We start from the raw sequence: 57,325 nt of genomic DNA on the forward strand, positions 1-57,325 counted from the left end.
TTTTTTTTGAACTCTTCCACGTCATCATACCCGGCACGTTCGCAGGCTATCTCCAGGAATGACTTCTCCACTTCACTCGCAATAAACTGATCGGCCACGGCCTTCTCCAATTGCTTTACACGCTCGCGCAGGCGCTTGAGTTCTATCTGTTCTTCTGGCGTTTCCACACGAACTACCTTGGGCAACATTGAGTTCTTTCCAAACTCTTTCAGCCAGCCATGGATCGTCCGTGTTCCGGATATCCCGTAGTGACGACGGGCCTGCGTGATCGTCTCAAAACGACCATCCTCTAATTCCCGGACCACTCGCAACTTGAAGCTTTCGCTGTAGCGTATCGCACTTTTTGTTTTCATCGGTTTTCCTTTCTTTTGCAAAAACCGACAACCTATTTCAGGTCGGGACATTCGATGTTTAACGTTCAGCGTTCGACGTTTAATGTTCGCCATCTGACGGTCGGCCGGATGTGCGGCTGCCATTCCAATGCGACGGGAGCAGGATGCTCCCGCTACTTTGCTTTGCGGTTTTGTGTCCAGACTTCCAAATTGATTACCGCCCACCGACTACCGATCACCGCCTCCCGGCTCTTCGCTTTGTCTCCGCGCGATGAAGATCATCAGGGTGCTGAAGGCGGCGTTTCCGAAGAGGAAGAGGGGGAATTGGAGTTTGCTGGGGAGGCTGTAGACGATGAGGAGCATCAGGGGCCAGAAGCAGAGGGAGGTGGCCCAGATGGGGAGGATCCGGGTGCGGATGTTGGTGAAGGTGAGGGCGCGGAGTCCTTCGCGAAGGTTGGACCGATGTTCGTAGAGGATGAACCAGGAGACGATGAAGGGGAGGACGAACGCGGGGGTGAAGAGCAATTGGTCGCAGACCACTTTGAGGAGGAGGGTGGCGGGATCATTTCCGTTGCCGAAGATCTGGGCCTGAAACCAGTAGAAGCGATCGACGATGAGCCCGATGATGGCCCACATGGTGAATTGGTGGAGGAGTTCGCCCGCGGTAGGGTTGTCGCTGCCGGCGGGGCGGAAGCGGCGTTTCAAGAGCTCGGGGAGAATGCCGCCGCTGACGACGGTCGTGACGGCGGCAAAGAGGAGGCCGCCTTCGGTTTTGAAGTAGGCGACCTTGTCCAGCAGGGCGGCGCTGCCCTCGATCCAGTAGTAGCTGCAAACTACGGCTAGCGCGAGTCCCTGAATGATGAGGATGGCGGGCCAGTAGACCTGCAAGGCTTGGATGGCGGGACGGAGAAGCGACTTCAGGTCCGTTTTCACGCGAACTTCCGGGAATTCCGGCCTGTGGCGGCTTTGCGAGGCGAAGCAATTTTCGAGCGATTCATTTTGTGTTGGATTCACGGGATCATCGCCCTCCGTCCTTGGGCCTGTCAATCGGTCTAAGAGGAGATGCTGAAGGACAATCGCGCCTTTGGAGGTTGAATGGATCTTTTGTGTGGGAGAGGAACGGCGATCGCCGTTTCTTCGGCAGTGCGAGAGATTACGAGCTTCTCGACGCTTCCAACGAAATGGCTCTCGCCATTCCGCTCCCCCTTCCGGCGCGTCCTGATCCAACGATCTCATGGAGAGGAGCGGAGCTCGCCGTTTCTGTGGCAGTGCGAGAGATTACGACCTTCTCCACTCCTCCAACGAAATGGCTCTCGCCATTCCGCTCCCCCTTCCGGCGCGTCCCTATCCAACGATCTGATGGAGAGGAACGGCGATCGCCGTTTCTTTTGCAGTGCGAGAGATTACGACCTTCTCCGCTCCTCCAACGAAATGGCTCTCGCCATTCCGCTCCCACTGCCGACGCGTGCTTATCCAATGATCTCATGGAGAGGAACGGCGATCGCCGTTTCTTTTGCAGTGCGAGAGATTACGACCTTCTCCGCTCCTCCAACGAAATGGCTCTCGCCATTCCGCTCCCACTGCCGACGCGTGCTTATCCAATGATCTCATGGAGAGTCGTTTCCTTTCGAAGTGTGTGAGCGCGGGGAGATTTTCTTGCTCTGCTAGCAGCTTTTGGTGAGGTTGGGGTTGCCCCAGGATTTCTCTGGCCGTTTCACAGGAGGGTGAAAATGGGGCCCTTTTTGGTCCCGCGAATCCCGATGGCTGAACTTCTCCTAGACTTTCTGATTTACTTCCTCGTCGCCACGTCTGTTTCGGCCGTAGTGCTGTGGGGGGCGGGGATGCTGACGGGAGTGGGATGTTCATTCTTGGAGATGTTGGTGGTGGCTGGAGGGGCGACTTTGGCGGGGATTCCCTTTCTGATCGCGACGCTGATCTGGGAGAGCGGATGGATTCTCCTGGCGGGCTGGGTGGTCTCGCTGATCGTCTTTGTCTGGCTTCTGAAGGTGGTGACTCGGGAGGACATCTTTCCGGATCTCTTTCTGATGATCGTCGTCTATTGCGGGATTCGTTTCCTTCTCGGCTTCGCGGTGGGTTGAGGAATGCCGGGGAGTCTGGTGTTTTGGAGATGAATACGGAGCAGCAGCCCGGTCCGGTCGACTCGTCAGAGCGGTTGGTCTTCATGGATGGACTGCGGGGGATGGCTCTGGGAGGAATTTTTCTCGTCAATATGGGGATCATGGCCGCGCCGAGTATGGCCTTTGGTCCGAATGAAATCGAATCGGGGCCGATTTCGACTGGGGTTTCATTGGTCCGTCATTTCTTGGCGGATGGGGCCTTTTTCTTTCTTTTCTCGCTCCTGTTTGGGGCGGGTTTTTCGATCATGATGGGACCGTTTGGACGGCGTTCCGGAGGGATTGGGCTCGCCGCCTACTACCGGCGTCTGTTGCTGATCGGGATTTTCGGCTTTCTCCATGTATGGCTCTTTTGGTGGGGGGACATTTTGATGATTTATGCTTTGGCGGGAGCTTGGCTGCCTCTCTTTCGGAAGCGCAAGGATCGGACGTTGCTAATCTGGGCGGTGGTCCTGGTTGTGGGGCCGTATCTGCTCTTTTCAGGATTACTCGAACTGTTTTCGACCAGTTCCGTGGGCTACGAAGAGTGGGAAGCCTCTTATTCAGCGGCGGTTCAGGCCTGGATATCCGCTTTGCTGGATGGCTACCGCAGCCCTGATTTCTCGGTGGTGTCCGAGATGCGGTGGGAGGAGTATTTCTACAATCTCTGGGGCGGTGTCTTCTCTCTATTTTCGGCGCTCGGGTATATGCTCTTGGGGCTCTGGTTTGCCCGGCACGATCGGTTTCGGCTCGGCGGGGAGAACGGGCGGTTTTTCCAGAAGATGATTCCGGTGGCAGTGGCTTTGGCGATTCTCGGGAAAGCTGCCTATGTGTTTTGGCTTTACGGAGGTTACACCTTCGAGGGGGGCCTTCTCTTCTGGGTGGGGTTCAGCGTCGGTGGGCCGGCGTCGGGGCTGGTCTATTTTGGAGGGCTGCGCTGGTTCTATCTCCGGGGAAGAGCCTTGTGGTTGCAGAAGGGTTTGGAGGCGGCGGGGCGGATGGCATTGACCCAGTATCTGCTGCAGTCGGCTTTTATCAGTCTGCTCTTTTACGGTTATGGCTTCGGGCTCTATGGGAAGGTTTCACCCGCTCTGCAGATCCCCATCGTTCTCGGGTTCTTCGCCCTTCAGGTTCTGGTGAGTGTGCTTTGGTTCCGGCGGTTCTCGATTGGACCCCTCGAATGGATCTTGCGAAAGTTTACCTACGCTGGGAGTCGGTGAGGGTTGGAAGGAGGCGGTGCTTTCCCCTCCGGATTCTCCATCCAGGGCTTCTGCCTTTTCATTTCCCTTTTCGTAAGTCCTGTGATCGAGTTCAGGGATGATTTTTCTCCGCCGGGTCGAGATTGATAGAGGAGGGAATGCGGAAGGGTATCCGTTTTCCGTCCCGGCCCTGGGTGAGTGGTCCTCGTTGGAGATCACGACGCCGGTGACTTTCTTCGTCGGCGAGAATGGATCGGGGAAATCGACGTTGTTGGAGGCGATGGCTTTGAAGGCCAAGCTGCCTCCGGCCACCGGGATGCCTCTTGAGCGCGACGCGACTCTCGCGCCAGTGCAGCCGCTCGCCACGGCCATGCGGCTCGGTTGGCGCCCCCGCACCCGATACGGCTTTTTCCTGCGGGCGGAGGATTTCTTCAACTTTGCCAGTGCGACCCGGCGTAGGGCGGAAAGCATGGACGAGATGGCCGATCGTTTCGCAGATGATCCGCGAGTGCGCGGCTATATGTTTGCCCAAAAGCAGGCGTTGACCTCCCGATATGGCGAAGACCTGCACGCGGTCTCTCATGGGGAGGGTTTCTTGAAGTTTTTCGAATCGCGCTGCGTGCCGGGAGGTCTCTATTTGATCGACGAACCCGAGGCGGCCCTCTCGCCCCAGCGGCAGTTGGCGTTCCTGAGTCTCATGAAAACCCTGGTCGAGGAATCAGAAGCGCAGTTTATCATCGCTTCCCACTCGCCGATTCTTCTGGGCTATCCCGGGGCGCGGATTCTGAGTTTTGACGATGGGGCGCTGGCCGAAGCGAGTTACGAGGATCTGACTCATGTGACCCTGACGAAGAGTTTTTTGAGCGATCCGGAGCGGTATTTCCGGCAGCTTTAACTCCAGGAGCGGAGCCGTTTTTTATTCTGTGATATTTCGGGAATAAAAGAGTGATTTTAGGACTCCTCCTTAGATGGACCATCGCGTATTTTGTGGTGGTCGGCTTCTCCTCAACTTCAGGCTTCTTCTCAACTTCAGATAATTTTTTATGATTCCTAGATCTCGCTTAAATTGGGGGAGGGTGGTCCTTTCGGCCTTCCTGATCGTTTTGATGAACGCGATGGTCTCTGCGGCGACCTATTCGGAATGGGTGGCCGCGGAAGGATTAACGGGGGCGGATGGAGATCCAGATGCAAATCCGGATGGTGACTCCTTTGTCAATGCCTTGGAATACCTGTTCGTCCTCGATCCTGAGGTGGAGGATTCCGTCGCGGCAGCGGGAGTGGCCGTGGTGCGCAACGAATCGGGAGACCTGTTTGTCCGCTGGCCCCAGCGGGTTGCTCTGGATTCCGGGGGAGAAGTGATTCTGGAAGTGTCGGACTCACTGGCGGTGAATGATTGGACAGCGATGTCTACCTTTCCTGCCCCGGCAGCGGATCCGATGAATCCGGAACGCGAGTATCTTTTCCAATACGTCAATCCCGAGTCTTCCGGGGAGTTTTACCGTCTGAAGGTGGATTTCCCCTTTGCGCCGGATCTAGAGGAGACGGTTCTGGTGGGATCGTCGGTCGGGGCGGAGTGGGACTCGATGGGAGAGGTCGGTGACGTCTATGTGCGTCAAGTGGAGCCGCCGGTCAGCGCCTCGGACGATCGGCCGAACACCTCGAAATACCCCTCGGCGGTGGGGACGGAACGGGTCTCCTTTACCGAATGGCTCTCCGACGACTATGCAGACGACGGACGTAGCCCTCAGCGGCGCTCCTGGATGGGCTGGTTTCTCTGGGGGGACGGAGCACCTCCTCCCGGAAAGACGGCGGGTTGGCCTTTCAGCGGGGACTACGACGACAGCGACTGGGACTATTTTGTCTATCAATTCCCGGCGGGCAACGATTCATCCACGACCGGTGACTGGAACGCCGTGCGGGTCGACCAGCAACCGCTCTACATGCAGCCGTTGCGCCTGAACTACAACTGGGCTCCGGGCCTCTTCGGCTATGAAAATCAGCCGATGCGGAATTTTCCGGACAACACCAAATTCTGGAAGGACAAGACCATCGTGAGAGGGATCAACCTCTCGCCGAATTATCCGTACTTCGTCCAATACGGAGACCGGATCGACGATACGGGCGTGCCGGCCTGGCCGGACGACTGGCGTGAGTCCTGGATCCGGATGAAAGTCCGGCCTCTGGAAACTCTGGTTCTGGTTCCTTCCAATTTGACGGCCGACGAACTCCTGACCGAGGGCGACTATAATAACGTGGGCTCGGTGGCCTCGCCGGACTACGAAGTTTTTCCGTATCCGGTGTGGAATACGAAATTGGCTCCGAGCGAGCAGACGCCCTACGCCATCCTGACGGATCAGATTGGCGATTGGCACGCGGACATCGTCTACGAAGGCACCCGTCCCGGAGCGGATGGTTACGAGAGTAACCGCTACCGCCGTTCGGATTTCTCGGCAGATGGGCTCGGCAATTATTTGAAGCTGACCGTGGCGCAGGGCTCACCATTTGTCTGGGGGGAGACGAATAACAGCCGCTACATGATCTTCTACGATCTCATCCGCGAGAACACGATAGGCCGGATCGACAACAATACCGGCTCGGACGCCGAGTTTCTCTCCGACGGTCCGTATCCCGTGCCCGGCGTGTCAGGGGTGAGCTACGTTCTGGCCTACGGCAACCAGACGAACCCCAATCAGTGGTTCCTGAACGTCGAGCCGGAGTTCTCCTCGCTGCCAGACCCTTCGAAGCCGGAGGAAACCGTCCCGGGTGGATTCAATCCTCCGGGCGAGCAGAGCAACCACACTTATTTTGCGATCTATTTCCGAACGGATGCAGTCGAGGAGGTTTCCCTCGGGAGCGGGGAGAACGACAGTGACGGCACCGATGCCAACGGTAATCCATACTTCCAGCTGGAGTTCAAGGACACTGGCAAGAACTGGTTTGTCGTCGGCCAAGTGCCGGTGGCCCGCTACTACGACCCGGGTGTTTCCGAGGACGACCGATCGGTCCTCGACCAAGCGGCCAAGGATTGGGCTGACCAGATGGGTAAGTACGCTTTCAACTTTCCGACCGATACCTCCATCGACTACTCGGTGACGAATATGTATCGGGTGGATACCGACTTTAACGCGAGCTTTGCCAACCCCTACGTCGAGATCGGGGCGACGGATGCTGCGGCGATGACCGCCGATCCGGCCAAGACGGTCTGGACCCTGCGTCCCCACCACTATCAACCGCTGACTCTCGGGCCGGATCTCTCGACCGCGGCGAAAACGCCAGTTGTTTGGGAGCCACTGCAGACGACCGGGATCGATTTTCCCGCGGTGGCGTCTCCGCCGAACGCCAACAAGACGAACACTTCGACCGAAGCACGCTGGGGATATTGGCATCCACAGGGGAACCTGAAGCCGGTGATCGCGGGTAACTTTTCGATCGCCTATCCATTTCAGAATTTTCTCCCGGTGCTGCCGCCGCCGAATTGGGAGAAGAACTACGAACAGACCGGAATTCAGGTCGTTCGGATCACGAATGTCGGTACGGGTTATGAGCGGATCACCGGAAAGCCCCAGGCGACGCTTACTGTCACGGATCCGGGCTCGACAGGATCCGGCGCGACTTTCGATGTGAAGCTCGAGCCGAATACGGGTCGGATTCTGCAGGTCGATGTGGTCTCGCCCGGTTCGGGCTATCCCGATGGAAACCCTCCGCCCGCGGACAAGGTGCAGTTCACCATCGATCCGCCACAGTCGACCGGTGGCGTGCAAGCCGAAGGGCGGGTGCAGATCGGAGGCGGGAAAGTTCTCGCAGTCTTCCTCAACGAAAAGGGTTCCGGCTATCGGTCGACCGTGGAGATCAGTCAAACCGGCAACGAGTCGGTGGATCCTCCGATCGTTGTCCCCAACTTTGACCCGAATACCGGGCAGATGGTTCCGGGGCTGGCCAAAGTGATTTCCGGAGGCTCAGGTTTTAATTTTGCTGAACCGATCCAGGCGAAGGTGATTGGCACAGGTTCAGGAGCGACGGTTGAAGTTGCCGAGCCGGGACAGGTCTTTGCCGTAGTTGACAGTTTGATCGCCGGATTCAACGGCAATGGGATCTACCCGAGCTCGGGGAATCTGACGGCGGACGCCGCGAATATCGAAGTCAACATCGTTCCGGCCACCGAAGGAGGGAGCACTCCGGATGCTGAGGTGATTCTGACGGCGGTTCCTACTTTCTTCAATGCGGTCGTGGAGAATCCGGGTTCGGGATACGACTCGGCCCCGACCGGAAGTATTACCGACGACGAGGGTAAGACCTTTGAGTTTACGACGGAGATTAACGGTGGACAAGTGATCAAGGTGAACCGTGGGCCCTCTCAGCCCAATCCGGTGCTGACCACTCCGAAGGCGGTTACTTTTACCGGGGGCAATCCGGATACTGCGGCGGCGGCCACTGCCTATCCGGGAGCCACGATCACCGGGGTGCGTTTGACGGGCCCGGCTGTCGGAGGATATACGAGCGATTCCGAAGTCACCTTTTCCGGAGGCGCGGTCGGCCCGGGTTCGGGGAGCGGAACGTTTGAGCCGCCGGTCTTCGACTTTTCGGTTTCCGCCGGGAAATTGGTCCTAAACGGTTTCGATAGCGGCCAAAACGGTGCGGGTTTCTGGGGCCCGGCGCGGTTCCGTGTCAAAGGCGGAAAAGGGTTCCGGGCTGCTGCCGAGGTTTTTGTCAACGAAGCCGGAGTGATCGAAAACGTCCGGGTTCTGCGCCAGGGATCGAACTACCCGAGCGATGTGGATGTTTACCTGACCCAGGGCGGAGGAGCCTCCGGAAGCGGGGCGACTTTTGATGTGACCGTGACGGATGGGAAGATCACCGGAGTCGAAGTCACGAACGGGGGAACCGGCTACAATACGCAGGGGAACACCATCCAGTTCATGGCTGTGGGCGGTGGGGACCCGGTCAACCAACCAGCCAAAGGGGCATGGGCGGAGATCACGGCGGATCCGGATGGCAGTGGCGGATTGACCAATGCCACGATTGTCAATGATCCGCAGCAGGGTGGCTATCTGGATAGCGCCGATATTGTCCCCACGGTCGATTCACCACCTCTGGTCGTTGAGTATTTCGACGTGCCGAATCGACAGATGATTTCGCCCAATCATGCGCAGGGATACATCACCCGGATTGTCCCCGGAACGATTAACGTGGAGCAGGTCATCTACGACAGTTTAATCACCGAATTCACCAGTCTGGGCTCGGCAAACCTGAAGCCCTTTGGCGGTGGTTTTGGCGGTGCGAGTGCGCCCGACGGCTACGGACTGGGAAATCAACTTTCGGCGACTTCGAAGTTTATTGGGACGCTCTTTCAGTTGCGGAGTCAGGTGGCGAGCGAGGGGCAGGATTTGCCCAATCTCGCTCCCAGCTCCTTCGCCCGGGCCGCCGCCAACACCTTGGCGGATTCCTACGAGCTGCCGATCTACCGGGATCACAACCCAGGATCGACCCTGACGGGCGCCCTCGAGACCTCGGTGCAGGCATTGCAGCGAACCCTCTCCTTGCTGCATTCCGATCCCGCGTATTCGAACAATCCGCCGAGCGATAGCACGACGGCCTGGAAGCTCGAATACTACACCGGATATGATTCGGGGGCGGGGCGGATGCTGATCAACCCGACTGCCTCACTGCCGGCGCAGGGAATCGTCAGCCGGACGGATTCCCCGCCGGAGATTTCCTCGGAGGAGAACGATCCCAAGGTGGGCTTGGCCAAATGGAAACCGGGGATGCTCTGGAGTGGATTCGGAGTTTCCGACCAGTGGAACGACCAGCACTACTTCTTCGGCTATTATCTAGGAACGGCAGGCCTGGCCGCTCTCTTTGATGGGTCCTGGCTGGATTCGATTCCGGGAGAGCCCGAGAACCTCTGGTCTCACCCGGACCAAATGGGGCAGGCGATCGACCAATGGTATCTCTCCGTGGCCAATGACCCGGACAACGCCACGCTGACCTCGGCTTTGAATTCCGTGCCGGAGTTCTCCTTTCAGAAGTTCCCGTTCTTTGACCAATGGAGTGGCCACGGGTGGGCGACCGGGATCCCTCCCGGACCCGCGGGATCGATCGAGAACGGTACCCTCGGAAGCAACTATGTCCCATGGTCGATCATGGTGACTTCGGGCACGGGTGTTTTTGGTTACGGAGACGAGAACGAGAACTCGATCTGGGAAGGTCTCCAATCCTTCAGTGCAGCAATTCTCTGGGGCGCGGGCACCGATCGGAAGCCTCTGGTCGATACCGGGATGTATCTCCTCTCCACCGGCATGGCTGCCGGTGACCTGTATTTTCAGGATAAGAACTACAACCTTTCGGCGTCACCACAGAACGAATACTCCTGGGTGCCGGTCACGACGGTCGATTCGAGTGCCGTCGCCAACAATGGGGGGAATAATTCGATTCCGGCGGGCACGGACTACAACAGTGGGGCGGGCGAAGCTTTCTACACCGCACCGGAGTTCTTCGGTGGGGAAGCCGCGGCCGGGATGTCGATGGTCCGTAAATTTGGACCAACGCTGAACAACTTCTTTTATGCGTTTCCCACCGGCTCGAAATTCATTGAAGCCTATCCTCCGACAGCCTGGACGCTGGGCATATCCCGGAACACCGATTACATGAAGAAGTGGGCGGGAGCGATGATGCGGGAGGAGTGGACTGCCGCCCGCGATTCAGCCTTGTTCCAACCCGCGAACTGGTTGGCCATGGCCATGACCTCGGCCTTGTCGGGAGTCCCTTACAATCCGGGAGATGTTCCGTACCCGATGACTGGAACCACTCCGAACGCCGATGCGCCTGCACCCTACAGCGAACGACTCTGGTCGAGCTGGGTGACGATGGATGCGGCCGCCGGAGACGAAGCTTCGATGCAGCCGGCCTTCAAACCAGTGACCGTTCTTCATTTCCTGCAGGCCTTCGAGGAGTATGGGAACCCGGATTGGACCTACATCGGCAAATCCGTGAACTCCGGGGGAGCGGAAGTGGACGAGGTGGTGCTGATGGCCGCCTTCACCAAAGAAGTTCCGGAGGAGAACAAAGTGATTACGACCTTCGTCGCCTTCAATCCGGGATGGGAGGAACGTTACGCTCAGTTTGACCGCCTTGATTCGAATGGATCCGTGGGCAATGCAAACGTGAGCGGGCTCATCACCATTCCCGCCAAAAAGATGGCCATGAAGACGGTCGAATTCACGGGACTCTGAGGACGTCTGGATTGGCAGGCGGAGAGGCATGCGGGGCGGAATGAATTCCGCGTTCCGCGGGCTCTGTTCTTGGGCAGTGTGAAGGACATTTGTGTCCTTTGGGTGCGGAACAGGAGTGGAATTTGCGGAGAGGAACGGCGATCGCCGTTTCTTCGGCAGTGCGAGAGATTACGACCTTCTCCACTCCTCAACGAAATGGCTCTCGCCATTCCGCTCCCACTTCCTACGCGTCCCTATCTAACGATCTCATGGAGAGGAACGGCGATAGCCGTTTCTTCCGATGCGCTGGCAGGGAAGGGAGGCGCTAAAGCAACCTCCCCACTGTGAGTGTGTGGAGTGGATTTTTTTTCGCCTCCGCTCCGACGGCGGAGGGTTGCTCGTACTAACTGGGAGTCCGGCTTGCTCATTTCGTGGGTCCGTGCTGGGGTATAGGCTGTTGTGAAGTCTTCCTTTCAGAACCTTTTGCGGGCGTTTCGTTATCCGAATTATCGGCGGTTTTTCCTTGGGCAGGGGATTGCGGTGGCCGGGTTTTGGATGTCGGTCTCGGCGATGGGGTGGTTGCTCTACCGGTTGACCGATGATCCGTTTATGCTGGGTCTGATGGGGTTTTGCATGCACGGGCCTACCTTTTTTCTGACGCCTTTCGGCGGAGTGGTCGGTGACCGGATCAGTCGGCGCAATGTGATCATTGTCGCTCAGTCGATGAATTGTTTGATCTTTGCGGGGTTGGCGGTTTTGACCCTCATGGGAGTGGTGGAGGTTTGGCAGATCCTGACGGGTTGTGTCTTGCTGGGGATCGTGAAGGCATTTGAGATGCCGGCGCGTCAGGCCTTGGTGGTCGATGTTGTCGATCGTCGGGAGGATCTCTCCAACGCGATTGCTCTCAATTCGACGGTCTTTCACTGTGGCCGTTTGACGGGGCCGATTTTGGCCGGGGTGCTGATCATCCCGTTGGCCGGAGAAGGAGCCTGTTTTTTAATTCACAGTATCGGCCTGATCATAGCGGTGCGTTGTTTTGTTTCCCTGACGGTGAAGGGACCGAAGAAAAGCAGCGTGAAGAAGGCGGTCTTTCGCGAGATGGGGGAGGGATTTTCCTATGCCTTTGGTTTTCCGCCCGTGAGGGCTCTCTTGCTGCTCCTCTTCGCTTTTGCGTTGATGGGACAACCCTACAATAGCTTGCTCCCGGTTTTCGCTCGAACCGTTCTGGAGGGGAGCTCGTCAACCTTTGGGTTTTTGGTGGGAGCCAGTGGATTTGGGGCGGTGGTCGCGGCCTTGGGATTAGCTTCGCGCAGTTCCATCCTCGGGATGGGGCGCGTCATTTTCATCAGCGGTCTCGTTTATGGATTGGCCCTGTTTGCCTTTGCCGAGTCGCGGATGATGATTGCCTCGATTCTACTGCAATTTGTGGCAGGCTATACGAGTATCAATGTGATGGTCGGAGCCAATACAATCATCCAGACCTTGGTCGACGATCAGTTGCGGGGGAGGGTGATGAGTTTGCTGGGGATGGTCTATCTCGGAACTCTTCCTTTTGGGACTTTGATCTTCGGTCGGCTGGCGGCTTCGATCGGAGCTCCGCAAACGGTGATGTTCGGTGCGGCTGGAGTTTTGGCGGCGGTGGCGGTCTTCGGATATCGCCTGCCGGGCTTGCGTAAGGTTTCCCATTCCCGGTTGGTTGAGAAGGGGATCATGCCGGAGTCGGCCTCTTCGTAAGGCGGGGGATTTTTTGGTTTTCTCTGGAAACTAATTGGGGCAATAAGTCTGGGTATGAATCCTGTCCTCGGCACGGTGCTGCTTCTCATCGGGAGCAATGTCTTCATGACTTTTGCCTGGTATGCGCATTTAAAGGAACTGAATGCCAAGCCGTGGATTATCGCGGTCCTGGTTAGCTGGGGAATCGCGTTTTTCGAATATTCTCTGCAGGTGCCAGCGAATCGTCTCGGCTTCACACGGCTCTCAGTCGCGGAGTTGAAGGTCATGCAAGAGGTGATTACTCTGAGCGTCTTCGTGCCTTTCTCGGTGTTCTATCTGAAGGAGCCGCTGAAGCTTGATTACCTCTGGGCGGGTCTTTGCTTGGTCGGAGCGGTGTTTTTTATGTTTCGCGGAAAATTTGCCGGAGCCTGATCGGTCCGGGAGGCCCAGAGCTTTTTGAGCAGATCTTGGAAGGCTCTATCTATGGATGTGGTTGCCGTGTCGATCACGATGCGGTCCTCGGTCCATTTCTCGTAGTCGCGGTCGAGGACATCCTGCCAACTCGGCAGCCGGAGACCGGGAACTTCGTTCTTTCGGGTCTCTATCCGGATGCGATGTTCGTCTTGGTCGGAGCAGACGACTTCGATGTCGACCCATCGAGCCCCGGAAAGAATCGCGACTTCTCTCCACTCTTCTCGCGTCAGTTCGCAGGGGTTGCAAGAGTCGGCGATGACGGGACTGCCGAGGCGGAGATTGTCGGAGGCGATTCGGTAGGCGATCCGATAACCCTCTCCCTCGACCTCGATATTGCAATGGTCGCGGAGCCCTTGTTCGAGGGTGTCGATGCGTAGCCAGGTGGCTCCCGTGTGGGCCGCCAGCCGTTTGGAGAGGGTGGACTTTCCGGTGCCGGGCAGACCGGAGAAGATGTAAAGGATTGGGGTGTCCATGACTTTCAAGAGTTGGGAACGGATCGGTGGCCAGGAAATGTTCGCCGAGAAACTAGACCGCTTGTTGGATCTTCAAGTCCTGGCCCTCCAGGATTCCATAGCAGGTCTGTCCACCATCGAGGCACCAGCTCCGTCCATTTTGCCGGGCACCCCGCTGAGATCGGGTGTGGCCGACGATTTGGGGAAGCGGTAAGCTGTCTGCGAACTCGGTCCAGCATTGCCAAGTGAGGCCGCCGACTGGCTCCTCACCACCGCGGGCGATGCCGGGAGCCAGGAGAGGAGAGTATTGCTTGTGGAATTGGCGCAGGACGCTTTCGCATTCTTTCTCTAAGATGGAGAGAGAATCGGAGGTCTGGTTCGACTGCGGCCAGAAGCGTTCAGCAACCCCGGCGTGGGACAGCAGGTAGCCGTTGATCACGTGGAAGAGGCGGAAGGTGCGGACCAATTCGGGGGGCAAGATCTCGAAGATCTTGTTGACGGCGATTCCGGAAACGGGGACGCCTGCGTTGGTGCGGGGGAGGGCTTTTCGCTCGTTGCCATTCCAGTTGCGATGAGCCTCAAGGTACGGGATGTCATGGTTGCCCCAGAGGAAGGTGACCTTCCCCGTTTGGGTGCTGGCAAAATCCCGAATGAACTGGGCTGTCTCTTCGACGCTGGCAACGTCTTCCGGTCGCTCCCGGGTATCAAAATAGTCGCCGAGAAAAATACAATGGTCCCAGTCGCCAGCTTGCTGGATGATCTTTTGGAGCCAGGGGATATCCTGGTGAATGTCCGGAATGATCAGACATCTTCCCACATTGAGATGAGGAGTGGTCTGTTCTTCGAGAGTCATAGTTGTACTCCTGAGTAATGATTTGCGGAATTTTTCCAAGGTTGAAGTTTTGCCGGTCCGGCGAGGCGGAAGGAAGCTGCGCGATTCGCGATACGGTTTAATTGGGGAGTGGGGATGGCGAACCGGGAGCTTTTTCAGTTCCGGGGTTTCCGATTTGAAGCCATCTTGTAATTTTGTGGCGGAAAAATGAATACGACTAGTTTCTGGGGATAATACTTTCGGAGGATAAGCGGAAGAGTCTGGGGAGATTGACCTGCCGCGTGATTCCCCGGATTCTTAGGCAGTTGATATGAAAGAAAAACCCCAAGAGCCTCCCAAGGAGGGCCGTTCCGAAGGCTCTCGGATTCTGGCCTTCATTCTCGATGATCTGATTCCGATTCCCGGAACCAAGGCGAGGATCGGCCTGGATCCGATCATCGGGCTCATTCCCGGAGTGGGGGACGGTTCGACGACCGCAGTCGGTTCCTATATTCTCGTCCAAGGACTAAACAAGGGGGTGTCGCGAATCGTTTTGATTCGGATGGCGATCAATCTCCTGATCAATGGAATCTTTGGGGCGATCCCGATTCTTGGGGATCTCTTTTCGGCCTGGTTTAAGTCAAACCAGAGGAACTACCGTTTGCTGGAAAAGCATCGCAATGGTGCGAAGAAGGCGACGGCCATGGACTGGATCGTGGTGATTGGCGCCCTCGTCTTTGTCATCGCGGTGGCGGTGGGGCTTTCGTTCCTCGTCGGGCTGGTCTTTTACCGTTTACTCTCGGTGCTCTTTGGTTGACGGTGAGTCGGTGAGTCGGTGAGTCGGTGAGTCGGTGAGTCGGTGAGTCGGTGGACGGTTGTCGGTGGGCTGTGGGGAAGCTTTCGCAAACGGTTTCGGACTTGGAGTGCAGGGTTAGCTGCGAGTCTCGACTTCGGCGCTGACTAGGACTACGGGGCCGGTTGGGGCTGGAGATCCGCCTGTGGGCTCAATGCTGACCGCAAACCGGAGGGAGCGTTCCTCTTGCGGGTTGCTCTCGAAATTCTCGAAGGCCATGAACTCCTGTCCGCTGGCGAAGGTTTCGCCGGGAATCGGGTCTTCCTGGGTATCGTCGAGAGCCCAGATTTGGTAGGCGTGATCGTGTGGCGCATCGGGAAGGGAGCCTGCTACGAGATAGGCCGTTTTTTTCTGCGAATCCCAAAGCGCCACGGTTTGAGAGCCCGCGAAGTTTTCTTCCTGAGCTTCGAAGGGAATCACACGGAGGTTGGAGAGGACGCTGGAAGACTCCTGAAGGGTGGCAATCTGGCGACGGAGACGGTTCAATTGCTCCTGCTCACCGCGAAGAGTAAAGAAGGCGTAGGCCGCGAGGCAAAGCGCGAAGCCCGCAGCAACGGCCCAAGCGGGACTGCTCCAAAACGAAACGATCTTCGAGTTCTCGTGGGGAGTCGTCTCTTTCTCTCCTGAACGCTTCGCGGCGGCCAATATTTGATCGGGGATATGGGCGGGGGCTTCGGCCTCCGGGGTTGCGAGGGCCAACGTTTCATGGCCGCGGGCAAGTTCTTGAACATGGGCAGCGAGTTGCGGATCCCCTTCGAGCTTCTGTTCAAAGGCGCGTGATTGCGCTTCGTCTAAATCCCCGAGGATGTAGGCGAGAGCGGTATCTTCGAGTTCCTTATTCATGGAGGCCTCCCTCTTTGTGCAGCGAATCCCGCAGGCTGAGCAAGCCCCTTCGAATACGGGCTTTGATGGTGCCGAGGGGCTGACCCAGCTTTTTTCCGATCTCCCGGTGCGGCAGCCCGGCGAAAAAGGCGAGGCGGATGGCCTCGCGGGAATCCGGAGCGAGACGCCCGAGACATTCATCCAAACGTTGGCGGTCTTCGTTTTTTACGGTTTCGTCGCGTGGAGCGGCTTCAGCGGAAGGCTCGACATCGCGGTCGGAGGCCTCGTCTTGAAAGCGCTCAAGATTCTCTTGGGTGCGTCCAGTCTTGCGGATGCGATCAATCCCCCGATTGCGGGCGATGGCAAAAATCCAGGAGATTCCCGATCCACGTGCCTGGGTAAAGCGATCGGCTTTCTCCCATACCTCGGTAAAGACTTCTTGCTGGACCTCGGTGGCATCCGATTCGTTGTGAAGCATGTTTCGGAGGTAGCCGTATACTCGCCCGCCCAAGAGAGAGTAGAGGGTCCGAAGGTCATCCTCGCTACCGGAGGCGATGCCTTGGAGACAGTCTTCCACCTTGCGGCGAAGAGCGTCGGTCTCCTGTTCAGAATTAGGCATGGAGGTACAGGAATGAGCACTCCTCTCGAAGGGCAATCCCAAACTGGCCAAGGTCGTGATGGGGGCGCTCGCCAAGGAAGAGAGGATCGGATTCTGCAAGAGGCTTGGGCTCACATAAGAGAATACGGATGCCGGTGGGTTTTGGACGCAGAAAACTTTTTTGCATCCAATCGGGGATTCTCGTCGTAACCCCTTTTGAACGGACGATTCGGTCCGGCAAAACCAGAAACCTAATCGAAAAGTAACTATGAATACCAAAAAACTCATTCAATCTCTCGGAATTCTTCCTCTCTGTGCCGCTGCTTCGCTGTTGGCGGAAGAGCGTGAGGTGGGACCCTCTCATTTGTGGAATGGTCCATCCATGGGGGATGAAGAGACCATGACCGTCGAGGTCGGCGGAGCCCCAATGTATCCTTCGAAAACGATTGTCGAAAACGCCATGAACTCGGATGAGCACGAGACGTTGGTGGCGGCCGTGAAAGCCGCAGGTCTTGTCGACACGCTGCAGTCGGAAGGCCCATTTACCGTGTTTGCTCCAACGGATGCCGCCTTTGAGGCTCTGCCCGAGGGAACCGTCGAATCACTCCTGGAGCCGGAGGCCCAGGGCCAGCTGCAAACAATCCTGACCTACCACGTCATCCCCGGGAGCATGGACTCTGAGGCGATCCGCGAAGCTTTGCAGGCCAATGGGGGGTCCATGGAGGTGGAAACGGTCGCGGGTGAATCTTTGACCGTCTCGATGAATGGGGCCTCGAATCTCGTCCTCGAAGATGCCTCCGGGAATACGGCTCGTATTTTGACGTATGATGTCTACCAGAGCAACGGTGTGATCCATGTCATCGACACGGTTCTTCTCCCGTAAGAGAGAATTGTAGATCTTGGGTCTCTCTGCTGAGGGGGGCCGGTTTGTGGCCCGTCGGGAAGTTTTCCCGGCGGGTCTTTTGGGGGCCGGAGGGAGCACAGGCTGGCAGCCTGTGGTACTATTTGTGGATGAGTGGGGAGCCGAGTTTCAGGAAGTTTTCTCCCATGATTTGATAGCCTTCGGCGCTGGGATGGAGGTTGTCGGGAAGGTGCTGGGCGAGGGATTCGCCGAAGAGCTCGAGGCCGTCGAGGTAGTGGAGGTGGGAATCGCCGAGTTTTTGGAAGAGTTCAGCGGTTTCCCGCACTTGAGCGCGGTAGTCGGCCAGAGTCATCGAACAGGCGTTTGGATTGGTTTCCCGCTCGCAACCGTAGATGGGAGAGATGAGGAGGAGGGGTGTGTCCGGGTGCTTCTCACGGATGATCTCGACGCTGGCGATGAGATTTTGGGCGAAGCTGCGTGCGCTCAAGCTTCCTCGTCCGTAGATGTTGATTCCTGCACAGATGGAGATGGCGTCGGCGGGCAGATCCCGAATGAGGCGGGCAATTTGGATGTCGAGATGGCATTCACCTCCAAAACCGAGGGAGGTCAGGTTGAGGTCCTGATCTCGTGCGACAATGGCCGGCCAAGTCAGAGTTGGGGATTGGGCCGAGCGGCAGTGAGTGATGGAGCTTCCATAGGTGATCCATCGGGGGCGGTCGTCCTGCTGGACCGCGAGTGAGGCGTTGTCGTCGATTTCAAGATGCTCGAGAAAAAAGTCAGCGAACTGGGGCAGCCAGAGTTCGAGACGCTTGTCGCCGGAGGGCAGCCCTGCGCAAGAAAACTCGGTGGCATCCGTGAGGTCGATCGTTTCGAAAAGCTTCCCGTCGACACAGAGATTGAGTTTGGGGTTCTCGGTCTCGATTCGATGAAATTTCCCAGCAATGCGGGTCGTGGAGCTGCCGAATGCGATACGCACCCCAGCGGACTTGCTGGCTTTTTCGAGTAGCTGGGGGTGGAAGAGCGTTTTGCGGGAAAAGGGGATGCGCCAAGGGCGGGTGAAGGAATCCGTTTGCTCGAGGGAGACAGATCCGGGCCAGGATAGACGTGGGTCAGAATGGAGAATGCGCATCGTCTGAAACTAGAGATGCAAACGGGACCCTGTCCAGTGCAGGAGTGGGGCTTGTGAAAGGGGAGGCTACTCGCCTTCGGGATTTTTCCCGTTGCGGGAGCAGTGGCCGCAGCGATGGAGTTCGTCGCAGGTCGCTTCGATACGGAGGCTCATTTTCTTGGGGCTGAAACCGGTTTGGTGGGCGGCCCCACTTTCGCGTAGCGAGAGGCAGGGATTCTCCATCGGGATGACTTGGCCGCAGTCCTTGCAGACGACATGGCTGGTCGCGGAGGTATGAGCCCCGACGACGCTGTATTGTTTCTTCCGATCGATTCCCTCGATCTCCGTGATCAGTCCGGCTTCCTGGAGGGCGGAGAGGGTGCGATAGACGGTGGAAAGCGAAATCAGACCATCCTCTTGACGGGCGTTGTGGAGGAGTTCTTCGGCGTCGAAGGCTTCGGCGGAGGCAAAAGCCGTGCGGCATATAATTTTCCGGACGGCGGTCAAGGTCATGCCTCGAGCCTTCCAGTGGGCCAGGGCTTGTTCCATCAGGAACTCGACGTCCGGATTCTTGAGCACGGGGAACGCGCGTCAGGCCGCGCAGAGAGGTTCTTTAAAGCGGAATCGAATATCGATTTTAGGGCTGTCGTAGACCCGGTTGTCGCGGAACTCCTTCATAATGCCCAAGCAGTAGCTTTCCATTTCGTCGGCATCCAGGAAGACTGGAATGCGCTCGAGTTCGCGGCGGTTGTTGTCGAGGGCGACAATCTCCAAGTGCTTCTCGAGAAGTTCGCGCAAGCGCTGAAGGGCGGCTTGCTCGCGGGATTGGCTGAAAATCTTGAAGTAGCAGCGTACGCAGAGCCCGGCGTCACTCTGGTCCAAGGCAGCTGCGCGCAAATCCAACAGATCGTCAGCCGCGTGTTTGATTGCGCGGGCAACGGGAGTCAGTGCTGCATCGATTTCCGACTTTTCCATGGCCGCGAAATGAATCGCGATTGAGACTTAGTTGCAATGCTATTGTGAAAAAAAGAGGAGAACTTTAAGAAAAGTTCTCCTCTGGATTAAAAAATCTTATCCGAAGAAAAGGCTTATGGCCTTATTTTTTCGTGAACTCGCCGCACCAGTCGTCGGAAGCGGTCTTCGGGAAGCGTGTCTCGAACTTCACGTCGTCGGCCACGGTGAAAGAGATTTCCTGTGGAGGCTGACGACGGCATTCGCCTTCAGATTCCGACTTTGCATTCCAATGTGCGCAAGCTTCACATACTTCGGTTTTATTTTCGGTCTTGGTTGTCATAATTTTGTTTGGGTTACGATTTTTAGACTACGAATGGTGCGGCTTTCCTCAAGAGATATGATTCGTAATCAAGCATTTGCAAATGATAGTCAGTCTCATAAGGGGGAGGGTTTTTGGATGAATCTACCTTGGGGTATTCAGGGCTACGCTGGGGCTTCGATCGGCGATCGAGGGTCATGGAGTTTGACCGGGAGGCGATGGTTTCCGAGGATTCCCGGCCAGTGGCTATGAATGAAAAGAAGGATCAGAAATCGGTCGTCCTGTCGGTGGAGAAGCTCGTCCTCTACGGAGGGAACACGGAGATTTTAAAGGGGATCGATTGGGAGGTGTCTCGGGGAGAGCATTGGGCGATCCTGGGAGCGAATGGTTGCGGGAAGTCTTCCTTACTGGCGGCAATTCTGGCCTATCGTCCCGCAGCGAAAGGGGAAATTTGTTTATTGGGAGAACGCTATGGGCGTTTTAACTGGCCGGAGTTGCGGAAGCGGATCGGGATGGTCAGCAGCGTGCTGAGCTATCGGGTTCCCGCGGAGGAGACGGCTTTGGAAACGGTTCTCAGTGGAGAAGCGGCCCAACTCGGGTTTTGGAGTCGATCCGAGACGGTGAATGGGGCGAAGGCACTGCAGTGTCTGGAGGAGATGGGCGTGCGACGCTTGGCGGATCGTCGTTGGGCGGTTCTCAGCCAAGGAGAGCGGCAGAAGGTATTTATCGCGCGGGCATTGATGCAGGATCCGGCTATGTTGATCCTGGATGAGCCCTGCGCCGGACTTGATCCGGTGGCTCGGGAGCAATTTCTGGTAAGTCTTCGTAAACTCGCCCAGCGCGAAAGTGGACCGACTCTGCTCTTTGTGACCCATCACGTGGAGGAAATCTTTCCGGAGATCAGCCATGTTTTGGTCCTACAAGAAGGAAGGGTTCTCGGGGCGGGAGTGAAAGAGGATGTATTGGAATCGGAACTCTTGAGTCGAGCCTTTGGAGCTCCAGTGACGGTAGAAAATTGGGGGCAAGACCGCTGGCGGCTTACACCTAATTGATTCTGATGGAGGGATTGGTTTTTTGAATCGATTTTCGGCTCTGATTTGAGCAGGTTAGGGTTGAAAATACGGGAGAGCTGATCATTTTATTCTTAGCCGGGAACGTCCTTCCGGCGAGGTTTTAGATTTTTCCCCGGTGAGACCCAAAAGTATTCGCACTGCACTCGTCCTCGCGTTTGCCGGGGTAGTTGCGATTGTTCTCGCTCAAGGGATTCTGAGCTACTGGAAAGGCTTTCGGGCCGAGTATATCATGGCGAAGTCGTACCATTCTTCCTTCGCGGAGGAAGTTGCTGCAGACAATATGCTTAAAGCTGCTCATGATATTCGAGTAAACATTCGTTCGCCTGAAAAACACGGAGAAGTCGGCGAGGAGATTTCTCAATTCCTTGAGGGAGTTGGAGAATCGATCCGAGCCACGCGGGCTTCATTGGATTCCGTGAAATATCTTGGAAAGGAAGATCGGGTCGCCGAAGAAGAGGCAGAAATTGTATTACTCGGCTCATTGCAGCGATTTGGTGATGAAATGGCGGGGATATGGCAGGAAGCTACGTCAGTGGGCGTCGACGTGGGCGTGAGTGTTCAGGAGCGAGTTATCGGGATCGTCGAGAGAGAGGTGCTTCCCCGTCTTTATGCATACAGGGAGCATTCACGGGAGGACTTGGCCCGGGAAGGGAATGATATCCTGAAGGTGGTCTCGGGATTCGGCACCCTCCTTTTTTCTGCAATCTTGATTTGCCTCTTTATCTCAGTCGTAGCGGGTTTCTTCCTTTACCGGCGGATTATTGGCCCGGTCAACGAAATCACCCGGGACGTCGAGAAACTCAGTGCCGTAAATGCCGAGGGCAGAATTGCGCCCACGGGTGCGAAGGAGATGGACCGCCTGGGCACTTCGTTCAATGCCTTGATGGATTCGTTGGAGGAAGCGAACCGGAAGCGAGACGAATTAAAAGAACTGGCAGAGAAGAGGAGCCATGAATTGAGCAGAGTCCTGGAGCTCATTCCAGACATCGTGTGTGCGGTCGATTTTTCGGGCCGACTGGTTGAAGTGAATCGAGGATTCGAAAGGGTTTTGGGTTATTCACGGGAAGAGGTGATGGCCACGAATATTTTCGATTTGATTCATCCTGACGATCGGGAGGCCGCCGTCGTCGAGACGGAATCGATTCTGGTCGAGGGGAGAGTGGTGAGGGCTTTTGAAAATCGCTATCGTCACAAGAATGGTGAGTGGCGCAACTTTTCGTGGAGTGCTGATCCATCGATGGAGGAGGGGATCATCTATGCGATCGGGAGAGACGTTACCGATCAGGTCCGTGCGCGCGAAGAGGAGGAAAAGTCGTTCGAGAAAGCTCTTCAATCAAGGCAAGCGCTGATCCGAGTGCGCGATTCGGTTCAATCGGATCGGCAAAAATTTTTCGAACAGGTTACGGAAGCTTGCGTGGAGATCCTCGAAGTCGATCGGGCGAGTGTGTGGCAGTTTGTCGAGGAAACGAATCAAGCCGTGCGGATCGATCTGTATGAGCCCAAGGAAAATGCGCATGGGGCAGAGTTCACGATCTCTCTCGATGACTATCCGACCTATTTTAAGGCCATCAAGCGACTGGCTCCTCTCGCAGTTGAGGATGTCTACTCGGATCCGGTCACTCGGGAGTTTGCCGAAAAGGAGTATCGCCCGTTGGGGATTTGTTCGATTCTGGATGTCCCAATTCGTGCGGGAGGAACGCTCTCCGGAATTCTTTCCTGCGAGCAGGTGGGGGAATCGCGTTCTTGGACGGATTCGGATGTGAAGTTTCTCTCAGAAATCGTCGGGTCAGTATTGCTCCAGTTCGAGTTCGAGGAGCGCAATGAGGCAGAGAGGAAATTGCGGGCGAGTGAAGAATATAACCGTTCGATCGTCGAGAATTCCGAGGACTGCTTGAAGGTGCTTTCACTGGACGGCCGACTCTTGGATATGGCTGATCCAGGGAAGAGGATCATGGAAGTCTCGGATTTTGAAGAGATTCGCAATTCGGACTGGCCTGCGTTTTGGAGTGAGCCCTACCGGACTGAAGTGAGAAAAGCAGTCAAGACAGCGGCGGGGGGGAAGGTCGTCCGTTTCCGGGGACAATGCCCGACGATGGGAGGAAGACACCGGTGGTGGGATGTGATTGTCTCCCCCATCATGGATGCCTCAGGCGAAGTCTATCGGTTGCTTGCGGTCTCGCGGGACGTGACCGAGCAGAAAGAGGCGGAACAGCAGTTGGAGGAATTCAACGAGAGCCTCGAGCAGGAGGTCATGAAGAGAACGACCGAGCTGGTCTCCAGTGAGGAGCGGTTCCGGATGATGATCGAGCAAGTGAAAGACTATGCGATCTTCATGCTGGATCCAGAGGGGAAGGTCGTGACCTGGAATGCGGGAGCCGAGAGGTTGATGAATTTTCGGCAGGAGGAGATTCTGGGGAGGCACTATTCCGTTTTCTACTCGGAAAACGATGTGAAAGAGGGGTTGCCCGAGCATTTCCTGGAAATTGCCCGCGAGAAGGGACGATATCGGCTCGAAGGGTGGCATATCCGCAAAGACGGGTCCCGCTTTTGGGCGGAGGTTATGATTTCCTCGATATACGCTCCAGACGGCAAGATGCGGGGATTCGTTAAAGTGACCCGGGATTTGACCGAGCGCCGCGAAGCCGATCAGGCTCTGAAGAAGGCGTTTCAAGCCCAGAAAGAACTCACGCGCAAGGCCCAGGCAGGAGAAAGGGCGAAGAGCGATTTTCTTGCGGTGATGAGCCATGAGTTGAGAACTCCTATGAACGGCATCATTGGCTTTTCGGAGCTCCTCTTGGGGTCTTCTGATCTTTCCGACGAGGATCGGGATTTTGTCGAGACGCTCAGTGAAAGTAGTCACGGTCTCTTGCGCATCCTCGATGATATTCTGGACTTTATCAGCAGCGAATCGGGAACGATGCATATCGAGAAAGCGCCGTTCCAACCGCGTAAACTTTTGGAAGAGGTTCGTTTGGTGATTTCGCCGTTGGCGGCGAAGAAAGGTCTGGCACTCCTTCTCGATGTGGGAGAGGAAGTTCCCGATAAATTAGATTCTGATGGGGCGCGTCTCCGGCAGATCATGATGAACCTGCTGGGCAATGCCGTGAAATTCACCAAGGAAGGATCCGTTCGGCTCTCGATGAATCGGCTGGAGAAGGAGGGAGATGAATTGTGGTGGAGAATCTCCGTCGAGGACACCGGGCCTGGCATCCCCAAGTCTCAGCGAGAAGAGGTTTTTGATCCCTTCTACCAGGCAGATTCCGGTTCCTCGCGCCGTTTCGATGGCTCTGGGTTGGGCTTGTCGATTTCCCGGAGACTGGCTGAACTGATGGGCGGGACCTTGGAATTGGATAGCGGGGCCGAGATGGGTTCGACTTTTGTTTTGAATCTTCCGATGAAACGGGCTGAGCCGGAGAAGAATGAAGGTTCCAAGAATGGCAGCTCCGAAGAGGTTCAGGAGAAATTGCTGGCTTCGGAGATTCCTCTGAAAATCATGGTCGTTGAGGATAATCTCGTGAACCGGAAGATGATGATGACCCTCTTGTCGAAACTCGGTTACGATCCAATTTTTGCGAAAGACGGGAAAGAAGCTCTGGATGTCTACAAAACCTCGCGACCTCAATGCATCTTCATGGACCTGCAGATGCCGGAAATGAATGGCGTTGAAGCGACGGAGGCGATTCGGAAGTTCGAGGACGAAGAGAAATGGGCACCGGCCTTCATTTCCGCGCTGACCGCCAATACGGTGATTGCCGATCGAACCCGCTGCTTTCAGGCGGGAATGTCTTTCTACCTGAACAAGCCGGTCCGCCGGAATACGGTGATTGCCGTTCTGATGCAGGCCGAGGAATTTTTGAAAGAAAACGCGACGGGCTGAGTCGGCAGAGCAATCACAGGATCGCGGCGGGGGAAGGGAATCAATCCGTCCTCCGATCTCTCCTCGTTGCAGGCGGTTGGGCCGGGTCAGGGCTTAAGGCCGCGAAAGAAAGTATCAAAGGTCAGGTCGAAGGGGATCGCCTTTTGGCCTTTGGCGCGGAGGTAGTTGTAATAAAGTCCGGTGAAGAGCGCGTAGAGCGCTTCGGAAGCTTCACTGGGTTCGATTTCCGGGCGAAGCTGTCCGAGAGCCTGTGCCTTTTGCAGCTGTTCGGTGATGATCTCTGAGCAGCTGCTGACTTTTTCCTCTTCCATCTCTTGGACTTTCTCCATCTCTTCGCGCCCATCGCACCGGAGGTAGATCCAATGCACCTTACAGGCTCGCTCGTCGTTGGCCAGCTTGTGGATGGCGCTCTTTGACCAGCGTTTGAGAGCTTCCAGAGGATCCTGCAAATCCATTTCCGCAAGTTCCTTGCGGATGGTTTCTGCCGGGAGGCGCACACTTTCCATCAGTCGGGCGATGATCTCTCCCTTGTTCTTAAAGTGGTGATAGACCGCGCCTCGAGTGACGCCACAGCTCTCGGCAATTCCCTGCAAGGTCGTGCGGGCTACTCCGTGGCGAAGAAACTCCTCAATCGCAGCTTCAAGAATTGCTGCGTGGGTTTGTTCGGACTCGTCTTTCGTTCTTCGTGGCATGGGTAAAAAATAACAATTTCCGTTTGACCTTCTTATGAAGCAGGGCAATCTGCAATCAAAATCATACATCCATGAATGTATCTAAAAAACATCTTTTGAAAATTTCTCTTTTCACGGCGACGAGTTCGCTTGCAGCAATTCTGGCGGGATGCTCGCACGAATCCGGGGATTCGGCGCATGCCGGTGGTCCGGGAGCTGGGGGACCGCCCCGGGTCGACGTGGTGAAGGTCGCGCCGGAGACGATTGAGTGGAATCAATCTTACCCGGGTCGGGTAGAAGGGTTGCGCCGCATTGTGATTCGGCCCCGAGTGGGCGGGTTGATTCTCAACCGCGAATTTGAGGAGGGGAACGTTGTCGAGAAGGATGAGGTGCTTTTTCAGATCGATCCGGATCCTTACGAGGTGACTCTCCGCCAAGCCCAGGCCCAGGCAGAGAGAGCCCAGGCGAATTTTCGTCAGGCTGAGCGTGAATGGACCCGGGCGAAAAAGCTTTTCGATACGGACGCCTTGAGTGAGCGTCAGCGGGATCAGAGCCAGTCGGATTACGAACTCGCCAAGGCGGATGTCGCCGTGGCCGATGCGGCGGTTGCCGAAGCTCAGTTGCAGCTCGATTATACGGAAGTTAAGAGTCCGGAGACCGGAGTCACCGGGCTGGAAGAATTTCCTGAGGGCAGTTTGGTCAATGAGGGCGAGCGCCTAACCGAGGTTACTCAAATCGATCCTTTCTACGTTCTCTTCTCCTTGCCGGAAGGGGATCCGGCCTTCGCGACCGTTCTCGATCAGCGAGACGACTCGGCGGACTATGAACTGAAGATGCGACTGCGAAGTGGAGCGGTCTTTTCCGAGGAGGGGAAGATCAACTTCGTGGCCAGCCGAATCGACGACCAGACCGGTACGGTCCGCGTCCGGGCTGAATTCTCGAACCCGGACCATCAGGTCCTTCCCGGCCAGTTTGTGCGGGTCTTTTTTGACGGTCTGAATCTAAAGGGCAGCTATGTCATTCCGGAAGATGCGGTCTTGACCACGGCGAACGGCAGCTTGGTTTACGTCGTTGGCGAAGGCAATGTGGTCACGCCTCGCCCGGTTCAACTGGGACCGGTGATCAAGAAGGGACAAGTCGTGCAAGGGGGGCTCTCCGAAGGAGACCGTGTCGTGACTTCTTCGCTGATTCGAATTCGTCCCGGGCAGGAAATCCAGCCGATCGAGAAGAAGATGGAAGGCGACTCCTCGGCGATGGAAAGTTCTTCTGCCGCGGATACGGAATCGTCGCAGGGAGGTGAAAATTCCGCACCTGAGAAACCACAAACAGAAGCGCAGGAATAACGTTCGCGTTAATCCAACACCTTTTCCAAAAACATGTTCTCAAGATTTTTTATCGACCGTCCGGTATTCGCGACGGTGCTGTCCATCGTCATCATCCTGGCGGGTGTCGCCTCGATGGTCAGCCTTCCGATTTCGCAATACCCCGAGATCGTTCCTCCTGAAGTTTCCGTAAGTGCCCGCTATCCAGGGGCCAACGCAAACACCATCTCCGAGACCGTCGCTTCCCCGCTGGAACAGCAGATCAACGGGGTCGACGATATGATTTATATCCGATCGACTGCTTCGGACGATGGGTCTCTCGGGATTTCGGTTACTTTCGAAGTCGGCACGGATCCGGATCAGAACACGATCAACGTCAACAACCGTGTGCAGGCCGCCCTTTCGCAGTTGCCGGAGGAGGTTCAGCGTCAAGGGGTGACGGTCCGCAAGCAATCATCGACGATTCTTCAGGTGGTGAATCTTTTTTCGCCGGACGGACAATATCAGCCGTTGTTTCTTTCCAACTACGCTTTGTTGAACGTCCTCGACGAGCTCAAGCGGGTCAAGGGAGTGGGGGATGCGTCACTCTTCGGTCAGCTCAATTATTCGATGCGTGTCTGGCTCCGGCCCGACAAGCTCGCGGAGTATGATATGACTCCCGTCGATGTCTCGACCGCGATTCGTGAGCAGAATTCTCAATTCGCCGCGGGTAAATTTGGAGCCGAGCCATCCTCTTCGAATCCAGCTTTTACCTATACGGTCACGACTCCGGGACGTCTGGTCGACAAGAGTGAATTTGAGGATATCATTCTCCGCTCGGACGATACGGGGGGAATTCTCCGGTTGGGAGACGTGGCTCGCATTGAGCTCGGATCCCAGGCCTATTCGCAAGAGTCTTCGCTGAACGGTCAGCCCGCTGTGGCCATGGGGATTTATCTCCAACCGGGAGCGAATGCGTTGTCGACCGCCGAGGCGGTTCGCAATCGCTTGGAAGAGCTTTCGAAGACCTTCCCGACCGGGGTGGAGTTTGCGATACCATTCGACACGACCCGTTTTGTTGATGTCGCGGTCGAAGGGGTGATCCATACTTTTGTCGAGGCCTGTCTGCTCGTGATCTTGGTGGTCTTTATCTTTCTGCAGAGCTGGAGGGCGACTCTCATTCCTCTGTTGGCCGTACCGATTTCGATTATTGGGACCTTTGCCGGAATGTCGGCGCTCGGGTTCTCCATTAACCTTTTGACGCTCTTCGGGCTCATTCTCGCCATCGGGATTGTGGTCGATGACGCGATTATCGTCTTGGAGAATGTGGAGCGTATCATGCGGACGGAGAAGAAGTCTCCGAGGGATGCTGCAATTGCGGCGATGAAAGAGGTCACGGGCCCGGTCATCGCAATTGTCCTCGTGCTTTGTGCGGTCTTCGTGCCAGTCGCCTTCATCGGAGGCTTGGCTGGTGAGATGTATCGACAGTTTGCGATTACGATTGCTATCTCGGTGATCATTTCCGGTTTCGTGGCGTTGACGCTGACTCCGGTGCTTTCGGCACTTTTCCTCAAGGAAGACCACTCGGAGCCGAAGGGGCCGTTCCGCCTCTTTAATCGTGGATTTGACTGGATCACCGATCGCTATGTCAGCGGCGTAACCTTCTTCCTGAAGCACTGGATCCTCGGGCTTTCCTCGATTCTGATTTTCCTCGGTGCAGCCATGTACCTTTGGCAGAAAGTGCCTTCGTCACTCGTCCCCGAGGAGGACCAGGGATATGTTATTGCCTTCCAATACCTGATGCCGGGGACGGCCTTGAATCGGACGTTGGATGTTTCTGGCCCATTTACCGAAGCGGTCATGGAGAATCCTGCGGTGGAAGATATCATCACGATCACCGGTTTGGATTTGGCCACACGTGCTGGCCGGACCAATGCGGCTGTCTCGTTTATCCCTCTCAAGGATTGGGATGAGCGTAAGGCTGAAAGCTTGCAGGCTGCGAATGTCGCGAATCAGTTGACGGGTGTCGGTATGGGAGGATTCCCCGATGCATTGATCTTTGTTGTGAACGCTCCTCCCATTACTGGTCTGAGCAGCACGGGCGGTTTCGAAGGATATATTCAGAATCGTGTCGGCGCCTCGCCGGAGGAAATGGCGGGAGTTTTGAATGAGTTCATTGCCGCCGCATCCGAGCGGGAGGAACTGTCGGGAATGCGTTCAGCCTTCAACGCTTCGGTGCCTCAGTATCAAGTGACCGTGGACCGCGAAAAGGCGCGTTCGATGGGAGTGAAGATCAATGACATCTTCACCACGATGCAAAGCACTTTTGGGTCATTATATGTAAACGACTTCACTCTATATGGTAGAAGTTACCAAGTGACGATTCAGGCCGAAGGAGATTTCCGCGAAAGTCCTGAGGATCTCCGCAATGTATTTGTCCGTTCGGCGAACGGGCGGATGGTGCCTCTCTACAGTCTGCTCAGTTTTGAGAAGACGGTGGGGCCAGACGTGATCGAGCGATTCAATCTCTTCCCGGCTGGCAAGATCCAGGGGGCTCCGGCACCCGGCTATAGTAGTGGTCAGGCCCTGGAGGCGATGGAAGAACTCGCGGCAGAAGTTCTGCCTGAGGGATACACTCTGGCCTGGACGGGTCAGGCCTATCAGGAACGGGCTTCGGCCAACACGTCGACCTACGCTTTTGCCTTCGGGATTGTCATGATCTTTCTGATTCTCGCGGCGCAATACGAACAATGGTCATTGCCGTTTGCGGTGATCACTGCAGTTCCTTATGCGATTTTTGGCGCGATCGCTCTAGTATTTATTCGCGGGCTGGAGATCGATATCTACTTCCAGATCAGTCTGCTGGTCCTCACCGGTCTCGCTGCGAAGAACGCGATTTTGATCGTCGAGTTCGCGGTGATGAAGCGCAAGGAGGGGATGAGCCGTCGGGATGCCGCGATTGAGGGCGCCAAGCTTCGTTTCCGGCCGATCGTCATGACCTCGCTCGCCTTTATCCTTGGGGTGGTGCCACTGGCAGTGAGCTCAGGGGCCGGTGCGGCAAGCCGCCACTCCATCGGAACTGGAGTCATCGGAGGAATGTTGGCAGCGACCTTCATCTCCATCCTTTTCGTTCCCTTATTCTATCGGTTGATTGACCGAGCCGCGGATCACGAGAAGGTTATAGGAGAAAAATGAGAGGGAAATCTATGAAAGGAATTTTGAGTCTCGGAGCCGCGTCGGCGTTGTGGGTAATCACAGGTTGTTCGCTCGCTCCCGATTATGAGCGCCCAGAGGATGACTTTCCGTCTGAGCTTGGCTTGGCGGGAACGCTGAAGGACGGCGACAACGAAGATTCGCTCGATCAATGGTGGGAGGCCTTTGATGATCCGACTCTAAACGAGTGGGTCGCCAAAACCCTCGAAGCCAATGGGGATCTCGGCGAGGCCGCGGCCCGCATTCGTCAGGCTCGAGCTCTCTACGGATTGGAAGCCGCGCAGCTCTGGCCGAATATCGACTTTGAGGGCACGGCCGCTCGGACGGAAGCCCCCGATTACCAAGTGTCTCCGGGGCAGGACAACCCCAGTAACCAGTTTGGTTTATCGGGACTCCTGAACTACGAGGTGGATCTCTTCAACAAGCTGGGTGATGCAAAAGATGCAGCTCGTGAGGATCTTCTCTCCACCTCCTATGCCTTCTTCACTCTCCGGAACTCGTTGATTTCGGAAACGGTTTCAGCTTACTACGGACTTCAGTCCTCGGTGAACCAGCTGGCCTTGGCGCAGGAGACGATCCAAACCCGCGAGGAGGCTGTTGGTTTTCAGCAGAAGCGTTTTGATGCCGGATTCTCGACAGAGTTGGAGTTGCAACAGTCGAAGGCTGAACTGGCGGATGCGAAGGTGAGGGTCCCTCAGTTTCAGGAAGCCATCCTGACTTATCAGACCTCGCTCTTGATTCTTTCCGGTGCCGATCCCTCGGCTTTCTGGAACCGGGATGTCTTTTCCGACGAGCCCAAGGAGCTGCCCGAGGTGCCAGAAGTGGCAGTAGACTTGATCCCTTCCTCGGTTCTGGAACGGCGCCCAGACATTCTCTCGGCAGAAGCGGCCTTGCGTTCGACCTATGAGAACATCGGAGTCGCCAAGGCTCAGCGTTGGCCAAGCCTTTCCTTGGGCGCTCTTTTGGGCACATCGGCGGCGCAGTTCGACAATCTTTTCACCTCGCCCTCCCAGACTTGGAACATTGGGGCTAACGTGACCGGACCCATTATTGATTTTGGTCGTAACAAGAATCGGGTCCTGGCGGCAGAGGCTCGTCAAGAAGAGGCCTTTTGGATCTACAAGAATACGGTGCGCGAGGCTTTCAGCGAAGTGAATGAATCGATTCTAACTCTTCGCTATCGTGAGGAGCTGGTTGCGGCCCGGGTGAATCAGGAGAAGGCTTCGAGCCGCCTCTTGGAGTTGGCCAAGGAGCAGTATGATGAGGGTTTCTCGGAGTATATTGATTACTTGGATGCCGAGCGTCAGTCGTTCGAGGCGGAATTAACTCTCGAAGAATCCCGGTTTCGTCGCCTGAATGCGGCCGTCAATCTGTTCAAGGCTCTTGGTGGAGGCTGGGAAGGCCAGTTGGACGAGTCGGCAATGGAGCCTTTTGATCCGCAGAACGGAGAGGAAGTCGAAGAGTAATCCGGGGCTGATTTACCCGATCCTCCTCACGGCTCGGCACACCTCCGAGCATTTTTGCCAAAAAAAGCCCCGCCTCTCGAGAGAGGCGGGGCGAAATCAATTGCGGCTGCGACTCGAGTAGAATCTCTGTCGCGAATCAGGCCGCTTCGTTGAAATTAGTTGGTGGCGTCTTCGACGGCGTCGCCAGTTTCCTCGGCGGCATCTTGAACGGCGTCCGTGGTTTCATCGGCTGCGTTTTCAATCGCATCGCCGGTGTTATCTGCGGCGTCTTCCATGTTTCCGTCACAGCCCGTCATCACGAAGGCGGAACCTCCGATAGTGAGAAGCAAGGCGAGGAGTTGGAGTGCTTTCTTTGTCTGTTTCATAGTCTTTTCTTTGGATTGGGTCACTCCAGACATTTGTCGGAGTGAGTCATGTGGTTTGATTGAAAGTTTCTGGTTTTCGAGCAAGGAGCGAATCTTTTCGGGTTCATTCCCGTCGAGTTGATCCTCGCTCGAAATTGGCGTTAGTTAGTGAATTATGGTTTTAGTTCTATCAGAACGGCGGAAATGTAAAAGAAATAGGCCCTCATCCTTTTAGACGATGGTCTTGTTGTGCTCAAATAAGAGCAAGGAAAAAGAAAACTTGGTAGGTGGGGGCGTGCATGGCAAGTTTTCCATGGTGAAAGGTTCAAGCTCGGAGGTTGATCAGGAGTCAGTATGAAGAAGTCCGAAGAAAAAGAAAAAGGATTGTCGAGGGACGATCAGTCCGAGGTTCAGGAACGTTCCGGTCTGCGCTCGCCGGTGATTTACGAAGTGGTGCGGCAGGAGGGATACGAGGAGCTATCGCGTCCGGTGAAATCTTTGTGCTGGTCAGGCTTTGCCGCAGGGGTCGCCCTGAGTTTTTCCATTTATTGTAAGGCTTTTCTCTCGGTCGCTCTCCAAGATGTGCCGGCGGGGGAAGCTCTCTCGAACTTGGGATATACGGTCGGATTTGTCATCGTGGTTTTGGGGCGGATGCAATTGTTCACCGAGAACACGATCACCGCCGTTCTTCCACTTTTCGCCGATTTTCGAGGAGTTCGTCTTTATGAAACTCTCCGGCTCTGGGGCATCGTCTTCTTGACCAATATGTTGGGCTCGTTTGCCTCCGCTCTGGGCGTCTGGAAGCTCCGGCTGCTACCCGATGAGAAGATCGAGGCCGTGGTGGATGTCTCCCGCCATCTTGCAGAATACAGTTTCTGGGAGAACTTGGCTTATGGAGTTCCGGCGGGATTTCTGGTTGCGGCGATTGTCTGGCTGATGCCCGGAGCGAAGCAGGGTGGTTTCTGGATCGTGGTCCTTCTCAGTTTTATGATCCCGATGGGAGGTCTGACCCACGTGGTGGCGGGTTCGACCGAGTGGTTCTTTCTCGCTTTGGACGGGGAGGTTTCCTGGGCAACGAGTTGGGGGCAGGGGATTTTTCCCACGCTCTTGGGAAATATCCTCGGGGGGACGGGAATGTTCGCCGTGATCTGCTATGGGCAGGTCCAGGATGAGCTTTAGTTCGCGGACGAAAAGCAACGGTTTTGCGAGGCCGACTGGTCGACGGCAACTGCTCTGGCCGGAACTGCGAGGATCTTAATTCTTGGGGTCCGGGTCTGAATCCTGTTGGGCACGACGTGCTGGATCGACCTGTTCCGCTTGCGGCTCGGCATAGGAGGTGCCCTTCTCGATATCCTTGTGGGTGGATTTACTTTTACGGGAAGTGCCAGACGAGAAAATGCCCACCATGAGGATGATTAAAAGAAGGATTCCGATGATGGCAAAAATGTATCCGTACATAGGCGATTAATTGGTTATTGGGTGAAACGAGGAAAGATGCGGGCTGGGCCGGGAGGCATCCGTCTCGGAATAGCGAGCTTCTTGATGAGTCTGGATAGTTTTGAAAACATCGTGTTGGATGGCAACGGGGCCTATCATCGTACTTATGGACGATTTCCATCCGTTAGATACTTCTGGTCTTGGTTGCACTGGGACTTCAGAGGGTTTTTACTAAGATTTATTAACTTTTTCCGTGAAAGCCCTTCTCCATAGCGTTTTTGGACTGCTTCCTCTGTTCTGCTTGGCGTCTCAGTTGAGCTTTGAGAACAAGAGCTTGGAGCTGCCCTGCGAACTCGGTCAGAAGGAGGTTATTGCGGTTTTTCCCTTTGAGAATAAGGGGGAGGAGCCCATCGCCATTGTCCATATTCGATCCACTTGTGGATGCACAGTCGCGGAGTGGGAAAAGAAAGAGTATGCCCCCGGAGAAAAGGGAGAGGTGCGCGCCGTATTCACCATCGGAGATCGAGTAGGACTTCAGCGTAAGGCCCTCGAGGTCATCACGGATGAGGAGGACGATGACACAACTCGTTTGACGCTCTCAACGACGATTCCCGAGTTGGGTAAAGTGCGGCCTGCGGTGGTTCTCTGGGATAGTGATCATGAAGGGGTGGAGAAAAGGGTCCGATTGATCACCCATCCGGGGGTTCGTTGGAAGATTCTCGATCCCTTGGTTAGTTTCCCGTTCCGGATTCGTGAAATCAAATCCGAAAAGAAGGATCAGATCTATTTGGGGATCACCCCAAAATCGGGCTCCAGCGTTCCCCGGGCGAAATTACGGTTTCAATTCACGAACGACGAAGGGATGTCGGAAACCAAGAATCTGCATCTGTTGGTGAAAACGCCGAGTTCGCCGAAAGATTAGGATCGGCGGAATTGTCGGAGGAGGGTTCCGAAGGAGGATAAGATTCCCGTAGAGAGGCCGATCCGACTGCGGGCTCTTTCGTTCGCTCCTGCCTCGCGGAGATATTGCGCGGTTTCGGTCCGGCCGAACATAGAGGCGAAGAGAAGTGGAGTCATTCCTCCTCCGTTGTCGGCTTCGAGGTCGGCTCCGTGTTCGACGAGGATCTGTGCGACCTCCGTGTTTCCTTTGAAGGCGACGCCGCCGAGTGGGGTCTGGCCACGCGCATTGCGCTCATCGACCCGGGCTCCCGCTTTGAGTAACCTCGCAACCGTTTCCTTTTCCCCGTGGTAGGCGGCGAGCATGAGAAGCGTGTTTCCCTTGGCATCCTTGAGATTTACTGGAAGCCCTGCCTGGATCATCGGTTCGAGGATTTCCCAATCCCCGGAGCGTGCGGCATCCAAGGCCATGATCTGCAGCTGGGCATAGCGGTCTTCTTCTTGAGGGGTCGTTTGGGTTTCCATGGTTTCGGGTCCGTTCATTGGATTTTCGTAGTGGGGCTCAGGCCTCGACTGGCTTTGCGCCATCGTTGCCCTCCTCAAGAGCGCGGCGGACGCCAGCACCATAGTCGGGATCAGCTTGGTCGAAGTGGCCGAGTTGCCTTTGGATAATACTCTCGGGGACGCCCTCCATCGAACCGGCGATGTTATAAAAGAGCTGTTCTTTCTGATCGTCGCTCATGAGGCGGAAGAGCTCGCCGGCCTGAGTGTAATCATCGTTGCCGTCACGGTGATTGTAGCGGTCTGCATCTCCCGAAATGCGGAGAGGTGGCTCGGCAAAGCTTTCATCCTGCACCGGGCCGCCAAAGCTGTTTGGCTCGTAGTAGGCATCCGTGCCTTGGGGTGCGTCAAAACGCATGGGACCGTCGGCATGGTAGTGGTTGACCTTGGCAGCTTTCGGCCGGTTGACCGGGATCATTTCGTAGTGTGTTCCCACCCGATAGCGGTGAGAGTCGGCGTAGGAGAAGATCCGGGCCTGAAGCATTTTGTCGGGAGAGAATCCGATTCCAGGGACGATGTTCGAAGGGCTGAAAGAGGATTGTTCCACCTCGGCAAAATAGTTCTGCGGATTGCGATTGAGCTCCAGAATGCCGACGTCGATGAGTGGATAGTCAGAATGCGACCACACCTTGGTCAGATCGAAAGGGTTCCAACGATAGGTCTCCGCTTCTTTCTCGGGCATGATTTGCACGCAGAAACGCCATTTGGGAAAGTCACCCCTCTCGATCGATTCATAGAGGTCTCGCTGCGAGCTTTCTCGGTCTTCGGAGACGATTCGGGCTGCCTCCTCGTTGCTGAGGGTTTCGATTCCCTGGAGGGTCTTGAAGTGGAACTTTACCCAGAATCGTTCGTCGTTCGCATTGATGAAGCTGTAGGTGTGGCTGCCGTAGCCGTTCACGTGACGGTAGCCGCGGGGTAGTCCTCGGTCGGACATCAAAATCGTGACCTGATGGAGGCTCTCGGGGCTTAGAGACCAGAAATCCCAGGCGGCGGTCATGTTTCGAAGATTTGTCCGGGGATGACGCTTTTGCGTATGAATGAAGTCGGGGAATTTATACGGATCGCGGACGAAGAAGACCGGAGTGTTGTTGCCCACGAGGTCCCAGTTGCCTTGTTCGGTGTAGAATTTCAGGGCAAACCCACGGACGTCGCGCTCCGCGTCAGCAGCCCCGCGTTCTCCGGCGACCGTAGAAAATCGGAGAAAGCATTCCGTCTCCTTGCCGATCTCGCCAAAGATCGCCGCTTTGCTGTACTCGGTAATGTCGTGGGTGATGGTGAGTTTCCCGTAGGCAGCGGATCCCTTGGCGTGTACGGTGCGCTCCGGAATGCGCTCCCGGTTTTGGTGGGCAAGCTTTTCGAGGAGCTGATAGTCCTGCATGAGCAACGGACCCCGCGGACCGGCACTTAGAGAATTCTGGTTGTCGGCGATTGGGTTTCCGGCCGATGTCGTTAGGGTTGGTTCTTTCTGGCTCATTTTTTTGATTCGGTTTCTAGGTTTTCTGCGCGCTCCTTCGGCTCGAGGCCGCTTATCGCTTACTTCTGCTAGATCATATCATCCAGGTTGATATTTGTGAAATATTTCGTTTTCATGGAAATCATTGATATCATCTATGGAAGTTCATCAGGTTCGGTATTTTGTGGAGGTGGTGCGCTTGGGGAATTTTACCCGGGCCGCGGAGCGGTGTCATGTGACCCAGCCGACCCTGAGTCACCAGATTCGGAAGTTGGAAGACGAACTGGGCGAGCCCTTACTACAGCGTCGGAAAAAGGGAACCGCGCCTACCTTTTTCGGTGAGCGATTCTATCCGCGGGCTCTTCGTATTCTTGAAGAGATTGAGAGCGCGAAGGAGGACGCTCTTTCGTTTTCGACTGAGATCCGGGGAAGGTTGAGGCTCGGCGCGATCCCCACAGTCGCCCCGTACTTGCTACCAGCCCTCATTCGGGAGGCGACGATTCGGTATCCGGGGTTGTATTTTGAAGTCTCGGAAGAGCCGACCCATGAATTGCTAGCTCAGATGAGACGCGGCTCTTTGGACTTGGCCCTGGTCAGCCCGCCGATTCTTGGGGAGGACTGGAATTTTCAAAAAATTTGCGATGACGAGCTTCTGGTTACCCTCCCAAAGGATCATTCATTGGCGGGGGAGAAGGCCATTGCCTTGGTGGACATCGTCGATCGGCCCCTCGTTCTCATGAAAGAAACTCACTGTCTCCGGGGGCAAACGTTGCAGCTCTGTCAGCGAGCCCAAATCGAGCCAGAAGTGAGGATCGAGAGTTCCCAGTTGGATACCGTATTGGCGATGGTCGAGATTGGTCTCGGGCTCTCCATTACGCCCAAAATGGCACTTCCTTTTCTGGGGGGAAGAGACGTTGTTTTTCGTTCCCTGGCGCCGGATCCTCAGTTTCGAAGGGTAAGTCTTGCTTGGCCGAAGCAAACCAGCCGTACCCGCGCCTTCGATGCTTTTTTGCAGGTAGCCGGAGAATTGCCCGAAATGGGGCCACCGTCCTAGCGCTTCAAATCAGAGTGTTCTCGTCGAGCTCATCGTCGTCGTCGTCGATGGGGTCATGCTTTACCGGCTTGGGTTGCTTCGGGGGGGCGGGGGGCTTTTCTTCCAGTTTCTCCTCTTCGACCGGGACGACGATTTTTTCCTCCGCCGGTCCGAGAATGGGTTCTTGGACTGGTTCAGGTTCTTCGGCGGGGGCGACTGGTTCTTCTTGCACGAGCGGGATGGACGATGAGGCCTCTTCGTGAACCTTTTGGAAAAGATCTCGGCAGCGCTCTTGCATAAGCTCGTAGTCGGATCCGGGGGCAAACCCATGTTCCTTGGCCTCAGTCAGCACTGCGCGCAGCTCGTTGACCGGATCCTCCACTTTCCAGAGAAGCTCCTTCATCGTTTCATCGGAGTCTGACTGGGCAGCCTCGCCAAGTCGGAAGGGGATCTCGACTGCGGCGGCAGTCATACGGTTCCGCAACGGGAAGTCTTCAATGCCGCGGCTAAAGTCGAAAATTGAATCTGTAAGGAGGGAAGCCTCTTTCCAGAGCGGATATTCGGTAAAATTTTGGTAAGGCATGAGAGAAGAGATAGTGTTGGTATGGTTCGCGGTCAATGCGCAGGCGAGGTTATCGCCTTCTCCGATCGTCGGAGAAGAGCTCCATCTGTGGGGCTTTCACCATGTCGTAGATCTTGAGAAGCCGCAGGAGGTGGAGTGCTTCCGATTTTTGGTAGCTGTAGTTGGCCTCGATCCCCTGAAGGAGATTTTCCAAAATGGTGCGGAAGGTGATGATGAAGTCGATCCCGTGTTCTTTCAGCAATTGGATCGACTCCTCGCGATGTGGCTCCGTAGACGGAAGGCCGGGGAGAACGAGGATTCGGGTGACCGGATCGACCTTTCCGATCAGATCTTGATCTTCGGCAAAATACTTTTCGACGGCATCCAGCACGTCTTTCTTGAGGAAATCAAAGATCTTACTGCTCTGCTTCAGCATCCGGGGGGTGAATGAAGAGGTGTGCCATCCTTTGACGACTACCAGGGCCCGATGGATCGACTGAATGTCTCCCGAAAAGAGCTGAAATCCGCGCGAGGCACTGGGCTCTTCAGGAGCTGGGTTGTAGACTAAGAGATCGACTTCTTCATCTGCGCGTTTCTTGCGAGCCTGCACCTGGTATTTCCGTAATTGACGAACCAGAAATCCGTTCAATTCGAAATACTCTCGAACAATGTTTTCATCAAATCCTGCCACGATCTACTCTATGAGTCTCCTGTGATAGATGATGTCGGCTCGCCCGGAGGGTTCAAGCCCGAAGGAACTCACGGAGTCGGCCCGATTGCGTTTGTTCCGGACGGAACCGAGGAAGAGTTTCTGCGACCGCAGGCCCGCGCAGCTAAAGCTGAGCGGCTTCTTATTTCGGCGACTCACCCAAGCACCGGCTGCTTGAGCTGCCGACACGTTTGAGCGGTTACTCCGAGTAGGGGAGTAGCTTCAGCTGCCCCCATTGCGTTTTTTTGGCCGGTATCTTGGCAGAGCCTTCTGCGATCGCAGGACCGCGCAGCTAAAGCTGAGCGGCTACTTTTTCCGCACAACGGGTTTCAGGCTCAATCTATTCGGTAATGATCTCGAAGAGAGTGACCGTGCCACTGACTTCGAAGGCGACGGCCAAAAGCGGCGATCCGGTTGGGCTCTCCTTGGCTGGGATCACGATCATGCCTTCGGGAGCGAGGTCTCCTGCGGTTCCCTTGGCGGGATCTCCGGAAAAATTGCGGGTGTTGACGTAGGTTAGCCACTCGGGGGCGGTTGGATCGCTAAGGTCGAAGGCCATGATTCCCCCGACTCGTTCCAAGCCTAGGAAGAGGAGAGGGGTTCCGTCGATTACTGCCGAGGTGATGGCTTCGGGCTCAGGACCTTTATCATCGCTTCGGTTATCGAAAGAGTCGTTCTCGTCGTTGTTGGAGTTGAAGTTTTCGGGGATGAGTTCGGCTAGCTTTTCTTCAATCAACGAGCCGCTGTCATAGATGATGGCTCCATTGGCATCCAGAATTGAAAAGGATCGGCCACCAAAGTTGTAGAGCTCTTCATATTCGCCGTCGCCATCGATATCTCCCAGGGTGTTCGTGACCTTGAGGCGACCGAGGTTCTTTTTGGAGAGGAGCTCATCGGCATTGGGAAAAGCTTCTGTATCCAGAGTCAGGTCCTTCACGCGAACCTCCTCGCTCCAGCCGTCGTAGTCCCGTGCGTCGCCTTCGTTTGCCGTCGCAAAGTAAAGCTCACCGCCGATCTCGATGGCGGTGATCGTGTCAGGCTGGTAGAGTCCGTAAACGGGCCAGTTGCGGATGCGGATCTCCTTGTCTTTGTCACTGGCATCAAACGGGATCTCGCGATGGTCCTGGAATCCGAGACCGACGATGGCGGTGATCGCCATCTCATTCAGATCGATGATGCCTACGGCGTTGCTTTCCTGAAGGGTGACCATCGCCATCTGGCCGTCGGGTGAGACGGCGATGTATTCCGGCTCCAGATTCTGAGAAAGCGAGGAATTTGGATTGCCCGGACTGATGCCCTCGATCTCCATCCCATCAAAAGCTGTGAAGGGGAGGGTGACCGCCTCGGGGAAACCTGCCGAAAGGTCGGAGGGTATCTCGATGATCGAAACTGAACCCTCAGGGTCGATGGAATAGTCGTCGGAGGGTTCTCCTTCATTTGCGCAGAGGAGCATCTGGCCGTTCGGCGTGAAAGTCACCATGTCGGGCAGAGCACCGACTTCAACCTGACTCAGCGGATTACCCTCGCGATCAAAGAAGGCCACCAATCCTGGATCTGTGTTGGGATCTGCTGAAATGGCAAGAGCGATCAAACCCTCGTGGACCGCGACGGACTGGACATCGGCACCGAGACTGTCGATGGTGATCGAGAAGGAACGAGTGGGATTGGAAACGTCGGAAATATCGATCACGTCGATGCCGGGAAGGTCTCCATTGACGACATACAACTGCTTGGATTCGGGATCGAATTGAAGAATTTCAGCAGCTGACTCGTCGAAGACTCCCGTTTTCCAAGTGCCGACCGGTTTTAAGGTCAGGGCGCTGGCGGAGATCGCCGGAAGCAGGATGAGCGAGGAAAGAGTGGCGATGGATCGTTTCATGGGTTTAAAAAAATCGAAGCATGACTTGTCACAGGTTTTACCGGCTTGGACAAGCGGGTAGCTTCGAAACTCTGTGACATTCTCGATACAGAGGGAGAGGGGACCGGGACCATTCGTGATTCCGGTATACCTAGTGTTGGAACCCCCTGATCTGGAGTTGTCGCTCGATAACCACGGTTGGATCTGTGGCCTCTTTCTGAAAACTAAAGTTCGCTGATCCTAAGCGCGTAGAGCTGTACAAAAAAAGCGGGCCGGATTGCTCCGGCCCGCTCGGGATTTGTCCAACTGATAAGAAGGATTGAGAATTTAATTAGAAGCGCATGCGAAGGGCACCGTAAACGGTGACGGCTTCGACTTGGTCAGTTCCTTCGTTTTCGAGGGTGGAGTAGGCTACGCCGCCCATGACCTTCAGGTTGTTGCCGGAGATGTAGTAGTTCGCTCCGAGATACCAGGACTGCCATTTGTCGCCTTCGTCGGCGTCGGAGTCACCCTTGGCATCGTCGATCGCAGCACGACCGAGGTAGCGGGACTGAACACCAATCGTGTCGCTGGTGTTGGAGTCAAGATAGTCGTATTGACCGACGATCTGCAGCTTGGGAGTGACGTAGAACCAAGGCATCACAACTACACCAGTGACGTCTGCCTCTTCTTCGGTGAGCGTTCCCCAGAGGAGGTTACCCATGATCCCGAAAGCACCGACTTCGAATTCGGCCCCGAGCGAGTAAGATTGCTCAAACTGATAGGCTTCGTCGCTGTCGTTGTCTTGATTCTGAATGGTGTCGAAGAAGATACCTGCTGACATGTCTTCGGGAAGATAGTCGCTTGCATCGAAACCGGCGCGGAGATTGTATTGGAAGTGTGAATCCAAGTCGGAGTCGATCACGTTGTCGTTCTCGTTCTCACCGTTGAAAATACCGGCGACCAGTGCGATCGGCCCAGCTTCCCCTTCGGCCCACATTCCGACGTTCTTTTCGGCGGCGAAGAAGTTGGCAGCGTAGGAGCGCTCAATGGTGATGATGTCAGTCGAGGAAGTCGCTTCTTCCATGCCGATGACCGGCTTGGTCTTTCCGACTCCGATGTCCACACCGTCGATACCGGTGTAAACCATGGTCCCGGTATCGAGGTTCGCGCCTTCAGGGAGAAGGTTCATCCGGAAGTCGAACTTCAGGTTCTGATAGAGAGAGCCCTGGGTTCCGATGCGGAGACGGCGGATTTCAAAAGTGCTATAGTCGTTGGTCGGTGCACCATCGACGTCCGAGGACGGAGAAACGTATCCGAACTGGAACTGTGCACGACCGCGGATGACCAGCTTCTTCGTGTCGCTGCGCTTAGGAGTCACATAGACCGGATCCTTGTCAGAGGAGGATCCTTTCATGCTGTTTGCCTGCGCCTCGGTGATGAAGCCGTTTGCTACTAGCGTATCCAAAAGTTGAGCATCAGCCGCTGAGGCAGATCCAACTCCGAGCAACGCACCTGCAGCCATAAGGCCGAGGATCTTCGTTTTATTCTTCATGTCTGGGTTTTGTTGTTTTGTTTTCGTGGCCAGTAATTTTTGTAAGCCAGCGCGATCGAATCCGCGTCTCTCTATACGGGCAATCCCGAATCAGATTTGTGTCTGTATTGTCACAATGCCCCTATAGTCTCGGCGCAAGGCTGTTGTCGGCTTTGGGCAGGGGAGGCGAATCTGATGAGCTGTGGACGAGAGTTGGCGAGCCTTTGGAATGGGAACGGAAGGCGTCTTTGGGGCCGCGATTGGAGTTTCGACCTCGATGGTTTTCCTTCTTGTCCGGTTTAGCGCGGTTCTCGAGCGTCCCGGGGCGGGCCTCGATTTTATCCGGTCTTCGAGTCGTATTCAGGATTGAAAATACAGGAAGTGGCGGAGGGCGAGAGGATCTCCGAGTTTCTGCTTCAGGTTGAAGGGGAGGATTTCTCGGGTAACGCCGTAACCAAGGTATGGAGTTTGAAGCTGAAAGAGGGAGGTTCAGGTCGGGAGAGGATTGAGCCGGAGGATCTTTTTGTTTCTGAGCCGAGGGGAGAAGAGATTGTCTTGGTGGATCGAGTGGGTTTTGGGTCCCATGCGGACCGGCCGGGATTGCTTTTCAATTATCGAATCGAGAGGGTTCGCGTCTCGGTGATCCGTCCTGACAAGGAATGATCTTTTGTGCCAGCTCTCGGGCTTCTGGGATTGCTCATTTTCCGGCAGTGGAGATTGAATCGTCGGGAGTTGTGAGGGAAATCCTTATCGTTTTCGCGGCACGTATTTTTCGAAATAGGAGCAGTGGGCTTTCTGTCTTGCCGGATATTTTCGGCTCGGTAGAGTTTTATGATCATGAGTGCGCGTGGCATTTTTGACCGTTTTATCCGCCGCCCTTTAATTCTGGGTGGTCTCTTCATGGTAGTTTGCCTGAGGGGAGAGGAGGAAACCTATTCGGAATGGACCGGGATTGACGGGCGCACTTTGGAAGCTCGCATCAATTTTGTCGAAAAAGGGTTGGTGCGGATGGAGCGCGTGGATGGAGTTGTCTTCGATATTCCGATTGAGCGCTTTGCCGAGAAGGATCGTTCAAAGATTCTGGCTTGGAAGCCGCCTCAGATCGAAGTGCCCGAAGCGGATGATGCGGTCTTGGTTCTCGAAACGGAAAATGGACGGGGCAGTGGCTTCTTGGTCCAGAGTATGGGAGAGGTCTGGGTTTACACGAATCAGCACGTGATCGGCGATGCCTCTTCGGTGCGAGCCATGGACACTCATGGGAATGAGATTGAGCTGGGGCGTTTAGAGATTGCTAAGGATCGGGATATTGCCCGATTCAGGACCTCGACCAACCGTGGCTTGGAATTGTCCTCGGGCACCAAGACGGGTGAGAAAATTGTCGTTTTCGGCAACAGTCAGGGGACTGGAGTGATTACTCGTAGTAAGGGAGAGGTCTTGGGCATTTCCTGGAAAACGGTGGAGGTCTCTGCAGAGATCGTTTCCGGAAATTCGGGTGGGCCAGTGATGACCGAAGAAGGAGAGGTCTTGGGGATTTCCACTTATGTCCAATTTGGCGAATACTCTGCAGATCGCACTGTGGAAGATACCCGGTATGAGAAGCCGCGGCGTTTTGCCCTGAGGCTTGATCGGCCCATCGACTTTGTTGAAGTGACTCGCTGGGATTATGAGCAGGTATACAATACACTCCACGAACATTTTTCCGTGTTCGACGAGAGCTTCGCTTTTGCGATGACGATTCTTTCTGACCCTACCGGGCGAGTGATGACGGGTAATTTTGATTCTTCGGAGGTCGTAAAGATCGCTGAAGATCATAACGACGATGTTGCCCGGATTCCGGGATTAGCGAGCTCGGGAATCTCCTATCGCAGTAAGGTTCGTAAAATTTCCTCCCGTTTTATCGATACTCTGGAGGATGCCTACCGGGTTGGAGAGAATTCTCTCAAAGAGGCTCGGTTCTCACTGCGTGACGAGCGTTTTGGCTGGTTTCAGTCGCAGATCAAAGAGCGAGAGGAGATGCAGGCGGGTTTGAAGCAAGAGGTAGAACGAGTTGAAAATTCCTTCAATTGAGTCAGTGCTACCTTTTTCACAGGAGGGCTCAGCACTCTACCGCCACCTCCCTTGCGGTCTCGTTGACTTGAGAAAGCTCGACCAGCTTCAGGTGTAGATTCGGACCCAGGTCCGGCAACCGGGGCGAACCGCAAGTTAATACTGATAATTCGGGAAGTCGGTTTCCAAGAGCCCTTCACGGGGTTCAAAGAAGATCGTGGTGTAGATGCCTCCCCGGATTTCTTCGTAGCTCGGGGTCTTGTTGTACCCGATTTCTGCCCCGAAGGCCCATTGCTCGGTGAGGAACATCATTCCTTTCAGATTGGAAATGAGGATACCGGTCGATTCGCTGGTGCCGCTGAAGGTGCGGTTGTCAGGAGCGAGCGGAAAGTAGTTGGAAGAGGCCTGTTTGTTCGACTGACCGCCGGCGCCGAGTTCCCCTTTGAAGAGGTAGTCTTTCCCTTCCTCCGTCATGAACTGCAGATTGATCAATCCTTGAGCCAGGTATTCGGGACTGAAGTAACCCCCGTGACCGTAGGTGAAGAAGTTTTGGTTATTGTTAAAGCTGTAGAAGGTGATGATGGGGCCGAAGTTCACATAGTGGAAATCATCAGGCTTGAAGGTCCGGGTCAGGCCGAGGTCGATTCGGATCTTTTCGTTATCGGCTACATTCTGACCGCTCAACTTGGCGATTTCCATCGATCCGTAGAAGTTCAGGGTTTCCTTGAACGAGTGGAAGACGGAGAGGTGAAGGCCGGTTTCAAGGACGCGCCCCCAGACCAGTGAGGAGTAGGGGTCTTTCATCCCGGTGTAACTCAGGAGCGACTCTTTGACGGAGCGGCGGTAGATTTCCAGGTCCCATGAACCGGAGTCGTAGAGGGTTTGGAATCCGACGCGCCCGGTGAAATCAGAATCGGCTGCTCCTCCCAATGGAGTCATCCCGATTTCGATGTAGGGCGAGATCCAATCCTCGCGGTAGTAGCCGATCGTCGGCTCGATCATTCCATTGTAGGAGGTGTTCGGGGTAATGACGTAACCCGGATTCGGAGTGGTGGGATACAATCCAATCGTGGCGAAGTTGGGAAGCTCGCCTGCATCCAGATTAACCAATCCGATGCTGACGTCGAAGCGGTTGACTGCGTCGGAAAAAATGGTTCCTGAAACTTTCGGACCGTAGGCAGCATTTAGCTCGCTCAAGCCGGGATCGCCGTCTCGGGCGACAAATTCGACAGAAAGTTCCGCTTTGGGGGCGTTGATGTTTTGGGTCAGCGGCATACTTTCGGCCTCGCCGCGAGGAGCCAGCTGGCTCGCCTTGAGATAGAGGCGGCGATCATAGTAGCGCTCGCTGGTGTAGAGAGCGTAAATGTCGCCGAGGGGGCCGCCATATTCATTGACGAGTTTCTGGATGCGGTCCCAGTTCCCTTCTCGCGACAGTGAGGCGTAGAGGCCTACAGCGGCAACTTGGTCGCGGTCCTGCCGGTAAAGGTCGAGGAAGAGGTTGGCGGACTTGTCGAGCTGATTGAGGTGGTAGTAGCTCCAAGCTTCGATCACGCGCTCACCCCGGGTCAGCGGGCGATTCTGGGAAATGCGTTTCAGATCGGTGAGGGTATCCTCATAGCGCTCCGCCTTGAAGGAGGAGATGGCGCGGGTCATGTAGATGTCTCCGAGGATGTCCTGCATTCCCGGGTAGGCCGTCAATTTCCAGCGGGCGACGGCTTCGGCCTGCTGAAGGTATCCTTCATTGTAGAGGGAGAGGGCGAGCCCGTAGGCCGCTTCGTTGAAATTCTCGTCCCAGCGGAGGGATTGTTCAAACCACTCGATGGCCTTGGGGTAGTTCTCGTCCTTGAAGTAGGACCACCCGAGGGCACCAGCCATTCCGACGTCCTGATTTTCGAGGACCCAAGGTTCGAGTTCAGCATATTGCTTGTCGGCGAGGAGTTGCCCGGGATCAAAACCGCTCTCGGCGACTTGTTCTTCCTGTGCGAACCCTGTCTGGGTGTCGCCAAAAACGATGGTCGGGCTGTTGGGAGACTCAATTGCCTCGGCAACTGGCTGTGGGGCGGGGAGGAGAACCTGGGTGGGGATTCCCTGTTGGCCGACGGCTTGACTCCGTGGGCGCTGAGTAGGGACAACCGTGCTCGGGGGGCCGGATTGGGCAGGGCTGGTTTCGGGGAGAAAGTAGGAGGGATCCTGATTGGCCGTGGGGGCCGAACCTCGGGATTGGGGGGTAGGATTGGCTGGGCTCGGCGCAAGAATCTCTTCCATTGATGTAGGGAAGAGGCCTTGTTCCTCATAGTTTTGAGCGCCTAGGGTTTGTCCGAGAAGGATTGCCGAGGTCATCCAGGCGATTCGCCAGCGAGATGAGTTAACAAGGTTCATAGAATCAATGATGCGTTGGTTTACGAAAGCGTTATGGATGAGGCAATGAAGAATACTTTTTCGATTCTTGCTCTGCGATGTCGGAAAGGAGCCTCAGGCAGGCGGAATAATAGGAAGAGTAATTTTCGGAGGATCCAGAGGGCGCCGGGACGTTCTTTGGATCGATCAGATGGTAGACGGCGATCATGCCCGGAATCACGGTGTACTCGCCCGGTTCATTTGTGGCGAGGTTCACTTGATCTGGGAGGAGATAGATATTTGAGGTATGTTTAGCCCAGTTACGGAAGGGTTCGTAGAGCGCGGAATCATTTTCTCCTGCCCAGTCGAGGTAGAGGGGAATCCGGACTGCGTTGTAGCCGTAGACTGGAGTGAAATTCTCGGGGAGCCTGAGGGAGCCGTCTTTTGAGATAAAAAGCCAGTCGGGGGGGAGGTCCCATTTTCCGAATCGGGCTTTTGCAATGAGACGGGTTCCGGAAAGGTAGAGGCTGTCCCAAATGTAGGAGGGATCCATGCGCTTGACGTCGAGTAAGGCAGGAAAAACCCAGTAGCTGAGGTTAACGATGACCCCGTCGGACTTCTCGAATCCGGCTCCTCCAGGGAGAAGAAGGGGGCCGTAATTGCTGTCGACTACCATCGTTTGCCGGAGCGTCCGCACGATTTGCTTCGACTCTTCGAGTAGTCGCTCGTTTTGCCAAAGCTCGTTGGCGCGTAGGAGTGCCCAGGCGATGAGGAGATCTCCATCCGTAGCGTTGTTCTTATCGGTGGTGGGATTTGGCTTTTGCGCCGGATCCCATTTCCAGGCGAAAAGGTTGTCGTCGCGAACTTGGAGATTCTTTTGTGTCCAGGACCAGATGATCGAAAAGGTGGCGAGATCTCGGTTTTTCACCGCAAGGAGCATCCCGTAACCCTGTCCCTCCGAATGGGAAATGTCTCCGTTTGCGGTGTCGATGACGCGCCCGTCGGAGGAAACGAAGTCCTTCTTGAAGGCGTTCCAGTCCTGCTTGCCTTGGGTGTTACGCGCCAAAGTAAATCCTTTGAAATTCGACTGAGCGTCGGCGAGGGAGGCGGTCGCGGTCAATAAGAACAGCGTCAGGATACTCGCGAAGGGGCGTTTGAAGTCCATGAATCGATACGCTGGTTATTCTTTACGACGTTGGGCGATGGTGCGGTCCATATGCTTCAAGACCAAGAGGGTCATGAGAATAAATGCGAGGAAGACCAAGGCGGAGAATATGTACCAAATGCGGAGGGAAACTCCGTATCCCCAGGGGATGGGAACAATCGTTTCGCGGAAGGATACTTCGCGGAAGCTCTTGTCCGGAAGAAAGGCGCGGACGCTGCTGGGGGTGTCGTTCCAAGAGAAGAGGTAGCCGTCAATTTGCGACCAGAAGGGAACAGTGACCAACTCGCGGACGCGGTCAAGAAGGAGCTCGTCAGTGCGGGCGGTAACGACGAGGATCCAGCGGGAATCAGTTTCGGGTGAAGGGAAACTGGTCATCACAGCGCGTGAGCCGATGGGTGTCCTGGAGGAGCTTCGCTCTTCGGGGCTCAGGACCCCGTCGCCATCTTCGTCAGTCGGTTGGTTGACTTCGATTTTTTTGAATTCATCGCGAATTCCAGAGAAGAAACGCTCGATGGCTGTGGGTTCTCGCTCTTCTTCGGAGTACTCTATCTCTTCCTCGTTCTTGCTGGAGCCCAATTCAGAAAAACTGGCCTCGGGGATGCGTTCCCTTAGCGTGGTCGGAATCCGGGATTGAGCCCCGATCACGATGAGATGTCGATCCGGGTTGGCGTAAGTGAAGCTGACTTCGGATCCGTATAAAAAGGTGTTGGAGGTCTGGGAGAGTTTTGCGATGAGCATCCATGCTGCGCAGACGGTCTCGGAACGGTTGTCGGTGAGGAGAAAAGAAATCTCCGAACCGTCGGGTTGCCCAACAAAGGGGTAGAGGGTGCGGCTGGTGAGCTTCAAGTCAGGAAGTCTGGCTCCGCGGGGGACGTTGGGAATCTCGATGGAGGAGTCCGTGAAGATTAGCAGATCGTTGGCCGGCAACCCACGTGGGCTGAGCGAGAACTGGGAAGATCCTCCCGAGTCGGTCGTTAGCTCGAGAAGATTGCGTCCCGACTGAAATTTTCCAATTGGCAGTGAGAAGGTGACAAAGCGGCCCTCATTGTCGGAGGGGATGGTTTCCCCCCACGGCGTGCGAAGGACTTCGCTTCCGTTGAGCCGGACGACGAGGGCATCGCTGGATCTTCTCGTGTTCTGCCCGACGGAGAAATGAACCATCATGTTCACTTTGGCGGAGGGGCGGTCAAAAATGTCGGCGGGGAAGAAAATTTGCAGGCCGATTCCACCCGTGCGGACAGGACGGATCGGAGCACCGATCTGTTGTAGCTGGGCAAAGGTGTAGGTATCGCCGGGATTGACCGGAGGTTGGCCAAAGTAGGGGGGGGTCTCGGGGAAGAGGACGCGACGGATCGAGAGGAACTGGGCCGCTGGCAAGTCCATATTCACAAACCCGAGGGCGAGGACTGACTCGTGAATCCCTTTTTGCGTAGTTCCGGTAATGACGAGTACCGGTTCCTCTTGATAGCCGGGCATGGGAACCAGGCACATGCCGCTTTCTCCAATTTCTTGGGAGAGGTCCGGGCTGAGGATGCTGGCCAGCTCGGTCTTGGTGCCGATCAATACGTTGAAACGGCCAGGGACCAAGCGCGGACCGTAGGTAATCAGAAGAGGTTTTAGGTCGGTGCGGAGTCCGAGGCCTTGCACGATTGCCGCGCCGAGGGTGACTTGTTCTTGAGTCAATAACTCGCTGGCACCCGGAAAGGTGAGGTTGACCCGGACAGAGTCGGGCGCTCTCCCACGGAGAACCTCGTTGAGGTTCGACATGAGGAAAGGGTTGACTTCGCCTTCGGCGTATTCGGGGAGAGAATTGTCCGCAGGCGGAGTCTTCGGAGCGGCTGCAGGACTTGATTCCCTTGCTTCTGGCTTTGGTGTCGTTGTTGGTGTGGCGGGCGTCTGAGCTGCCTTGGGAGTCGCTGTTGGTTTCGCCGTTGCCTTCTGTGGAGGAGATGCGGGCTGGGCAGGTTCGGATTCGCGGAGAAACTCGGGGACAACGGGCTCGGCCGGCTCGGAAGAGGTATCCGGAGCGGGTTGGTCCTCGCGGAGTCCACGGAGAAGATCGTCCAATGTAGTCGATTGCCCGGAGCTGATTCCCGGCGTGAATGCGGAAAGTATGCAAGCGGCTGCGAGCGATAATCTGAATCGTCGACGAATGTCCATCATGGGTTCTCGGTACGTGGTGCTCGGGATCCAAATCCTCCCAGGATGGAGCCGATGAGATGACCTATGTGTGCGATTGAGTATTTGACGCCAATGCCCAAAAGGAAAAGGAAGCTTCCTATAACGCCGAGACGGCATTCCCGGTTGTGCTGGAAGGCCATCCAGCGGGTGCTGCTACCGGTGACAAATCGGACTTTTGCTTTCCGCTCGTCTAGGTCGGTGTGATTGAACTCGGCTCCAAGAGCCAGCATTTCGGAATCCTCGTCATAGCGGAGGATCCGCAGGTCAATGTTGAACGCGAATTCGACTTTTCTCCCCGAAGCATAGACTTCGAGCACGGCTTGATTCTCATTTTGAATGTCCTTCTCGTAAGAGGGCTTGAGAAGCATTCGGCAGCCACCGAGGGAAATGTCGACGATCCGGCAGTCGTAGCGTTCTTCTCCAATCCGCAGTTTAGCTTCCATGTTGACCGGCATGCGCGGTGTCGCCCGGCGCTGACGTCTCTCGAGGAGTGCACCGATTGCCGCAAGGAGGATGACCGTATTGAAGAAACCGAATCCCATCGTCACCAGGGTTGCGGTGTTCTGATCAGGCACCGCGAAGTAGCGGGCCGCCCCGAAACACAGTGCAGTGACATTGATGATGAAGAGGATGTAGAAGGGGTAGGCGAGGGGAGAGATGAAAGTGCGGTTTAGGAATTCCCCTTTCGGCGTCACCTTGAAGGCCGGAGCACGCGGTCGCAGCATCGTTTTCACGATAGCGGGCAGACAGTAGACCGATTGAATCAACTCGTACAGCTCCGAGACAAAAGATCTTCGGACCCTTCCATAAAGATAACTCGATACGGTCATGACCGCGATTAGGTGCGGAACGGCGTAGGCGGAGAAGGTTTGCCAGTTGGCGGCGTAGATTTTCAGACCGAAGACCAAGAAGGCCACTGGCGCCAAGAGGAAGACGAGCCGGGCAAATGGGAAAAACCAAAAGAGGCAGCTGTTTGCGTAGCAAATGCGTTGCGGAATGCTGAGGCCCCGGGCGATCAGAGGACGCTTGAGGAGGAAGATCTGGATCATTCCGGTCGCCCACCGAATCCGTTGTCCAATAAAGCCACCCATGGTTTCCGGTTGGAGACCCGAGAGCATCGGCTCGGAAATGAAGGCGCTGTTGTAGCCTAGGGTGTGTAGCGAAATAGCGGTTTCGGCGTCTTCGGTAATGGTCTCGCCGGACATCCCCCCTTGTTTCTCAATGAGGCTTCGCTTCAGTAGAGCTCCAGAGCCACAGAAGAACGAGGAATTCCAGTAATCAAGTCCCTGCTGGACCACTCGATAGAACATTTCGTTCTCACTGGGAGCGGAGTAGAAGGTGTTGAGGTTCTTCTCGATCGGGTCGGGATTGACGAAAAAGTGCGGGGTTTGCACCAGAAACAGCTTTTCGTCCTGATTGAAGAGGCCGACGGTGTTTTCGAGGAAATTTTCGGTCGGAACGTGGTCGGCGTCGAGAATGAGAAGAAGGTCGCCGTTGGTCTTCTTCATCGCGTCGTTGATATTCCCGGCCTTGGCGTGCTGGTTACGCTCGCGGGTCACATACTGAACCCCTAATTTGTTGCAGAGGCGAAATAGGCTCTCGCGGCGAGTTAGTGCCTGTTCGCGGGATGCGTCATTCCCGGTCGTGCATTTCTGATCAGTACCCCCGTCATCCAGGAGATAGACTTTGCGCTTGTGCTCGGGATAGCGCATTTGCAGCGCGGCCATCATCGTCACTTCCAGGATTTCCTCGCTCTCATTGTAGGAAGGAATCATGACGTCGATTGTGGGGAGCTCGCTGACAGGAGGCAGCGGCACGGGTTTCCGCTCAAAGGGCCTTACATTTACGAAAGAGCCGAGTAGGAAGATCATAATCCCGTACATTTCTGCTAGGAAAAGAATGATCGCGATGGAGAAACTGACCCAGTCGTAGAACTCCAGAGTCTCTAGTGACCGCCAGAAGAAATAACGAAGAACGATGAAAAAGGCGAAACAGAGGAAAACCACTCGGGTCGTCGGCGTCCGCTTCATGAAGCGGAAGACGAAAAGTCCAAGGAGCAACCCGCCTGCTAAATACCATTGCGAGCGGTGCTCAAGGTGCAATGCGCAGACAAACAGAAACGTCAGGAAGGTGAGAAACCACAAGAAAACGACCAGAGAAAGGTGTTTTGATTTATGGCGAGCTGTTTTTGAAGTTTGGACCACTGTAAAATATTTGTAAGCAATCTATGGACCAAGAAATGGTTAGTGCAATTTGATTCCAGACTAAAGACAGATTTTTCTCCGAAATCCACAGTAAACTGAGTGGTCCGGGCATGGTCCACATGGGCAGCGAATAGCCCATGCGTGGTCTGTGCGGGAGGAACGGGAGCTCTAGATGACTCCGAGGGCGCGCTCGGCTTCGATTGCCGCTTGGCAACCCATTCCTGCCGCCGTAATCGCCTGACGGTAGACGTGGTCGGCGCAGTCTCCGGCGACATAGACGCGTGGGGCGGAGGTCAGGACATTGCTCGTTCCTTCCGGAATGAGATAGCCCTCGTCATCCATGGCGAGTTTGCCTTGGAAGGGCGCGGTGTTTGGAATGTGCCCGATCGCGATGAAGACACCTTTGCAGTCGATCGTTTGGGCCTCGCCGTTCTCGCGGTGCCTGACGTTGATCCCGGTCACCAAGCCGTTTTCATCGGGCACGATGCCTTCCACCACGGTGTTCCAGACCATTTCGATCTTCTCGTGGGAGACGGCTCTCTCCGCCATGATCGGGGAAGCGCGGAGCTCATCGCGGCGGTGGATCAAGTAAACTTTGGAGCAAAATCGAGTGAGGAAGAGGGCTTCTTCGCAAGCGGAGTCTCCTCCTCCGACAACGACGACGTCCATGTCGCGGTAAAAGGCCCCATCGCAGGTGGCACAGGTGGTTACGCCCTTGCCGCCATACATTTCTTTCTCCCCTGGAACTCCGAGTAGCCTCGGTGAAGCGCCGGTAGCGATCACCAATGAGCGGGTTTCATATTCCTTCGAGGCAGTTTTCAGGGTGATGGGATCTGACTCCACATCAGCATCTTCAACCAAGGCGACTTCGAAGCGGGCTCCGAAGCGGGCGGCCTGCTTGCGCATGTTGTCCATGAGCTGGAATCCATCGATGCCCTCCGGGAATCCCGGAAAGTTCTCCACTTCCGAGGTCGTGGTCAATTGGCCGCCGGGCTGCGATCCTTCGAGGACGAGCGGGTTCAAGTTGGCCCGTGCCGCATAGATTGCTGCTGTCAGCCCTGCGCATCCGGATCCGAGGATAATGAGATTTTCCGCCATAAAATTGTTCTGTAGTGAAAACGGGGCGAAATCAACTCCGAGCTTGGAATCCGGAGATTTTCGCTTCGTCGGATTCCGATCCGCATCGCACGTCGTGGTCCATCTTCCGCGCAGGATCGTCCCCATTGGACATTCCCACGATGCGCGAGGGAACCCCCACAACCGTGACGTTGGGTGGAACGGATTCGAGGACAACACTGTTGGCCCCGATTCGTGAGCAGGCCCCGATCGTGATGTTGCCGAGGATCTTCGCCCCCGCCCCGATGAGGACGCCGCGCTCGATCTTCGGGTGGCGGTCTCCACTTTCCTTTCCGGTGCCCCCTAAGGTCACTGCGTGGAGAATCGAAACATCGTCGGCAATCCGGCTTGTCTCACCCGCGACAAATCCAGTCGCATGGTCGAGCAAAATGCCGGAACCCACGACGGCCGCAGGGTGAATGTCGACGCCGAAAAATTCAGAATTGAGGCTTTGGAGGTGGAGGGCCAGCTGACGGCGACCGTTTTTCCAGAGCCAGTGGGAGACCCGGTGGCAGCAGATCGCCTTGAAGCCTTTGTAGTAGAGGACCGGGGTGATGTGATTTTCGCAGGCCGGGTCCCGTTCATAGATCGCTTCGATGTCTTTCCGGATGGCCTGGCCGATCTGGGGATCTCCGCGCATGGCTTCGAGGAAAACCTCCTCAAGGTGGAATTCCCAATGCGAGAGGAAGGTGAGCTTTTCCGCTAGGCGAAAACTGAGAACTTCCTCCAGCGAGGAACGATCGAGGACAATCTCCTGAATCTGGCACGCGAGGACAGGCTCACTCTCGATTATTTCGACAGCGTCCTGGCGAATCTTCTCCCATATGGGGTCGGAGATCGTTTTTTCAGTCATGGATTCCCTTAAATCGTTCAGGCGGGTTGAAATCTCGGCCATACTAAGTTCCTGTTCAGTCTCGCGACTTTCGCAACCCTCAATCGAAAACTACCATGAAGAAAAAATTGTTTCTTTTCGCCCTGTCTCTCGTTGCCTCCTCTGCTTTTGCAGCGGTCCAGAATGGAGAAGAGGCTCCGGATTTCACTTTGATGGACACCGATGGGGAGGAGGTCTCCCTCTCTGATTTTGACGGACAGTATGTCGTCTTGGAGTGGCTCAATCACGGGTGCCCCTTCGTAAAGGCGCACTACAATTCCGGAAATATGCAATCGCTGCAGGAGGAATATACGGATCAGGACGTTGTTTGGCTCTCCATTGTCTCTTCGGCTCCCGGCAAGCAGGGCCACGACACGGCTGAAGGGCACCAAAAGACGGCGAAAGAAAAGGGTTCAAATGCCACCGCCATTCTCATGGATGAATCCGGTGAGGTGGGTCAAATGTATGGTGCCAAGACCACTCCGCATATGTTCATCATCGATCCAGAAGGTGTGCTGATCTACCAAGGAGGCATTGATGATTCACCCCGTGGCGACCCCGCCGAAGCCAACAACTACGTTTCCGCTGCCCTTGACGCTTCCATGGCCGGAGAAAAAGTTGAGCAGGCCAGCACGCGCCCTTACGGCTGCTCGGTAAAATATTAATCGAAAGCTTTCTTCCGAGAGCCCGTCTTCGGTTTTCCCTGGAGGCGGGCTTTCCGCTAGGCTCGACATTCCAGACTTATGCCATTTCTCCAGACCGAAGCCATCATTCCGCTCCCAAGGGAGGAGGTCTTTCCCTTTTTCGCGCTGGCTGAGAACCTTGAGAAAATTACCCCCGACTCCCTGAAGTTTGAGATTCTCACTCCTCTCCCAATTGAAATGGAGGAGGGCGTTCTCATCGATTATCGTCTTCGCATCGGCGGAATCCCGCAATCCTGGCAGACTTTGATCAGCCGATGGGATCCTCCGTTTCAGTTCGTCGACGAACAAATGAAGGGCCCCTATCGTAAATGGGTCCACACCCACACCTTTCGGGAATGCGATGCGGGGACGGAAATGACGGACCGGGTCGAATACGAATTGCCATTCGGTCCCTTGGGGAAAATCGCACACCCCATCATCCGCCGACAGCTCCGAAAGATTTTCACTCACCGCAATGCGGTGATTGGAGACTTCTTCACCATCCCGAAGTCTTCCGGCATCGTTCGAGGGCCGATCGTCTTTGGTTAATCGCCCGCGCGTAAATCGTAAAAAGCCATTTTGAAGTGCTCAATGGTTTGGGTTGGAACGAGTTGACGTCGCGACTCCTCTCGCGGTCAAAGGGCAGGGAATCCCGTTTCTATTGGTTTCCCGGTGGAGAGTAGCCGAGCTCTTCCAAAGTTTTTCGCAAGAGGGGGCGGAGCTCCCGGGCTAGGTCTTTGTTGGCGTAGCCGACCCAAGCGACGGGACTGGTCGTATCGAGCGGGGATTGCAGGGGATTTCCCCAAGGATCTTCTATAATACAGCCGGAAGCGCGGGCGATGGGGAGGCAAGCGAGGTCGTAGGGGTGACAGGTGAGGGCCTCGGGCAAACCCAACCGGGCGAACACCAAAGGACGAAGATCGGCGACCAGACGGTCCCTTCCGGCGAGGAGTTCGAAAAGTTGACCTCCTGAAGAGATGTATTGGTCCGTGAAGACCAGCGGCGTTGCGGAGGGAATCTCTGGGAGATGCTTCCGGAGAAATGTCGACTCGATCTCTTGGATCGCTTCGCGACCTTCGGGAAAGTAGGCAGCGAAACTCGCAAATCCGTGTCGCAGGTCGGTTGCCCGGGAGGGCCGGAGGAAGATGGTTTGAGGTTTCTCCGCGGTGCCGAAGTCGCGGATGGTTTCACAATGGAAAACGCCCGGTACGGTTTCCCAAGAGCAGGCACTGTCGGAAATTTGCTGGCGGCTGGTCGGAATCTCTATCATCGCTCCGGCTCGGAGGTCTGCGAGTGTTGGGAGCATGTCAGCTTGGTCCCCGGCCTCGGCGGCTCCGGCCTCGGCGGCGCCAGCCTCGGCGGCGCCAGCCTCGGCGGCCCCGGCCAACATCCAGGCTGAGCGTTTGTCATACATGAGACCGCGTGTTCCGTCGATGGGGTCGATGAGAATGGTAATGATTTTCTCGGGGGCGTTCCGGGGAAACCGTTCGCCGGTCTCGTCCCCGAGACCTTCGGCAATTACGTCGGCCGGATATTCCTCGGGCCAGTTTTTCTCAAACCAGTCGATGAGGACTTCTTCGCTGATGCGGTCAATTTGGTAGATCGTGTCGGCCGAGGTAACGCGGTGGATCGCCGCCGAATTCGCCTGCGGGTTGCGATCTCGTTCCTCGCGGATGCCTTCGCGGATGGAGGATCCCAGATCGAAGAGGAGCCGGGCGATTCGCTTCCAATCCTCTGGGCCCAATCTTACCGGGTGCTTGCTCACTTGGACTTAGACCCTGAGGGTAGTCCGAGCAGGTCGGGAGCCCGGCTGAGAACTCCTTCGAGAGTGAGGTGTGGGAAGAACGGTAGGCCACCGATCCAGCTTTCCTTGACCCAATTGAAGCTGCCACCGGTCACGAGCACTTTAGGTTCGCGGCCATCGATCGTGACGATCTCCTCCGTTGTGGTCGCGACGAGTTCACGAATCATTCCGGCAAAGCCTTTTGTGCAGCCGACTTCCATCGCTTCCTCGGTGGAGCGACCGATGCCGGTTCGGCGATGAATTCGGCTGAGGTCGAGGGGCGGAAGCAGAGCCGTTTTCTCAGTTAGGTATTCCGAGAGGAAGGCAAAACCGGGAGCGATCGCGCCCCCTTCATATCCATTTGTAGCGGTTATCGCGTCGAGAGTCACCGCAGTGCCCATGTCGATCACGATGAAGGGAGGCTCGGCATGGATAAGCCCTCCGAGAGCATTGGCAAGGCGGTCGGGGCCGAGCTGGGTCGGTTTTGGATAGTGAATCCGGAGAGGGCCGACGCGCTCGTGCGTCAAAAATTCGCAGGGGATGCTGGCCTCCTCTGATTGCTCTTTCAGAACTTGGCTCACCCGGGGAACGACGGAACATGCGATGACTCCATCGGGGGCAGGGTGAGGACTGTTGGGCTGGAGAAGGGGACGAAAGTCGAGGGCGTCACCGCGGGAGGTGAGATTGCCGTGGGCGATTAAGTTCTCATCGGAGAACAATCCCCAGTGGGCACGGCTGTTTCCAATATCGACGGTGAGGATCGTTGCGCTCATGGGGGCGAGAATATGGTTCGCGACCAGAATCGATGAAACTCGATTAGCTTTGCAGAAGCGGCTCGAGGTAGCCCCGCAATTGTTCGTGGGTTTCCGCTACGGGCCAGTCTGGCTTTTCATTTCGCAGGGATTCCGGGGGCCGAAAGAGAATCGCTTGGTCTGATGACTCGAGCATGCTCACGTCGTTGTAAGAATCCCCTGCGGCGAAGATTTGAAAGCCAAGCCCGCGGAAGGCCTCCACCGCCCGACGCTTCTGATCTTGCTGGCGGAGGCGATAATCGGTGATCCAGCCATCCTGGTCGATGACGAGCTCGTGGCAAAAGAGGGTGGGGTGTCCCAGTTGAGCCATCAGAGGGCCGGCGAACTGAGCAAAGGTGTC

49 protein-coding genes (1 of these 49 cut by a window edge) are annotated in these 57,325 nt (G+C 55.8%); 21 read left to right on the plus strand and 28 right to left on the minus strand.

Going from position 1 to position 57,325, the window contains the following annotated elements; all coding sequences use genetic code 11:
* The coding region (locus H5P30_RS05690) for a transposase (protein ID WP_185691982.1) at positions 1-353 on the minus strand (353 nt) is incomplete at its 3' end.
* A 207-nt stretch (positions 354-560) separates the two neighbouring features.
* Positions 561-1,265, minus strand: coding sequence for a hypothetical protein (locus H5P30_RS05695; RefSeq protein ID WP_185691983.1), 705 nt, complete (start codon positions 1,263-1,265; stop codon positions 561-563).
* An 827-nt stretch (positions 1,266-2,092) separates the two neighbouring features.
* On the opposite strand from H5P30_RS05695, the gene H5P30_RS05700 reads away from it, so the two are divergent.
* The 6 genes from H5P30_RS05700 to H5P30_RS05725 all read left to right on the plus strand — a co-directional run bounded on the left by H5P30_RS05700 (position 2,093) and on the right by H5P30_RS05725 (position 12,998).
* Positions 2,093-2,431 (plus strand): hypothetical protein, encoded by a 339-nt coding sequence (locus H5P30_RS05700; protein WP_185691984.1) that lies wholly within the window; start codon positions 2,093-2,095, stop codon positions 2,429-2,431.
* 29 nt (positions 2,432-2,460) lie between these two features.
* Positions 2,461-3,666: a DUF418 domain-containing protein gene (locus H5P30_RS05705; RefSeq protein WP_185691985.1), complete on the plus strand. Its 1,206-nt coding sequence runs from the start codon at positions 2,461-2,463 to the stop codon at positions 3,664-3,666.
* A 97-nt stretch (positions 3,667-3,763) separates the two neighbouring features.
* Positions 3,764-4,540: an AAA family ATPase gene (locus H5P30_RS05710; RefSeq protein ID WP_185691986.1), complete on the plus strand. Its 777-nt coding sequence runs from the start codon at positions 3,764-3,766 to the stop codon at positions 4,538-4,540.
* Between the two features lie 148 nt (positions 4,541-4,688).
* Positions 4,689-10,874, plus strand: a complete 6,186-nt coding sequence (locus tag H5P30_RS05715) for a hypothetical protein (RefSeq protein ID WP_185691987.1) — start codon at positions 4,689-4,691, stop codon at positions 10,872-10,874.
* A 438-nt stretch (positions 10,875-11,312) separates the two neighbouring features.
* On the plus strand, positions 11,313-12,587 hold the full coding sequence (locus tag H5P30_RS05720; RefSeq protein WP_185691988.1) for an MFS transporter: 1,275 nt from the start codon (positions 11,313-11,315) through the stop codon (positions 12,585-12,587).
* A gap of 54 nt (positions 12,588-12,641) precedes the next feature.
* Entirely contained in the window at positions 12,642-12,998 is a 357-nt protein-coding gene (locus H5P30_RS05725) for a DMT family protein (protein WP_185691989.1), read from the plus strand.
* On the opposite strand, the gene H5P30_RS05730 is transcribed toward H5P30_RS05725, so the two are convergent.
* Positions 12,926-13,513, minus strand: coding sequence for a P-loop nucleotide/nucleoside kinase family protein (locus tag H5P30_RS05730; protein WP_185691990.1), 588 nt, complete (start codon positions 13,511-13,513; stop codon positions 12,926-12,928). The two genes, H5P30_RS05725 and H5P30_RS05730, sit on opposite strands and share 73 nt — an antisense overlap.
* 52 nt (positions 13,514-13,565) lie before the next feature.
* A complete protein-coding gene (locus H5P30_RS05735; RefSeq protein WP_185691991.1) occupies positions 13,566-14,345 on the minus strand; it encodes a metallophosphoesterase family protein in 780 nt (259 codons plus the stop codon).
* A gap of 289 nt (positions 14,346-14,634) precedes the next feature.
* Here H5P30_RS05735 and H5P30_RS05740 point away from each other — a divergent pair, with 289 nt between their 5' ends.
* Entirely contained in the window at positions 14,635-15,120 is a 486-nt protein-coding gene (locus H5P30_RS05740; protein ID WP_185691992.1) for a DUF4112 domain-containing protein, read from the plus strand.
* A 114-nt stretch (positions 15,121-15,234) separates the two neighbouring features.
* Here H5P30_RS05740 and H5P30_RS05745 read toward each other — a convergent pair whose 3' ends face one another.
* Entirely contained in the window at positions 15,235-15,999 is a 765-nt protein-coding gene (locus H5P30_RS05745) for an anti-sigma factor (protein WP_185691993.1), read from the minus strand.
* Positions 15,992-16,597 (minus strand): RNA polymerase sigma factor, encoded by a 606-nt coding sequence (locus tag H5P30_RS05750; RefSeq protein WP_185691994.1) that lies wholly within the window; start codon positions 16,595-16,597, stop codon positions 15,992-15,994. Before H5P30_RS05750 ends, H5P30_RS05745 begins: the two co-directional genes overlap by 8 nt.
* A gap of 361 nt (positions 16,598-16,958) precedes the next feature.
* Here H5P30_RS05750 and H5P30_RS05755 point away from each other — a divergent pair, with 361 nt between their 5' ends.
* Positions 16,959-17,459, plus strand: coding sequence for a fasciclin domain-containing protein (locus H5P30_RS05755; protein WP_185692061.1), 501 nt, complete (start codon positions 16,959-16,961; stop codon positions 17,457-17,459).
* Positions 17,460-17,577: 118 nt separating this feature from the next.
* On the opposite strand, the gene H5P30_RS05760 is transcribed toward H5P30_RS05755, so the two are convergent.
* From H5P30_RS05760 to H5P30_RS05775, 4 genes are all read right to left on the minus strand, one after another.
* Positions 17,578-18,567, minus strand: coding sequence for an SGNH/GDSL hydrolase family protein (locus tag H5P30_RS05760; RefSeq protein ID WP_185691995.1), 990 nt, complete (start codon positions 18,565-18,567; stop codon positions 17,578-17,580).
* 66 nt (positions 18,568-18,633) lie between these two features.
* Positions 18,634-19,125, minus strand: coding sequence for a transcriptional repressor (locus H5P30_RS05765; protein WP_185691996.1), 492 nt, complete (start codon positions 19,123-19,125; stop codon positions 18,634-18,636).
* A 12-nt stretch (positions 19,126-19,137) separates the two neighbouring features.
* Positions 19,138-19,521, minus strand: coding sequence for a hypothetical protein (locus H5P30_RS05770; protein WP_185691997.1), 384 nt, complete (start codon positions 19,519-19,521; stop codon positions 19,138-19,140).
* Between the two features lie 121 nt (positions 19,522-19,642).
* Positions 19,643-19,840: a hypothetical protein gene (locus tag H5P30_RS05775; RefSeq protein ID WP_185691998.1), complete on the minus strand. Its 198-nt coding sequence runs from the start codon at positions 19,838-19,840 to the stop codon at positions 19,643-19,645.
* Positions 19,841-19,953: 113 nt separating this feature from the next.
* Between H5P30_RS05775 and H5P30_RS05780 the strand changes: the two genes are divergently transcribed.
* On the plus strand, positions 19,954-20,871 hold the full coding sequence (locus H5P30_RS05780; protein WP_246459409.1) for an ABC transporter ATP-binding protein: 918 nt from the start codon (positions 19,954-19,956) through the stop codon (positions 20,869-20,871).
* A gap of 136 nt (positions 20,872-21,007) precedes the next feature.
* The gene (locus H5P30_RS05785; RefSeq protein ID WP_185691999.1) at positions 21,008-24,769 is read left to right on the plus strand and encodes a PAS domain S-box protein; all 3,762 of its coding nucleotides are present in this window, start codon (positions 21,008-21,010) and stop codon (positions 24,767-24,769) included.
* Between the two features lie 86 nt (positions 24,770-24,855).
* Here H5P30_RS05785 and H5P30_RS05790 read toward each other — a convergent pair whose 3' ends face one another.
* On the minus strand, positions 24,856-25,461 hold the full coding sequence (locus H5P30_RS05790) for a TetR family transcriptional regulator (protein ID WP_185692000.1): 606 nt from the start codon (positions 25,459-25,461) through the stop codon (positions 24,856-24,858).
* 71 nt (positions 25,462-25,532) lie between these two features.
* Between H5P30_RS05790 and H5P30_RS05795 the strand changes: the two genes are divergently transcribed.
* Genes H5P30_RS05795 through H5P30_RS05805 form a run of 3 tightly spaced genes read left to right on the plus strand, consistent with a single transcriptional unit; the run spans position 25,533 to position 31,420 of the window.
* Positions 25,533-26,783: an efflux RND transporter periplasmic adaptor subunit gene (locus tag H5P30_RS05795; RefSeq protein WP_185692001.1), complete on the plus strand. Its 1,251-nt coding sequence runs from the start codon at positions 25,533-25,535 to the stop codon at positions 26,781-26,783.
* Between the two features lie 33 nt (positions 26,784-26,816).
* Positions 26,817-29,936 (plus strand): efflux RND transporter permease subunit, encoded by a 3,120-nt coding sequence (locus H5P30_RS05800; protein WP_185692002.1) that lies wholly within the window; start codon positions 26,817-26,819, stop codon positions 29,934-29,936.
* A gap of 11 nt (positions 29,937-29,947) precedes the next feature.
* Complete coding sequence (locus H5P30_RS05805) at positions 29,948-31,420, plus strand: efflux transporter outer membrane subunit (RefSeq protein WP_185692003.1); 1,473 nt, start codon at positions 29,948-29,950, stop codon at positions 31,418-31,420.
* A gap of 155 nt (positions 31,421-31,575) precedes the next feature.
* Here the strand turns inward: H5P30_RS05805 and H5P30_RS05810 are convergent, their stop codons facing one another.
* Positions 31,576-31,785 (minus strand): hypothetical protein, encoded by a 210-nt coding sequence (locus H5P30_RS05810; protein WP_185692004.1) that lies wholly within the window; start codon positions 31,783-31,785, stop codon positions 31,576-31,578.
* A gap of 333 nt (positions 31,786-32,118) precedes the next feature.
* Here H5P30_RS05810 and H5P30_RS05815 point away from each other — a divergent pair, with 333 nt between their 5' ends.
* Positions 32,119-32,943 carry a formate/nitrite transporter family protein gene (locus tag H5P30_RS05815; protein WP_185692005.1) on the plus strand — a complete coding sequence of 275 codons (825 nt, stop codon included), beginning with the start codon at positions 32,119-32,121 and terminating at the stop codon, positions 32,941-32,943.
* A 75-nt stretch (positions 32,944-33,018) separates the two neighbouring features.
* Here H5P30_RS05815 and H5P30_RS05820 read toward each other — a convergent pair whose 3' ends face one another.
* Complete coding sequence (locus H5P30_RS05820; RefSeq protein WP_185692006.1) at positions 33,019-33,222, minus strand: hypothetical protein; 204 nt, start codon at positions 33,220-33,222, stop codon at positions 33,019-33,021.
* Between the two features lie 232 nt (positions 33,223-33,454).
* On the opposite strand from H5P30_RS05820, the gene H5P30_RS05825 reads away from it, so the two are divergent.
* On the plus strand, positions 33,455-34,123 hold the full coding sequence (locus H5P30_RS05825; RefSeq protein ID WP_185692007.1) for a DUF1573 domain-containing protein: 669 nt from the start codon (positions 33,455-33,457) through the stop codon (positions 34,121-34,123).
* On the opposite strand, the gene H5P30_RS05830 is transcribed toward H5P30_RS05825, so the two are convergent.
* Both H5P30_RS05830 and H5P30_RS05835 read right to left on the minus strand, forming a co-directional pair.
* Positions 34,120-34,641, minus strand: coding sequence for an ankyrin repeat domain-containing protein (locus tag H5P30_RS05830; protein WP_221774292.1), 522 nt, complete (start codon positions 34,639-34,641; stop codon positions 34,120-34,122). The genes H5P30_RS05825 and H5P30_RS05830 overlap by 4 nt on opposite strands.
* Before the next feature lie 19 nt (positions 34,642-34,660).
* Positions 34,661-36,133 carry a catalase gene (locus H5P30_RS05835; protein ID WP_185692008.1) on the minus strand — a complete coding sequence of 491 codons (1,473 nt, stop codon included), beginning with the start codon at positions 36,131-36,133 and terminating at the stop codon, positions 34,661-34,663.
* A 136-nt stretch (positions 36,134-36,269) separates the two neighbouring features.
* On the opposite strand from H5P30_RS05835, the gene H5P30_RS05840 reads away from it, so the two are divergent.
* Positions 36,270-37,166 carry a LysR family transcriptional regulator gene (locus H5P30_RS05840; RefSeq protein ID WP_185692009.1) on the plus strand — a complete coding sequence of 299 codons (897 nt, stop codon included), beginning with the start codon at positions 36,270-36,272 and terminating at the stop codon, positions 37,164-37,166.
* A 4-nt stretch (positions 37,167-37,170) separates the two neighbouring features.
* Here H5P30_RS05840 and H5P30_RS05845 read toward each other — a convergent pair whose 3' ends face one another.
* The 4 genes from H5P30_RS05845 to H5P30_RS05860 form a co-directional block, all read right to left on the minus strand.
* Positions 37,171-37,728, minus strand: coding sequence for a four helix bundle protein (locus tag H5P30_RS05845; protein ID WP_185692010.1), 558 nt, complete (start codon positions 37,726-37,728; stop codon positions 37,171-37,173).
* A 49-nt stretch (positions 37,729-37,777) separates the two neighbouring features.
* Positions 37,778-38,398 (minus strand): hypothetical protein, encoded by a 621-nt coding sequence (locus H5P30_RS05850; protein WP_185692011.1) that lies wholly within the window; start codon positions 38,396-38,398, stop codon positions 37,778-37,780.
* A 358-nt stretch (positions 38,399-38,756) separates the two neighbouring features.
* A complete protein-coding gene (locus H5P30_RS05855) occupies positions 38,757-40,295 on the minus strand; it encodes a choice-of-anchor I family protein (RefSeq protein ID WP_185692012.1) in 1,539 nt (512 codons plus the stop codon).
* Positions 40,296-40,605: 310 nt separating this feature from the next.
* The gene (locus tag H5P30_RS05860) at positions 40,606-41,808 is read right to left on the minus strand and encodes a porin (RefSeq protein WP_185692013.1); all 1,203 of its coding nucleotides are present in this window, start codon (positions 41,806-41,808) and stop codon (positions 40,606-40,608) included.
* A 181-nt stretch (positions 41,809-41,989) separates the two neighbouring features.
* Here H5P30_RS05860 and H5P30_RS05865 point away from each other — a divergent pair, with 181 nt between their 5' ends.
* From H5P30_RS05865 to H5P30_RS05875, 3 genes are all read left to right on the plus strand, one after another.
* Positions 41,990-42,157, plus strand: coding sequence for a hypothetical protein (locus H5P30_RS05865; RefSeq protein WP_185692014.1), 168 nt, complete (start codon positions 41,990-41,992; stop codon positions 42,155-42,157).
* Positions 42,154-42,450 carry a DUF3394 domain-containing protein gene (locus H5P30_RS05870; RefSeq protein ID WP_185692015.1) on the plus strand — a complete coding sequence of 99 codons (297 nt, stop codon included), beginning with the start codon at positions 42,154-42,156 and terminating at the stop codon, positions 42,448-42,450. The genes H5P30_RS05865 and H5P30_RS05870 overlap by 4 nt, the downstream gene beginning before the upstream one ends.
* Positions 42,451-42,624: 174 nt before the next feature.
* Entirely contained in the window at positions 42,625-43,854 is a 1,230-nt protein-coding gene (locus tag H5P30_RS05875) for a S1 family peptidase (RefSeq protein WP_185692016.1), read from the plus strand.
* Positions 43,855-43,989: 135 nt separating this feature from the next.
* On the opposite strand, the gene H5P30_RS05880 is transcribed toward H5P30_RS05875, so the two are convergent.
* From H5P30_RS05880 to cysE, 6 genes are all read right to left on the minus strand, one after another.
* A complete protein-coding gene (locus H5P30_RS05880) occupies positions 43,990-46,212 on the minus strand; it encodes a cellulose synthase subunit BcsC-related outer membrane protein (protein ID WP_185692017.1) in 2,223 nt (740 codons plus the stop codon).
* Positions 46,213-46,243: 31 nt separating this feature from the next.
* Entirely contained in the window at positions 46,244-47,335 is a 1,092-nt protein-coding gene (locus H5P30_RS05885) for a family 8 glycosyl hydrolase (protein ID WP_185692018.1), read from the minus strand.
* Positions 47,336-47,350: 15 nt separating this feature from the next.
* Entirely contained in the window at positions 47,351-49,498 is a 2,148-nt protein-coding gene (locus tag H5P30_RS05890; RefSeq protein ID WP_185692019.1) for a cellulose biosynthesis cyclic di-GMP-binding regulatory protein BcsB, read from the minus strand.
* Positions 49,495-51,720, minus strand: coding sequence for a UDP-forming cellulose synthase catalytic subunit (bcsA, locus tag H5P30_RS05895; protein WP_343075430.1), 2,226 nt, complete (start codon positions 51,718-51,720; stop codon positions 49,495-49,497). Before bcsA ends, H5P30_RS05890 begins: the two co-directional genes overlap by 4 nt.
* Before the next feature lie 168 nt (positions 51,721-51,888).
* Positions 51,889-52,818, minus strand: a complete 930-nt coding sequence (trxB, locus tag H5P30_RS05900; RefSeq protein ID WP_185692021.1) for a thioredoxin-disulfide reductase — start codon at positions 52,816-52,818, stop codon at positions 51,889-51,891.
* Positions 52,819-52,849: 31 nt separating this feature from the next.
* On the minus strand, positions 52,850-53,689 hold the full coding sequence (gene cysE, locus H5P30_RS05905; protein ID WP_185692022.1) for a serine O-acetyltransferase: 840 nt from the start codon (positions 53,687-53,689) through the stop codon (positions 52,850-52,852).
* A gap of 95 nt (positions 53,690-53,784) precedes the next feature.
* On the opposite strand from cysE, the gene H5P30_RS05910 reads away from it, so the two are divergent.
* Together H5P30_RS05910 and H5P30_RS05915 are read left to right on the plus strand one after the other, a co-directional pair.
* Positions 53,785-54,372, plus strand: coding sequence for a thioredoxin family protein (locus H5P30_RS05910; protein WP_185692023.1), 588 nt, complete (start codon positions 53,785-53,787; stop codon positions 54,370-54,372).
* Positions 54,373-54,450: 78 nt separating this feature from the next.
* The gene (locus tag H5P30_RS05915) at positions 54,451-54,939 is read left to right on the plus strand and encodes an SRPBCC family protein (protein ID WP_185692024.1); all 489 of its coding nucleotides are present in this window, start codon (positions 54,451-54,453) and stop codon (positions 54,937-54,939) included.
* Positions 54,940-55,048: 109 nt separating this feature from the next.
* Here the strand turns inward: H5P30_RS05915 and H5P30_RS05920 are convergent, their stop codons facing one another.
* The 3 genes in view from H5P30_RS05920 to thrH are tightly spaced (at most 43 nt apart) and all read right to left on the minus strand, a layout consistent with a single transcriptional unit that may run on beyond the window.
* Positions 55,049-56,155, minus strand: coding sequence for an inositol monophosphatase family protein (locus H5P30_RS05920; protein WP_185692025.1), 1,107 nt, complete (start codon positions 56,153-56,155; stop codon positions 55,049-55,051).
* Complete coding sequence (locus tag H5P30_RS05925; protein WP_185692026.1) at positions 56,152-56,946, minus strand: type III pantothenate kinase; 795 nt, start codon at positions 56,944-56,946, stop codon at positions 56,152-56,154. Before H5P30_RS05925 ends, H5P30_RS05920 begins: the two co-directional genes overlap by 4 nt.
* Positions 56,947-56,989: 43 nt before the next feature.
* Positions 56,990-57,325: the 3' portion of a bifunctional phosphoserine phosphatase/homoserine phosphotransferase ThrH gene (gene thrH, locus H5P30_RS05930; RefSeq protein WP_185692027.1), read on the minus strand. 270 nt of this gene lie beyond the right edge of the window; the window shows 336 of its 606 coding nt (coding positions 271-606); the start codon falls outside the window, past its right edge — the gene reads right to left on this strand; it ends in the stop codon at positions 56,990-56,992.

It is taken from the genome of Puniceicoccus vermicola, from assembly GCF_014230055.1.
In the GTDB taxonomy this organism is placed as follows: domain Bacteria; phylum Verrucomicrobiota; class Verrucomicrobiia; order Opitutales; family Puniceicoccaceae; genus Puniceicoccus; species Puniceicoccus vermicola.

What these genes read in the sequence shown, in the direction of transcription:
- H5P30_RS05700 (WP_185691984.1), top strand. Translation starts at nt 2,093, where the DNA reads ATGGCTGAACTTCTCCTAGACTTTCTGATTTACTTCCTCGTCGCCACG.
- H5P30_RS05705 (WP_185691985.1), top strand. Translation starts at nt 2,461, where the DNA reads ATGAATACGGAGCAGCAGCCCGGTCCGGTCGACTCGTCAGAGCGGTTG.
- H5P30_RS05710 (WP_185691986.1), top strand. Translation starts at nt 3,764, where the DNA reads ATGATTTTTCTCCGCCGGGTCGAGATTGATAGAGGAGGGAATGCGGAA.
- H5P30_RS05715 (WP_185691987.1), top strand. Translation starts at nt 4,689, where the DNA reads ATGATTCCTAGATCTCGCTTAAATTGGGGGAGGGTGGTCCTTTCGGCC.
- H5P30_RS05725 (WP_185691989.1), top strand. Translation starts at nt 12,642, where the DNA reads ATGAATCCTGTCCTCGGCACGGTGCTGCTTCTCATCGGGAGCAATGTC.
- H5P30_RS05730 (WP_185691990.1), bottom strand. Translation starts at nt 13,513, where the DNA reads ATGGACACCCCAATCCTTTACATCTTCTCCGGTCTGCCCGGCACCGGA.
- H5P30_RS05735 (WP_185691991.1), bottom strand. Translation starts at nt 14,345, where the DNA reads ATGACTCTCGAAGAACAGACCACTCCTCATCTCAATGTGGGAAGATGT.
- H5P30_RS05740 (WP_185691992.1), top strand. Translation starts at nt 14,635, where the DNA reads ATGAAAGAAAAACCCCAAGAGCCTCCCAAGGAGGGCCGTTCCGAAGGC.
- H5P30_RS05745 (WP_185691993.1), bottom strand. Translation starts at nt 15,999, where the DNA reads ATGAATAAGGAACTCGAAGATACCGCTCTCGCCTACATCCTCGGGGAT.
- H5P30_RS05750 (WP_185691994.1), bottom strand. Translation starts at nt 16,597, where the DNA reads ATGCCTAATTCTGAACAGGAGACCGACGCTCTTCGCCGCAAGGTGGAA.
- H5P30_RS05755 (WP_185692061.1), top strand. Translation starts at nt 16,959, where the DNA reads ATGGGGGATGAAGAGACCATGACCGTCGAGGTCGGCGGAGCCCCAATG.
- H5P30_RS05760 (WP_185691995.1), bottom strand. Translation starts at nt 18,567, where the DNA reads ATGCGCATTCTCCATTCTGACCCACGTCTATCCTGGCCCGGATCTGTC.
- H5P30_RS05770 (WP_185691997.1), bottom strand. Translation starts at nt 19,521, where the DNA reads ATGGAAAAGTCGGAAATCGATGCAGCACTGACTCCCGTTGCCCGCGCA.
- H5P30_RS05775 (WP_185691998.1), bottom strand. Translation starts at nt 19,840, where the DNA reads ATGACAACCAAGACCGAAAATAAAACCGAAGTATGTGAAGCTTGCGCA.
- H5P30_RS05790 (WP_185692000.1), bottom strand. Translation starts at nt 25,461, where the DNA reads ATGCCACGAAGAACGAAAGACGAGTCCGAACAAACCCACGCAGCAATT.
- H5P30_RS05795 (WP_185692001.1), top strand. Translation starts at nt 25,533, where the DNA reads ATGAATGTATCTAAAAAACATCTTTTGAAAATTTCTCTTTTCACGGCG.
- H5P30_RS05800 (WP_185692002.1), top strand. Translation starts at nt 26,817, where the DNA reads ATGTTCTCAAGATTTTTTATCGACCGTCCGGTATTCGCGACGGTGCTG.
- H5P30_RS05805 (WP_185692003.1), top strand. Translation starts at nt 29,948, where the DNA reads ATGAAAGGAATTTTGAGTCTCGGAGCCGCGTCGGCGTTGTGGGTAATC.
- H5P30_RS05810 (WP_185692004.1), bottom strand. Translation starts at nt 31,785, where the DNA reads ATGAAACAGACAAAGAAAGCACTCCAACTCCTCGCCTTGCTTCTCACT.
- H5P30_RS05815 (WP_185692005.1), top strand. Translation starts at nt 32,119, where the DNA reads ATGAAGAAGTCCGAAGAAAAAGAAAAAGGATTGTCGAGGGACGATCAG.
- H5P30_RS05820 (WP_185692006.1), bottom strand. Translation starts at nt 33,222, where the DNA reads ATGTACGGATACATTTTTGCCATCATCGGAATCCTTCTTTTAATCATC.
- H5P30_RS05830 (WP_221774292.1), bottom strand. Translation starts at nt 34,641, where the DNA reads ATGAACGGACCCGAAACCATGGAAACCCAAACGACCCCTCAAGAAGAA.
- H5P30_RS05835 (WP_185692008.1), bottom strand. Translation starts at nt 36,133, where the DNA reads ATGAGCCAGAAAGAACCAACCCTAACGACATCGGCCGGAAACCCAATC.
- H5P30_RS05840 (WP_185692009.1), top strand. Translation starts at nt 36,270, where the DNA reads ATGGAAGTTCATCAGGTTCGGTATTTTGTGGAGGTGGTGCGCTTGGGG.
- H5P30_RS05845 (WP_185692010.1), bottom strand. Translation starts at nt 37,728, where the DNA reads ATGCCTTACCAAAATTTTACCGAATATCCGCTCTGGAAAGAGGCTTCC.
- H5P30_RS05855 (WP_185692012.1), bottom strand. Translation starts at nt 40,295, where the DNA reads ATGAAACGATCCATCGCCACTCTTTCCTCGCTCATCCTGCTTCCGGCG.
- H5P30_RS05860 (WP_185692013.1), bottom strand. Translation starts at nt 41,808, where the DNA reads ATGAAGAATAAAACGAAGATCCTCGGCCTTATGGCTGCAGGTGCGTTG.
- H5P30_RS05875 (WP_185692016.1), top strand. Translation starts at nt 42,625, where the DNA reads ATGAGTGCGCGTGGCATTTTTGACCGTTTTATCCGCCGCCCTTTAATT.
- H5P30_RS05880 (WP_185692017.1), bottom strand. Translation starts at nt 46,212, where the DNA reads ATGAACCTTGTTAACTCATCTCGCTGGCGAATCGCCTGGATGACCTCG.
- H5P30_RS05885 (WP_185692018.1), bottom strand. Translation starts at nt 47,335, where the DNA reads ATGGACTTCAAACGCCCCTTCGCGAGTATCCTGACGCTGTTCTTATTG.
- H5P30_RS05890 (WP_185692019.1), bottom strand. Translation starts at nt 49,498, where the DNA reads ATGATGGACATTCGTCGACGATTCAGATTATCGCTCGCAGCCGCTTGC.
- trxB (WP_185692021.1), bottom strand. Translation starts at nt 52,818, where the DNA reads ATGGCGGAAAATCTCATTATCCTCGGATCCGGATGCGCAGGGCTGACA.
- cysE (WP_185692022.1), bottom strand. Translation starts at nt 53,689, where the DNA reads ATGACTGAAAAAACGATCTCCGACCCCATATGGGAGAAGATTCGCCAG.
- H5P30_RS05910 (WP_185692023.1), top strand. Translation starts at nt 53,785, where the DNA reads ATGAAGAAAAAATTGTTTCTTTTCGCCCTGTCTCTCGTTGCCTCCTCT.
- H5P30_RS05915 (WP_185692024.1), top strand. Translation starts at nt 54,451, where the DNA reads ATGCCATTTCTCCAGACCGAAGCCATCATTCCGCTCCCAAGGGAGGAG.
- H5P30_RS05925 (WP_185692026.1), bottom strand. Translation starts at nt 56,946, where the DNA reads ATGAGCGCAACGATCCTCACCGTCGATATTGGAAACAGCCGTGCCCAC.